The 56750-nt window shown below is 63.2% G+C and carries 58 protein-coding genes (1 of these 58 running past the window's edge); 21 read left to right on the forward strand and 37 right to left on the reverse strand.

Annotated features, from left to right (window positions below; genetic code table 11):
- The 3 genes from hemA to QM609_RS22000 form a co-directional block, all read right to left on the reverse strand.
- Positions 1–768, reverse strand: a 768-nt coding sequence (gene hemA / locus QM609_RS21990; protein WP_283337443.1) for a glutamyl-tRNA reductase, incomplete at its 3' end; no start/stop codon positions are given.
- On the reverse strand, positions 765–1652 hold the full coding sequence (locus QM609_RS21995; protein ID WP_042923244.1) for a redox-sensing transcriptional repressor Rex: 888 nt from the start codon (positions 1650–1652) through the stop codon (positions 765–767). The genes QM609_RS21995 and hemA, both read right to left, overlap by 4 nt.
- Positions 1653–1792: 140 nt before the next feature.
- A complete protein-coding gene (locus tag QM609_RS22000) occupies positions 1793–2053 on the reverse strand; it encodes a glutaredoxin family protein (protein WP_003941953.1) in 261 nt (86 codons plus the stop codon).
- 200 nt (positions 2054–2253) lie between these two features.
- On the opposite strand from QM609_RS22000, the gene QM609_RS22005 reads away from it, so the two are divergent.
- Positions 2254–3249, forward strand: coding sequence for an HAD family hydrolase (locus QM609_RS22005; RefSeq protein WP_003941873.1), 996 nt, complete (start codon positions 2254–2256; stop codon positions 3247–3249).
- Between the two features lie 39 nt (positions 3250–3288).
- Here the strand turns inward: QM609_RS22005 and QM609_RS22010 are convergent, their stop codons facing one another.
- The 7 genes from QM609_RS22010 to QM609_RS22040 form a co-directional block, all read right to left on the reverse strand.
- A complete protein-coding gene (locus QM609_RS22010; protein ID WP_042923247.1) occupies positions 3289–4326 on the reverse strand; it encodes a lysophospholipid acyltransferase family protein in 1038 nt (345 codons plus the stop codon).
- The gene (locus QM609_RS22015) at positions 4323–5456 is read right to left on the reverse strand and encodes an NAD-dependent epimerase/dehydratase family protein (protein WP_007735316.1); all 1134 of its coding nucleotides are present in this window, start codon (positions 5454–5456) and stop codon (positions 4323–4325) included. The genes QM609_RS22010 and QM609_RS22015 overlap by 4 nt, the downstream gene beginning before the upstream one ends.
- 217 nt (positions 5457–5673) lie before the next feature.
- Entirely contained in the window at positions 5674–5775 is a 102-nt protein-coding gene (locus QM609_RS22020; protein WP_003402602.1) for a 30S ribosomal protein bS22, read from the reverse strand.
- A 244-nt stretch (positions 5776–6019) separates the two neighbouring features.
- The gene (locus QM609_RS22025) at positions 6020–6256 is read right to left on the reverse strand and encodes a helix-turn-helix domain-containing protein (protein WP_003941845.1); all 237 of its coding nucleotides are present in this window, start codon (positions 6254–6256) and stop codon (positions 6020–6022) included.
- A gap of 126 nt (positions 6257–6382) precedes the next feature.
- Positions 6383–7198, reverse strand: coding sequence for a pyrroline-5-carboxylate reductase (proC, locus tag QM609_RS22030; protein WP_003941923.1), 816 nt, complete (start codon positions 7196–7198; stop codon positions 6383–6385).
- Positions 7199–7232: 34 nt separating this feature from the next.
- The gene (locus QM609_RS22035; RefSeq protein WP_007735317.1) at positions 7233–8078 is read right to left on the reverse strand and encodes a thioesterase family protein; all 846 of its coding nucleotides are present in this window, start codon (positions 8076–8078) and stop codon (positions 7233–7235) included.
- Positions 8075–8713: a MerR family transcriptional regulator gene (locus QM609_RS22040; protein ID WP_007735320.1), complete on the reverse strand. Its 639-nt coding sequence runs from the start codon at positions 8711–8713 to the stop codon at positions 8075–8077. The genes QM609_RS22035 and QM609_RS22040 overlap by 4 nt, the downstream gene beginning before the upstream one ends.
- Before the next feature lie 150 nt (positions 8714–8863).
- Here QM609_RS22040 and QM609_RS22045 point away from each other — a divergent pair, with 150 nt between their 5' ends.
- The 4 genes from QM609_RS22045 to QM609_RS22060 all read left to right on the forward strand — a co-directional run bounded on the left by QM609_RS22045 (position 8864) and on the right by QM609_RS22060 (position 14879).
- Complete coding sequence (locus QM609_RS22045; protein WP_076948852.1) at positions 8864–9487, forward strand: TetR/AcrR family transcriptional regulator; 624 nt, start codon at positions 8864–8866, stop codon at positions 9485–9487.
- A gap of 155 nt (positions 9488–9642) precedes the next feature.
- Positions 9643–11109, forward strand: a complete 1467-nt coding sequence (locus QM609_RS22050) for a wax ester/triacylglycerol synthase domain-containing protein (RefSeq protein WP_003941881.1) — start codon at positions 9643–9645, stop codon at positions 11107–11109.
- 3 nt (positions 11110–11112) lie between these two features.
- Positions 11113–13449, forward strand: a complete 2337-nt coding sequence (locus QM609_RS22055; protein ID WP_007735324.1) for a glycerol-3-phosphate 1-O-acyltransferase — start codon at positions 11113–11115, stop codon at positions 13447–13449.
- Positions 13446–14879 (forward strand): HAD-IB family hydrolase, encoded by a 1434-nt coding sequence (locus QM609_RS22060; RefSeq protein WP_003941905.1) that lies wholly within the window; start codon positions 13446–13448, stop codon positions 14877–14879. Before QM609_RS22055 ends, QM609_RS22060 begins: the two co-directional genes overlap by 4 nt.
- Here the strand turns inward: QM609_RS22060 and QM609_RS22065 are convergent.
- Genes QM609_RS22065 through QM609_RS22075 form a run of 3 tightly spaced genes read right to left on the reverse strand, consistent with a single transcriptional unit; the run spans position 14859 to position 17834 of the window.
- Positions 14859–15743, reverse strand: coding sequence for a sugar phosphate isomerase/epimerase family protein (locus tag QM609_RS22065; RefSeq protein WP_042923251.1), 885 nt, complete (start codon positions 15741–15743; stop codon positions 14859–14861). The genes QM609_RS22060 and QM609_RS22065 overlap by 21 nt on opposite strands.
- A 7-nt stretch (positions 15744–15750) precedes the next feature.
- A complete protein-coding gene (locus QM609_RS22070; protein WP_054187836.1) occupies positions 15751–16884 on the reverse strand; it encodes an Rv0497 family membrane protein in 1134 nt (377 codons plus the stop codon).
- Positions 16884–17834, reverse strand: a complete 951-nt coding sequence (locus QM609_RS22075; protein ID WP_003941975.1) for a Ppx/GppA family phosphatase — start codon at positions 17832–17834, stop codon at positions 16884–16886. Before QM609_RS22075 ends, QM609_RS22070 begins: the two co-directional genes overlap by 1 nt.
- A gap of 66 nt (positions 17835–17900) precedes the next feature.
- On the opposite strand from QM609_RS22075, the gene QM609_RS22080 reads away from it, so the two are divergent.
- Complete coding sequence (locus tag QM609_RS22080) at positions 17901–18686, forward strand: DUF3109 family protein (protein ID WP_003941928.1); 786 nt, start codon at positions 17901–17903, stop codon at positions 18684–18686.
- A 100-nt stretch (positions 18687–18786) separates the two neighbouring features.
- Here QM609_RS22080 and QM609_RS22085 read toward each other — a convergent pair whose 3' ends face one another.
- The 8 genes from QM609_RS22085 to QM609_RS22120 all read right to left on the reverse strand — a co-directional run bounded on the left by QM609_RS22085 (position 18787) and on the right by QM609_RS22120 (position 27278).
- On the reverse strand, positions 18787–19476 hold the full coding sequence (locus tag QM609_RS22085) for a winged helix-turn-helix domain-containing protein (RefSeq protein ID WP_003942020.1): 690 nt from the start codon (positions 19474–19476) through the stop codon (positions 18787–18789).
- Positions 19473–20708, reverse strand: coding sequence for a sensor histidine kinase (locus tag QM609_RS22090; protein WP_003941938.1), 1236 nt, complete (start codon positions 20706–20708; stop codon positions 19473–19475). Before QM609_RS22090 ends, QM609_RS22085 begins: the two co-directional genes overlap by 4 nt.
- Positions 20709–20870: 162 nt before the next feature.
- Entirely contained in the window at positions 20871–21626 is a 756-nt protein-coding gene (locus QM609_RS22095; protein WP_003941992.1) for a phosphoglyceromutase, read from the reverse strand.
- A 46-nt stretch (positions 21627–21672) separates the two neighbouring features.
- Positions 21673–23274, reverse strand: coding sequence for an AMP-binding protein (locus tag QM609_RS22100; RefSeq protein WP_054187837.1), 1602 nt, complete (start codon positions 23272–23274; stop codon positions 21673–21675).
- Positions 23275–23413: 139 nt separating this feature from the next.
- A complete protein-coding gene (locus QM609_RS22105) occupies positions 23414–23911 on the reverse strand; it encodes a type III secretion system chaperone family protein (protein WP_003941943.1) in 498 nt (165 codons plus the stop codon).
- Complete coding sequence (gene mshA / locus QM609_RS22110; RefSeq protein WP_003941843.1) at positions 23908–25236, reverse strand: D-inositol-3-phosphate glycosyltransferase; 1329 nt, start codon at positions 25234–25236, stop codon at positions 23908–23910. The genes QM609_RS22105 and mshA overlap by 4 nt, the downstream gene beginning before the upstream one ends.
- Positions 25237–25278: 42 nt before the next feature.
- Positions 25279–26106: an alpha/beta fold hydrolase gene (locus QM609_RS22115; RefSeq protein ID WP_054187838.1), complete on the reverse strand. Its 828-nt coding sequence runs from the start codon at positions 26104–26106 to the stop codon at positions 25279–25281.
- The gene (locus QM609_RS22120) at positions 26052–27278 is read right to left on the reverse strand and encodes an MFS transporter (protein ID WP_003942019.1); all 1227 of its coding nucleotides are present in this window, start codon (positions 27276–27278) and stop codon (positions 26052–26054) included. The genes QM609_RS22115 and QM609_RS22120 overlap by 55 nt, the downstream gene beginning before the upstream one ends.
- Before the next feature lie 111 nt (positions 27279–27389).
- On the opposite strand from QM609_RS22120, the gene QM609_RS22125 reads away from it, so the two are divergent.
- The 3 genes from QM609_RS22125 (at position 27390) to QM609_RS22135 (ending at position 29621) form a co-directional block, all read left to right on the forward strand.
- Entirely contained in the window at positions 27390–28163 is a 774-nt protein-coding gene (locus QM609_RS22125; RefSeq protein ID WP_003942001.1) for a PIG-L family deacetylase, read from the forward strand.
- A gap of 64 nt (positions 28164–28227) precedes the next feature.
- Entirely contained in the window at positions 28228–28620 is a 393-nt protein-coding gene (locus tag QM609_RS22130) for a PaaI family thioesterase (RefSeq protein ID WP_003942017.1), read from the forward strand.
- The gene (locus tag QM609_RS22135; protein ID WP_054187839.1) at positions 28617–29621 is read left to right on the forward strand and encodes a tocopherol cyclase family protein; all 1005 of its coding nucleotides are present in this window, start codon (positions 28617–28619) and stop codon (positions 29619–29621) included. The genes QM609_RS22130 and QM609_RS22135 overlap by 4 nt, the downstream gene beginning before the upstream one ends.
- Here QM609_RS22135 and QM609_RS22140 read toward each other — a convergent pair.
- A complete protein-coding gene (locus QM609_RS22140; RefSeq protein ID WP_054187840.1) occupies positions 29587–30456 on the reverse strand; it encodes a LysR family transcriptional regulator in 870 nt (289 codons plus the stop codon). The two genes, QM609_RS22135 and QM609_RS22140, sit on opposite strands and share 35 nt — an antisense overlap.
- A gap of 70 nt (positions 30457–30526) precedes the next feature.
- Here QM609_RS22140 and QM609_RS22145 point away from each other — a divergent pair, with 70 nt between their 5' ends.
- Positions 30527–30886, forward strand: a complete 360-nt coding sequence (locus QM609_RS22145) for a YybH family protein (protein ID WP_054187841.1) — start codon at positions 30527–30529, stop codon at positions 30884–30886.
- 15 nt (positions 30887–30901) lie between these two features.
- Here the strand turns inward: QM609_RS22145 and QM609_RS22150 are convergent, their stop codons facing one another.
- A complete protein-coding gene (locus QM609_RS22150; protein ID WP_074447122.1) occupies positions 30902–32173 on the reverse strand; it encodes an ROK family transcriptional regulator in 1272 nt (423 codons plus the stop codon).
- 342 nt (positions 32174–32515) lie between these two features.
- Between QM609_RS22150 and QM609_RS22155 the strand changes: the two genes are divergently transcribed.
- The 3 genes from QM609_RS22155 to QM609_RS22165 are packed head-to-tail and all read left to right on the forward strand — an operon-like array spanning position 32516 to position 36576.
- A complete protein-coding gene (locus QM609_RS22155) occupies positions 32516–33493 on the forward strand; it encodes a TauD/TfdA dioxygenase family protein (protein ID WP_042452972.1) in 978 nt (325 codons plus the stop codon).
- Complete coding sequence (locus tag QM609_RS22160; protein ID WP_054187842.1) at positions 33490–35811, forward strand: arylsulfatase; 2322 nt, start codon at positions 33490–33492, stop codon at positions 35809–35811. Before QM609_RS22155 ends, QM609_RS22160 begins: the two co-directional genes overlap by 4 nt.
- A gap of 15 nt (positions 35812–35826) precedes the next feature.
- A complete protein-coding gene (locus tag QM609_RS22165) occupies positions 35827–36576 on the forward strand; it encodes an SDR family NAD(P)-dependent oxidoreductase (RefSeq protein WP_003942076.1) in 750 nt (249 codons plus the stop codon).
- A gap of 15 nt (positions 36577–36591) precedes the next feature.
- Here the strand turns inward: QM609_RS22165 and QM609_RS22170 are convergent, their stop codons facing one another.
- The 4 genes from QM609_RS22170 to QM609_RS22185 all read right to left on the reverse strand — a co-directional run bounded on the left by QM609_RS22170 (position 36592) and on the right by QM609_RS22185 (position 41278).
- Entirely contained in the window at positions 36592–37350 is a 759-nt protein-coding gene (locus tag QM609_RS22170) for an ESX secretion-associated protein EspG (protein ID WP_054187843.1), read from the reverse strand.
- A complete protein-coding gene (locus tag QM609_RS22175) occupies positions 37347–38885 on the reverse strand; it encodes a hypothetical protein (RefSeq protein WP_054187844.1) in 1539 nt (512 codons plus the stop codon). Before QM609_RS22175 ends, QM609_RS22170 begins: the two co-directional genes overlap by 4 nt.
- Before the next feature lie 120 nt (positions 38886–39005).
- Positions 39006–40202, reverse strand: a complete 1197-nt coding sequence (locus QM609_RS22180; RefSeq protein WP_042452959.1) for a L,D-transpeptidase — start codon at positions 40200–40202, stop codon at positions 39006–39008.
- A 32-nt stretch (positions 40203–40234) separates the two neighbouring features.
- Complete coding sequence (locus QM609_RS22185) at positions 40235–41278, reverse strand: UDP-N-acetylmuramate dehydrogenase (RefSeq protein ID WP_047268936.1); 1044 nt, start codon at positions 41276–41278, stop codon at positions 40235–40237.
- A gap of 74 nt (positions 41279–41352) precedes the next feature.
- Between QM609_RS22185 and QM609_RS22190 the strand changes: the two genes are divergently transcribed.
- The 3 genes from QM609_RS22190 (at position 41353) to QM609_RS22200 (ending at position 43223) form a co-directional block, all read left to right on the forward strand.
- Positions 41353–41850 carry a DUF2505 domain-containing protein gene (locus tag QM609_RS22190; protein ID WP_003942023.1) on the forward strand — a complete coding sequence of 166 codons (498 nt, stop codon included), beginning with the start codon at positions 41353–41355 and terminating at the stop codon, positions 41848–41850.
- A gap of 76 nt (positions 41851–41926) precedes the next feature.
- A complete protein-coding gene (locus tag QM609_RS22195; RefSeq protein WP_007735352.1) occupies positions 41927–42427 on the forward strand; it encodes a DUF2505 domain-containing protein in 501 nt (166 codons plus the stop codon).
- 7 nt (positions 42428–42434) lie between these two features.
- Positions 42435–43223: a hypothetical protein gene (locus tag QM609_RS22200; protein ID WP_007735354.1), complete on the forward strand. Its 789-nt coding sequence runs from the start codon at positions 42435–42437 to the stop codon at positions 43221–43223.
- A gap of 70 nt (positions 43224–43293) precedes the next feature.
- Here QM609_RS22200 and QM609_RS22205 read toward each other — a convergent pair whose 3' ends face one another.
- The 3 genes from QM609_RS22205 to QM609_RS22215 form a co-directional block, all read right to left on the reverse strand.
- Entirely contained in the window at positions 43294–45327 is a 2034-nt protein-coding gene (locus QM609_RS22205) for an Ig-like domain-containing protein (protein ID WP_102999329.1), read from the reverse strand.
- Positions 45328–45408: 81 nt separating this feature from the next.
- Positions 45409–46839, reverse strand: a complete 1431-nt coding sequence (locus QM609_RS22210; protein ID WP_228232514.1) for an Ig-like domain-containing protein — start codon at positions 46837–46839, stop codon at positions 45409–45411.
- Between the two features lie 310 nt (positions 46840–47149).
- The gene (locus QM609_RS22215) at positions 47150–47728 is read right to left on the reverse strand and encodes a type IV toxin-antitoxin system AbiEi family antitoxin domain-containing protein (RefSeq protein WP_003941523.1); all 579 of its coding nucleotides are present in this window, start codon (positions 47726–47728) and stop codon (positions 47150–47152) included.
- A 127-nt stretch (positions 47729–47855) separates the two neighbouring features.
- Here QM609_RS22215 and QM609_RS22220 point away from each other — a divergent pair, with 127 nt between their 5' ends.
- Positions 47856–48626 (forward strand): LmeA family phospholipid-binding protein, encoded by a 771-nt coding sequence (locus tag QM609_RS22220; RefSeq protein WP_007735358.1) that lies wholly within the window; start codon positions 47856–47858, stop codon positions 48624–48626.
- Here QM609_RS22220 and deoC read toward each other — a convergent pair.
- Positions 48623–49288 carry a deoxyribose-phosphate aldolase gene (deoC, locus tag QM609_RS22225; RefSeq protein ID WP_007735361.1) on the reverse strand — a complete coding sequence of 222 codons (666 nt, stop codon included), beginning with the start codon at positions 49286–49288 and terminating at the stop codon, positions 48623–48625. The two genes, QM609_RS22220 and deoC, sit on opposite strands and share 4 nt — an antisense overlap.
- Positions 49289–49352: 64 nt before the next feature.
- On the opposite strand from deoC, the gene purU reads away from it, so the two are divergent.
- Positions 49353–50240 carry a formyltetrahydrofolate deformylase gene (gene purU, locus QM609_RS22230; RefSeq protein ID WP_003941509.1) on the forward strand — a complete coding sequence of 296 codons (888 nt, stop codon included), beginning with the start codon at positions 49353–49355 and terminating at the stop codon, positions 50238–50240.
- A gap of 12 nt (positions 50241–50252) precedes the next feature.
- Here purU and QM609_RS22235 read toward each other — a convergent pair whose 3' ends face one another.
- From QM609_RS22235 to QM609_RS22255, 5 genes are all read right to left on the reverse strand, one after another.
- Positions 50253–51284 carry an alpha/beta fold hydrolase gene (locus tag QM609_RS22235; RefSeq protein WP_283337451.1) on the reverse strand — a complete coding sequence of 344 codons (1032 nt, stop codon included), beginning with the start codon at positions 51282–51284 and terminating at the stop codon, positions 50253–50255.
- A 168-nt stretch (positions 51285–51452) separates the two neighbouring features.
- A complete protein-coding gene (locus QM609_RS22240) occupies positions 51453–51749 on the reverse strand; it encodes a DUF2516 family protein (protein WP_003941505.1) in 297 nt (98 codons plus the stop codon).
- Positions 51750–51844: 95 nt separating this feature from the next.
- Entirely contained in the window at positions 51845–52672 is an 828-nt protein-coding gene (locus QM609_RS22245; protein WP_003941552.1) for a heparin-binding hemagglutinin, read from the reverse strand.
- On the reverse strand, positions 52665–53171 hold the full coding sequence (locus QM609_RS22250) for a helix-turn-helix domain-containing protein (protein ID WP_003941483.1): 507 nt from the start codon (positions 53169–53171) through the stop codon (positions 52665–52667). Before QM609_RS22250 ends, QM609_RS22245 begins: the two co-directional genes overlap by 8 nt.
- Positions 53172–53274: 103 nt before the next feature.
- Positions 53275–54555, reverse strand: coding sequence for a DUF445 domain-containing protein (locus QM609_RS22255; RefSeq protein ID WP_020968906.1), 1281 nt, complete (start codon positions 54553–54555; stop codon positions 53275–53277).
- Between the two features lie 170 nt (positions 54556–54725).
- Between QM609_RS22255 and QM609_RS22260 the strand changes: the two genes are divergently transcribed.
- Positions 54726–55460, forward strand: coding sequence for a TetR/AcrR family transcriptional regulator (locus QM609_RS22260; protein ID WP_003941527.1), 735 nt, complete (start codon positions 54726–54728; stop codon positions 55458–55460).
- Positions 55461–55517: 57 nt separating this feature from the next.
- Positions 55518–56372 (forward strand): polyphosphate kinase 2 family protein, encoded by an 855-nt coding sequence (locus QM609_RS22265; protein WP_054827968.1) that lies wholly within the window; start codon positions 55518–55520, stop codon positions 56370–56372.
- 16 nt (positions 56373–56388) lie between these two features.
- Here the strand turns inward: QM609_RS22265 and QM609_RS22270 are convergent, their stop codons facing one another.
- Positions 56389–56610 carry a hypothetical protein gene (locus tag QM609_RS22270; protein ID WP_039973486.1) on the reverse strand — a complete coding sequence of 74 codons (222 nt, stop codon included), beginning with the start codon at positions 56608–56610 and terminating at the stop codon, positions 56389–56391.
- Positions 56611–56724: 114 nt separating this feature from the next.
- Between QM609_RS22270 and QM609_RS22275 the strand changes: the two genes are divergently transcribed.
- Positions 56725–56750: the beginning of a DUF2231 domain-containing protein gene (locus tag QM609_RS22275; protein ID WP_064114015.1), read on the forward strand. Its footprint extends 544 nt past the window's final position; only the first 26 of its 570 coding nucleotides appear in the window; it begins with the start codon at positions 56725–56727; the stop codon falls past the right edge of the window.

Raw genomic sequence — 56750 nt, forward strand, 5'->3', positions numbered from 1 at the left:
ACAGGTGACCATGACATCTGCCTGCGCCATCGCGGCCGAAAGCTGATCGAAGGCAACACCGTCGGCGTCGACGCCGTTGGAGCGTGCCGTCTCTGCCAGGTGCTCGGCGCGTTCCTGTGTCCGGTTGACGACGACGATGCGTGCGATTCCGGCGCGGGTGAGATGCGCAACCGACAGACCGCCCATCGAGCCTGCACCGACAACCACGGCAGTGCGGCCGACCAGGCCGCCCTCACCGATGATGCCCGCTGCACGATCGAGAGCCACCGACACGACTGATGCTCCGGCGGAGTCGATTCCGGTTTCGGAATGCACTCGCTTGCCGACGCGCAGTGCCTGCTGAGCCAGTTCGTGGACGACGCGTCCGGCGGCCTGCTGCGCATCCGAAGATGCGTAGGCCGAACGGATCTGGCCGAGGATCTGCTGTTCGCCGATCACCATGGAATCGAGGCCGCTGGCCACCGCGAAGAGGTGCTCGACGGCTGCTTCGCTGTAGCGGACGTATGCGTGAGCGTGCAGCGCTGTCAGGTCGAGACCCGAATGGTCGGCCAGGATTTCACCGACCTCGGTGAGTGCACCGTGGAACGCGTCCACCACCGCGTAGACCTCCACCCGGTTACAGGTGGAGACGATCATCGCTTCGGAGATGTGCGAAGACGCCAGAAGCTTGTCGATCAGCTTCGGACGATCGGTGTCGGTGACAGCTACTCGCTCGAGCACCGGGACGGGCGCGGTTCGATGCGAGACCCCGACAAGCAGAACACTCACGGCGCGATCACTGATCCGTTTCTTGTCGAACCTGCTCCGACCGGAGCGGGTGAACTGGTGGATGGGACTGACGAAGCGGATGCGGCGTGAGCCACTCGTACTCGCGGCGCGCTGGATGCCTGATCGGCGTTGCGCGCACTGTTGAAGGAGAGAACCTGCATCTCGACGGCTAGATCTACACGTCGCAGTTCCACGTGATCGGGAACGTCGAGGGCGATCGGCGAAAAACTCATGATGCAGCGCAGCCCGGCGCTGACGAACTGGTCGCACACGCCCTGAGCTGCCTCGTCCGGTGTGGAGATGACGCCGATGGTCGCATTCAGTTCACGGCAGGCGACGGTCAGTTCCTCGGTGCTGCGCACGACGAGATCCCCGACTCTGCTTCCGATTCGATCTGCGTCACTGTCGAAGAGTCCGACCATCTCGAAACCGCGGCGGCTGAATCCGCCGTAGCCGACCAGTGCCTTGCCGAGGTTTCCGACTCCGACGAGAACGACCTTGTGCCCACGATCGAGTCCGAGTGCACGCTCGATGCGGATGCGGAGCCTGTTGACGTCGTACCCGACGCCGCGGACGCCGTTGGGTCCGAGGAACGACAGATCCTTACGCAACTTCGCTGATCCGACACCTGACGCCTGCGCGAGTTCCTCGCTCGAGACGATGGAGGTACCCCGGTCGGACATCACTCCGAGGACCCGCAGGTATGCGGCCAAGCGCGTCACCGTAGCCTGGGGGATGACGCGATCCTGAGCGATCGGGTCGGTAACCGAGGCGCTGGCAGCGTCGGTGACGGAAGAGCCCGCAGCGCCGGTGACGCGCTGAGCCACAGGCTCATGCGTCTGGTGCGGTTCGGTCACGTCGCTGGCTCCTCGTCCGGTCGACACGACTGTCGACCTCCACGATGCTCCGGGGGAATGTTCACACCACGGTAACCGCTTGTGAACCCATGCACAAAGTTGCTCGAGACGGGTTCGATGTGCCGTTCACCTGCAAAGCGGCTCCGCGGACAACTTTGAGGGTTGCCTTACTTGCGTAAATCGTCACGAAGGCGCTCCTCGTCGACTTCCCAGTAACCGTGCTCGCGTCCGTCGAGAAGAATGACGGGCAATCTGTCTCCGTACTCCGCTCTCAGCTCTGGATCCGTCGCGGCAGCTTCGTCCACGTCGATGCACGTCAATTCCAGCTCGAACTCGGAACAGACCCGTCGCAGGACCTCCGCCGCGCCGACGCAGGACGCGCATCCTGCGCGTGTCAACAGGGTCACTTCATGCGTAGCTGCAGTCATCGACGCATACCTTTCTTCTACGGGGACGCCATCTACTTGATCGGTCGAGTGTGCCTCCGGAGCCCCACTCGGTGCCAAATCGGCGGAGAGGAACGTCACACACCACAGGGAAGGTCACCATCCAACCCATCGGGCCTCATCGCGGAGGATAGGCTGACTCGAAGAGTTCTCTGCTCGAGAATGCAACACGGGAGGTGCGGGTGCCTGCGCGATCACTACCGAACGGCTCCGGATTCGGATCAGGGCTTGCCGGGGTCATTCTCCCCGGACGTCGCCATGTGAAGAATCCGCTGGGCCCGAGTGAGTCGGAAGTTCGAGCCAATCTCGCCGGCGAGGCGAGCGCTGACGCAGCTCTGGCATTGCACGAAGCTGCCAACCCCACAGAACCGGAAACCGGCGAAGAGCCCCCGGCCGTTCCGCGCGACCTCACGGCCGCCGCATTCTTCGACGTCGACAACACCATGGTGCAGGGTGCGTCGATCATCCACTTCGCCCGTGGTCTCGCTGCACGAAAGTATCTCAAGACCTCGGATCTGGTGGATTTCGCGTGGAAGCAGATCAAGTTCCGAGTCACCGGCCGAGAAAGTAGCGACGACGTCGCCGAAGGCCGCGAGAAAGCACTGTCCTTCGTGGCCGGTCGATCCACCGCCGAACTCGCCCGCCTCGGCGAGGAGATCTACGACGAGGTCATCGCCGACAAGATCTGGCCAGGCACGAGGGCGTTGGCCCAGATGCACCTCGACGCCGGACAACAGGTGTGGTTGGTGACGGCAACTCCGGTCGAACTGGCTCAGGTCATCGCCGAGAAACTGGGATTGACCGGCGCCTTGGGCACTGTCGCCGAGAGTGAGGACGGCGTCTTCACCGGCCGACTCGTCGGCGACATCCTGCACGGCATGGGCAAGGCGCACGCCGTACGGACGTTGGCGGTGCGTGAAGGACTCAATCTCAAGCGCTGTTCCGCCTACTCCGACAGCCACAACGACGTTCCGATGCTCTCGTTGGTGGGGACACCGGTGGCGATCAATCCCGACGCAGATCTTCGTGAACTCGCGAAGAACCGCGGGTGGGAAGTTCGCGATTTCCGCACCGGACGAAAGGCCGCCAAGATCGGCGTACCGACGGCGCTGGTGCTCGGAGCGGTCGGCGGGGCGCTCGCGGCAATTCTCGCCAGGCGCAAAGAACAGAACGTCTGAGCGGGTTCGGTCCGGATCGAGCAGCGATCCGGACCGAACTCAGCCAAGAAAGACGTTGCGACGCTTGGCCAACAGTCGATACAGCGTCTGCTGAATGGTTTCCCGGACGTGGTCCGTGACCTCGAACAGGACCATCGGATCGTCGGCGGCACCGCTCTCGAAGGTGTCGGTGACGATGGGCTTTCCGAACTCGATGTACCACTTCGACGGCAACGGAACCAGGCCGAGCGGCCCGAAGTGTGGAAACAGCGGTGTCACCGGGAAATACGGAAGACCGAGAACGCGTGCGAGTGTGGTGAGATCACCGATTTTGGGATAGATCTCCTCCGAACCCACGATCGAGCACGGAATGATCGGAACACCGGTTCGCATTGCGGCCGACACGAAGCCACCGCGCCCGAACCGCTGCAACTTGTACCGCTCACTGAACGGTTTCCCGATGCCCTTGAATCCTTCCGGGAACACGGCCGCGACTTCACCGTCGTTGAGCAGACGCTCGGCGTCGGGGTTGCAGGCCAACGTATGACCGGCTTTGCGCGCCAGTCCACCCACCACCGGCATCTCGAATGCCATGTCCGCAGCCAACATTCGCAGTGGACGATGCGCTGGATGGTGATCGTGCACGGCAACCGACGTCATCAGTCCGTCGATCGGGATCACACCGGCGTGGTTGGCGACCACAAGCGCTCCCCCGGTGAGGGGAATGTTCTCGATCCCACTGACCTCGACGCGAAACCACTTCTCGAACAACGGGCGCAACATCGGCATGACGACGTTGTCCGCGAAATGCGGGTCGAATCCGAACTCGTCGACCTCGTAGTCGCCCGACACCCGACGTCGGAAGAATTCTGCTGCCGAGGCGATCTGGTCGACGATCGCCGACCTGGCCGAATCGACGAACGTGCTCTCACCGCCGTGGTCGGCCGCCGAGGACACTCCGGACGGATGCCGACGTTCACTTTGTTCACGGATGTCACGCTCCGCACCGGTGACGGACTCACGCGAACGGGAAGTTGCCGACTTTCCGGTGTGAGTTGCGCTGGGCCGCAGGGGAATTACCTTCGCCACGTCAGTCACCCCTTCACCGCACTTCGTCCCGACAGCGGCATGTGCATCACGTCTGCACTTGTTGCCGCCGCGGCGGTGTCACCGCCGAGGATGGTGGTCAACGCATTCTCCGCCCGATCGATCCACTCGGACTTGATGATCCGGCGCGTCTGCATCGCACGCATGAAATCGTCGAGTGCTTGCATGGTGGTCCATCGCGGCTCGAACCCCAGCTCGCTGCGCATGCGAGTGGTGTCGAGTCCGCAGCCGAACCGGAAGTACTCGAGTTGCTCGTCGGTGTACAGCCTCATGGACGACCCCACCAACGCGCTCCCGACGCTGCGGAACAGAGCGAGCGGCATGGGAACTTCCACCCTGCCTGCCCGGCGGATCGCCTGCGACATCATGACCACTCCGTCGCCGGCGATGTTGTACGTACCCGAAGCGTGTCCGATGGTCGCCTTCTCCAGCGCCGCGAGGGCATCCTCGACGTGGAGCAATTGCAGGCGCGCGTTGCGCCCGACGATGGTGGGCACGAGTGGGGCGGTGACGTAGTGCCCGACGGTTGCAGTCAGCTGAGGTCCGATCAACGGCGCCAACCGCAGAATCCCGACCGAGATGTCCGGGCGCCGACGCCCCATTCCGCGGAGGTATCCCTCGATCTCGAGGCTGTCGCGGGCATATCCGCCCGGCGGCCGGCGGCGCGCACTCATTTCTTCGGTGAACTGAGCGGGATCCTTGGCACTGCACCCGTAGACGACCGAAGCCGAGCGCAGGATCACCTTGCGAACCGTCGGCGCTTTCTGGCAGACCGCGAACAGTTGCATGGCGCCGATGACGTTCATGTCCTTCATCGCGGCGCGGCTGCCGGCTTTGGGGGCTTTCTGAAGCGTCGACGCGTGCACGACGGTGTCGACCTCGGCGTTTCGGATCACTTTGCCGATCAGCGGATTGCGGATGTCTGCTCGCACGAATTCCGCGCGGCCCATTCTGCGCATCATGTCCTTGCTCGGACTGACGGCGTCGACGGCGATGACACGCTCGATCGACGGATTCTGCGCAAGCCTGGTCACCAGGTAGCCGCCGAGAAATCTGCTCGCCCCGGTCACCAGTACGACGCGAGGCGTCGTGCCCCCTGAAGTGTTGTCACCTTCAACCACCAAGTACCCCCATATCCAGTAGAAACGCGCTCTGCCGAAGCGTCCCTCCCGCGATTTTCCCCCACTTTACGGGCAGAGGGGGTCCCGCGCTGACTACCCAAATTTCGGCCATTCAAGACAAACCGCCCAGCCAATGAGACGTGGCACACATCGCTTCCCCCCGAATATGTTGATGCCCGCCACCCCGGAAGGGGTGGCGGGCATCAACAGGTACTGCTTATTTACCGAGTTTCCTGCGCTGTACTCGGGTACGACGAAGCAGCTTGCGGTGCTTCTTCTTCGACATGCGCTTGCGACGCTTCTTGATCACTGAACCCATAGCGGGTGTCCCTCACGTTCTTCTCTAGCGTTCCTGCGCACGCCGGTCACGTACGCCTGCGCCAAGCAATTGGCGCCTGGCCCTCGTTTTAACTAGCTCAGCGCCTTACGACACCAGCTTGCTGGTACGACAGTGACTCATCGTACCGGTGTGGAGTCACTCGGCATAAACCGAGCCTCCGGCACAGCAACCGCTGTGCCCGCGACTCGGCTCACGCCGAGGTCATCCTCTTCGAACCGGCTGGTCAGCCGGCATCGAAGTACGAGGTTTCGAGGTAATCGTGTACTGCCTTCGCATGTACACGGAACGAACGGCCCACTCGTACAGCAGGCAATTCGCCACTGTGTACCAACCGGTACACAGTCATTTTCGACACCCTCATCAAAGTTGCTACCTCAGCAACAGTGAGGAATTGCGTGCCGGCCACTGCCGGCTTTCCGTCGTGGGACGAACCCATGGACGGCTTGTTTGCAGACACCATTAATCCACATACCTCCAGCACGACTCGCGCCGCCGGCTTCCCCTCCGGCGGAACAGACACGTACGTACTAAGTCGAGCTTAGCTGTACTGGTGGGGTTAAAGCGACGGGTGTGGCTAAACGGACGACTAATCCGCAGCTGCACCCATCGCGGCCGAGCGCGACTTGGCGGCATCCAAGGCATCGAAGAACGCCGTCCGCAGGCCGCCCGCTTCGAGCTGACGCAGTGCCGCAGCCGTCGTTCCGCCCGGTGACGTCACCGCGGCGCGAAGATCCGTCGCGCTGTCGCCGGTGCGATCGAGCATCGCTGCGGAACCGACCATCGTCTGCACCACCAATTCGGTAGCGACCGGGCGCGTCAGGCCGAGACCGACTCCCGCGTCGATCATCGCTTCGGCGACCAGAAAGAAGTAGGCCGGGCCGGAACCGGAGACAGCCGTGACCGCGTCGATCTGCGATTCGGGAACCGTGACCACCTTGCCGACGCTGCCGAGGATGCCGCGTACGAGCTCGAGATGCTCGGCCTTGACGTGCCGTCCGGGCGAGAGCACGCTCACGCCCTCCCCGACCAACATGGGGGTGTTCGGCATGACGCGGATGACCGGGAACCCTGCGGGCAGACGCGTTTCGAAGAATCCCGTGGGGATTCCCGCCGCAAGGGAAACGATCAATTGTTCGAGGTCGCCGTCCAGATCGACCTTCGTCAACGCCGTGAGCGCTGACTCGACGTCGTTCGGCTTCACCGCGATGACGATGACGTCCGCACCCTCGGCGGCATCGGCGACCGTGCTGACGCGGATGGAGTATTCGGCGATCAATTCGTCTGCGCGAGGCTGATATTGCTCGGCGACGACCAGATCCTTGATGGCGTGGCCGGCCTGCAACAGCCCGGAGATCAGCGCCTCGCCGATCTTGCCGCCACCGATAATCGCAATTCTTGTCATGGCGAACAGCCTGCCACGACCGCAGCGATCGACCCTAGCGGGGCATCATCGCCAATTGACGACTCTGGACGACGACTGCGCCCGTCGAATCGAGAACAGCATGATCCTCTTCGAACCACGTGCTGCCCAGAACATCCGAGCTCGCCCGCACGCGAAGCCATCCCGGCGTCGGCAGTCGGCGCAGGTACGTCGTCAACTGCACGGTCGGCGCCCACCCGAACAGGCCGCGGTTCATCGTCACCGGCGCGCTGATGTCACCCGCCATGATCGCGAACAGCACAGCGGTGTCGAGGTCGTTTTCGTCCTCGGGTCGAGGACGGACCCACATCCTGACCTCGGCCTCGCCTTGGCTGCCGGTCAGGAAGTGCGCCGAGGTGGTGTCGATTCGCATGTCGCAACCCTGACCGACATGCACGACCTGCGCCATCGGGTGATCGCCGATGACTGCCACCGCACTCTCCGGCGGTTCCGGTGACATGTCGTCGATCGACGAGGCCGTGACGAAGGTGGGGTCGCCGTCATCGGGGAATCCGAGCGTGACCGCCGCGCGAACAGCGCTGCGGCCCGCCTGGCTCAACTCGACGTCTAATAACGCGACCTGGCGTCCCTGCTTTCGGACGATCACCTCCAGTTCGACTTCACCCGGATCTGGGGCCGACAGATAGTTGGCGCTCACTGCGAGTGGCTGCATCTTCAGAAGCGAGTCGTTCTCACCTGCGCCGTCTCGCAGACATTGACGCGCTGCAGCGGCGCACACAGCCATCATGGAGCCGCCGTGCACTTTCGGCCCGATGGTCCAGATCGAATCGATCGTTGCGGTGTATCGCCCGTCGCCGAGCGAGGTGAGGCGATTGAGATCTTGAAAGGGACTGGTGCTCATCGATTTTCCTGTTCGGTGCTTTCTCGGTGTTGCGGGAAATGTCGTGCGGCCAAATCTTGGTGCGCCAGGCGTCGCAAAGCTGTCAGGACGGGTTCGTACATGGCGGTTCCGAGGACCGCATAGCGAATGCCGTCCTCGGTCGAACTGGTAGGCATCAGCTCGATTTCCACTTCGGCAATCCCTCGGATGTGGTCGCCGTAGGCGCGCAGGCGCGCGTCCGAGAGACTCAGTCCGGCATCCTCGAGGCCGATCAGTGCCCGCTCGAGGTGCGCGACCGCCACGTACCTCGGCTCGAAGACCTGACCGAGAAACTCCAGAACCTTGCGAGCTCTGGGGAACTCTGGATCCGGTTCAGGTTCGACGTACGGGGGTAGTTGCGCGATTGCGCGGCCGAAAGTCTCGAATTCGGATCGCTCGTCACTGTCCACCAGTTCGAGCACCGCGCGAATCCGTGGAATCGCGAGTCCCGCCCCGGCCAGGGCCCTGATCAACGCGAGTCGCCGGACGTGCTGTTCGCCGTACCTTGCTCCCGTTGCGCTGGTCGGCTCACCAGGCATCAGCAGACCTTCACGGAGGTAGTACTTGATAGTGGCCAGTGCAACGCCGGACTGTGCGGCCAGTTCGGAAACCTTCACCGCTCCTCCGTCCAACTCGCTCGACCCATTACTGGATAGTGATGCTATCCAATGGTGGCCGAGCATCGGTAAGGAGGACACGCCTTGCGCTAGGGTTGAACCTTCTTTAGTCACACCACCAGAAATTTCCGAACGGAGCGAACAGGCGGAATGACGGATTTGCAGTCGGAGGCTCAGCCCGACGAACAGTGGCGCATCGTGGAACCACTGACGCTGACTCCCCTGCTCACCGCCGCACTCGAGGTGTTCCACGAACTCGGTTACCACGGAGCGTCGGTTCGTGACATCGCAAAACGTGCCGGTGTCACCGTGCCGACGCTGTATTACTACCACGGCAACAAACAGGGCATCCTCGTCGCGCTGATGGAACCGGGCATCGAGAACGTCACCGCACGCGCGAGCGCTGCGGTCGACGCTGCCGGACCGTCGCCGACGGCACAGTTCGGCAATCTCGTCGAGGCGTGTGTTCTGCACATGACCAGTCGCTCCGACATAGCCTTCCTCGATTCCGAACTGCGATACCTCGAGGACGCGGAACGAAAGAGCTACGCCGCCAAGCGAAAGAAGCTCGAGAACCTACTCGTCGACGTACTGACGGCAGGCGTCGAGAGCGGTGAGTTCACGGTCCCGGACATCACCGGAACGGGCCGTGCGCTACTGGGAATGTGTCAGTCTGTCGTCCTCTGGTATCGACTCGACGGACCGCAGACTCCGCGCGAAGTCAGTGTTCTCTACCGCGAGATAGCCCTGAAAGCCGTCGGCGTCACTTCTTGAGCACTGAACTTCCCGGCATGTCCGATTAGCCCTTAACTGACGAACGTCACACCTGTCGGCTGACACCGAAACCGGGACGCGCCCACGGTCGCGGGTCCACACTTAGAAGCAGAGATGCGCGGGGTGGATCCGCAGACCGAGGGAGTTCTTGACGTATGGCCAACAGCAATCCATTTGTTCCTCCTAGCGCGGTCGACGTCGACCTTTCCGCGGTCGCCTGGGGGGCGAACCGCACGATGTCCGACTTCGAGACTGGAATGTGGCGGATGGAAGAGGCGCAGCCGCAACTGCGCTCACCGATCGTTGCGGTGGAGGTTCTCGATCGTGCCCCGGACTGGGATCGACTTCTCGACGCAGTCGAGTGGGCATCGCACGTGGTTCCGCGTATTCGTATGCGAGCAGTGGAACCGGCAATGCAGCTGGGCAATCCGGTGTGGTCCGTCGATCCCGAGTTCGACATCGGCTACCACCTACGACGCGTCCGCTTACCTGCACCGGCGGACTTCGATCACGCACTGCGCATGTGTCGTCACCTTGCGACGGAACCTTTCGACAAGGCTCGACCGCCGTGGAGCGCGCTGCTCATCGAAGGTCTCGACGACGGTCGCGCCGTGTTCGTGGTCAAGACTCACCACTCCATCACCGACGGCATGGGCGGCATCCAGATGATGACGCTCCTGCACAGCAGACGCCCGGACCCCACTCCGAACAAGCCCGACCGCACACCGCCTGCTCCTGAGCATCTGTCATCGGTGGGCGCCTTCGGCGAGGAGGTCGTCAGCGAGATCCGGCGTGCGCCCTCGCGTATCGCCAAGCTGGTCCGCGGTGCCACCAATGTTGCGACCACGGCGATCTCGAGTCCGATCACGACAGCTTCCGAGGTCCTCGGTTACGCCAATTCACTCCGCAAGATCGTCACTCCCCCAGCTCGTTCCGGTTCCCCTCTGCTCCACGATCGTGGTCTCGGACGGTGGTTCGGAACTCTCGAAGTGGGTGTTCCCGAGCTCAAGGCCGGAGCAAAAGCTGCCGGCGGCTCACTCAACGACGCGTACGTCGCCGCTTTGCTCGGCGGCTTCCATCGCTACCACGAAGCCTTCGGACAATCCGTCGAGAGCATCCCGATGGGTATGCCGATCAGCATGCGCACGGGCGCAGACGCCAACGGCGGCAACCGGTTTGCAGCCGTTCGCTTCAACGGCCCGGTCGCCGAAACGGATCCGGCCAAACGCATCAGGCAGGTGCGAGAGATCGTTCTGAGTCTGCGTGAGGAACCGGCGTTGGACGCTATCGACGTCGCCGCCCCGATCCTCGCTCGCCTGCCGAACTATCTACTCGCGAACTGGTATCTGTCCCAGTCGACAGGACTGGACCTGCAGGCGAGCAACGTCGCCGGCGTACCGGTACCGGTCTATCTCGCCGGAGCGAAGATCGAGCGGATGTTCCCGTTCGGCCCGGCGCCCGGTTGCGCGGCAATGGCGACACTGGTCTCCCACGTCGGGGTGTGCTGTATCGGAATCAATCTCGACACCGCTGCGATCACAAAACCCGCGCTGCTGATGCAGTGTTTGCAGGAGAGCCTGGACGAGATCGTCGCTCTCGGCGTCACAACGGAAGGTGCGTGAGTCATGAGCGAGAACACGACCAACCCGCGCGTGTACCTCACCGAAACCATGACAGAGGCCGAAGCCGGCGTGCTGCGAAAGTGGCTTGCCGACAAGGCAAGCTCATCCGAAACTCGGCCGGTCACCGTCAACATCACCGACAAGACCCTGGCAGAACTGGCGGCACGGACCGACGACCCGATGCTCGCACCGCTTCGCGTGGTGTGGATTCCGGACACCCATACCAAGCACAACGTCGCGGTGCGACTACGTGATGCGCTGGCACCACGCGATCCTCTCCACCCCGGACGCGGTGCACAACGCAGAACCCTGCGCACCGACCCCTCTCGGTGCCAGGTCATCGAAGGTGAACCCGCACCACTGAGCGATCTCGAGCGTCGCCTCGAAAAGAGCGGTGGCGGTTCGCTACCGGAGTTCATCCGACGGCAGGCCGCTCTGGCACTCGAACGCGCCGAATTGGGCCTACTGGGTGGCCAGTACAAGGTGTCACGGTTCGTCGTCGACGAGATCACCGACACCCGCCGATTCGCCACCGAGGTCATGGCTTTGGCCGACCGGTTGAACATCGCCGTCGCCGAAGTCGATCGCCGCGCACGTGAAGCTCTCGAAGAAATGGTTGCCACCCAGAGTCGCCAAGCCATCGCGGTGTGGGATCGCCTGGGCCGCTACTTCGCTCGCGCCTACAAGCTGGACGTGGACACGAGCCGCTTCGAGGAACTCCGTGAGCTGAACAAAGAACACTCACTGGTCTTCCTCCCCAGTCACCGTTCGTACCTCGATCCCCTCGTCCTGCGTCCGGCGTTGATCGCGAACGGCTTGCCGCTCAATCACGTCATGGGCGGCCTCAACATCAGTTTCTGGCCCATGGGCTCGATCCTCAAGCGCAGCGGCACCGTCTTCATTCGTCGAAGCATCGGCAACGACGAGGTCTACAAATGGTCGATGCACGAGTACATGCGCTATCTGCTGACCAAGCGCTTCAATCTGGAGTGGTACATCGAAGGTGGACGCGGACGTACCGGGAAACTACGCCCGCCGCGCTTCGGTCTCCTGACCTACCTGACCAAGGCATTTCAGGTCAGCGGAGCGTCCGACGTGTACCTCGTCCCGGTTGCGCTGAGCTACGACCAACTCTACGAGGTCGGGGCCATGGCTGCCGAGGCGCTCGGCGCCGAGAAGACACCGGAAGGCCTGCGCTGGATGGTGGGTTACGTACGCGCCCAGGGAAAACGCAACGGTGTCGCGCACGTGACCATCGGCCGGCCGCTCTCACTCGCGGACGCACTCAGCCAGGAAACCGATCAGCGCCTCGCCATTCAGAAGGCCGGCATCGAGGTGTGTCACCGCATCAACGAGGTCACCCCGGTGACCGTGTCTTCACTGGCGATGTTGGCGTTCCTCGGAATCGAAGACCGGGCGTTGACAGTTCGTGAACTCACCGCGATTCTCACGCCGCTGTTCGGCTACATCACCGCGCGAAATCTTCCGATCGCCGGCGACGTCGAACTGTCCGATCCGCGTGTCATCGAGAAGGCATTGCAGACACACGTCGATTCCGGGGTGCTCGAGCGCTTCGATCGGGGCGGCGAGCAGGTCTTCTACCTCGGCAAGGACCAGCATCTTGTCGCTGCCTTCTACCGCAACAACACGATTCACTTTCTTGTCGTGCGTGCCATCACCGAACTCGTACTTCAGGCAGCCGTCGAAGAGCGGTTCGAGGACCCCATCGGGGACGGGTGGGCAGAGGCCAAGCGCATCCGAGATTTGTTGAAATTCGAGTTCTTCTTCAGTGACCGGGACACGTTCGAGCAGGAGATGCGGACCGAGCTGACGCTGATCGACCCCGAGTGGGAAACCGTCATGGCCGACGACAAACGAACCGAGCACATGATCGAGACGGTTCGCCCGTACCTCGCGCACCGCGTGCTCCAACCGTTCCTCGAGGCGTACCAGGTTGTCGCCGATCAGCTTGTGCTCGCGCCGATTTCGACATCGTTCGACGAAAAGTCGTTCATCAGCAACTGCATCGACGTCGCACATCAGCGTCGACTGCGGCAGCAGATCGCCAGCAACGAATCCGTCTCCGGCGAGTTGTTCGCCACCGCACTGAATTTGGCGCGCAACCGTAACTTGATCGAAGTCGACGACGACGGAGTCCGGGCCAGGCGCCTGGCATTCGCTGCCGAGATCAAGGTTCAGGTCGAGCGCCTGCGTCACCTTCGCGCACTCGCGCATGCACGACTCGATCAGGTGGCGATGCCGGTACCGGACGCCGCCGCGGTAGTGACCATTCCAGAAGCAAACCGAGCGCCCGCCGCGAACGAGGAAGTAGGACTGTGACCGGACTCGAGCGTCTGCACTCCGCCATCGAAGCCGCCCCGCCCGGGCCCGGAACGATCGCCGCCTTCGACCTCGACGGCACCTTGATCAGCGGGTACTCGGCCAGCGTTGTGTACCGAGACCGCCTGCGACGCTTGGATATCAGCGTCGGCGAACTCTTGCGCACCACCGGTGCCGCGATCGACACCCAATTCCGCGGTGCTGACGTCGGAGCACTCATGGACATCGGCGTTCGAGCCTTGGGCGGCCGTACCGTCGAGGAACTGAACGACTGGGGCCGACGGCTGTTCAAGCAGGAAATCGCCGCGATGATCTACCCGGAAGCCCGCGGGCTACTGGCGGCACACCGGCGAGCCGGCCACACGATCGTGATGGCTACGTCGGCGACTCCGTTCCAGGCCAAGTACGTCGCCGAAGATCTCGACATCGAAGACGTGCTGTGCACCGAACCCGAAGTCGTCGACGGCATGCTCACCGGCGAACTGTCTTCGCCCGCACTGTGGGGGCCGGCCAAGGCCAATGCCCTTGCAGGCTATGCCGAGAAGATGGGCGCCGATCTGAAGAACGCGTTTGCGTACTCCAACGGTGTCGAAGACGTCTTCATGCTCGAGGCCGTCGGGCGACCTGTCGCGTTGAATCCCGATCGTGGTCTGGCCAAGATCGCGTTGCGCAATCACTGGCCTTCGGTCAGCCTGCGTAAACCGCAACGAGGCGCAACACCGATCTCCACGATCCGAACGGCGACGGCCATGGGCGCGCTTGCTGCCACCGCCGCCCTCGGTGCGTCGGCAGGCATTGTCACCGGGAACCGTCAACTGGGTGCGAACCTGGTCGGCACGTACGGCCCCGACATCTCGCTCTCACTGCTGGGCATCGACGTCGAGATCGACGGCGAGCACAACGTGTGGGATCACCGCCCGGCGGTGTTCATGTTCAACCATCAGAGTTCCCTGGACATGTTGGTCCTGGGCACCGTGATCAAGCGTGACGTGACCGGCGTCGCGAAGAAGGAAGCGGCAAGCGATCCGCGGTTCATGCCCGTCGGTGCACTGCTCGACGTCGCCTACATCGACCGCACCGACACCACGAAGGCGAAGGCTGCACTGCAACCGGCAGTCGACAAGCTGAAGAATGGTGTCTCGATAGTCATAGCTCCGGAGGGCACCCGTTCTCCGACGCCACGTCTGGGCCCTTTCAAGAAGGGTGGATTCCACTTGGCGATCCAAGCCGGTGTGCCGATCGTGCCCGTGGTGATTCACAACGCGGGTGAACGGATGTGGCGCAATTCGCTTGTCGCCCATCCAGGCCCGGTCTATGTCTCGGTGCTCGATCCCATCTCGACCGAAGGCTGGGAGACCAAAGACCTCGACGCACACGTCGAGAAGGTGCGCGCGCAGTTCGAAGCTGCGCTACTTGCCGGCCACCGCTGAGCGTGCCAGGTGCTCGCGTGCAAACGCGAGCGCCTGCGCCAGCATCGACGACCGCTCCCGCCGGGTGCGCGCGTTCTGCGTGTTGATCTCGATGACTGCCTGGCCGCTGAATTCGCTCGCAGCCAATTGCTGACACAACTCCGCGCACGGCTGTGAGCCATGCCCCGGAATCAGGTGCTCGTCCATCGACGCCCCGCGACCGTCGGCCAGGTGCAGGTGCTCGAGCCCCTTGCCCATACGGGAGGCCAACTCCAGGGCATCCATGCCCGCCGTCGCGGTGTGCGACAGGTCGAGTGTGTAGTGAGCATGATCGGAATCGGTCGGGTCGTACGACGGACTGAACGCGGACAACGCTGCCCCTGGACCGCCACGTTTACGCAGACGCTCCGCGGACTTGTCCTTGCCGCCGAAGAAGCTGTCGGCGCGCATGGGGAACATGTTCTCCACCGCCACCACGACGCTGCTCTTCGATTCGAGTTCGACAACCTGTTCCGCGAAGCCTTCGGCGTACTTGCGCTGCCACCGGAACGGCGGGTGGACGACCACCGTCGTCGCTCCCAAGGTTTCGGCGGTGCGCACCGAACGCTCGAGCTTCTCGACCGGATCGGAACCCCACACGCGCTGCGAAATCAGCAGACACGGCGCATGCACCGCCTGCACCGGAATGGCGTACTTGCGAACGAGGGCGGCAACAGCACCGATGTCCTGACTCACGGATTCGGCCCACACCATCAGTTCGACACCGTCGTATCCGAGATCAGCGGCGTAGCGAAATGCTGCTTCCGTGTTCTCCGGATATACCGAAGCCGTCGACAGGCCGACGGCTATCGGCCGACGAACCATGCGCTGCGATCCCCCGATCATCGTCCGATCAACCCGAGGTCAACAAGAACGCCAGTGGACCGAGCGTCACGATCATGCCGACGACCACCGCGATCACGAAACTCGTGATGTCGTCCGTCTTCCGCAGAACCCGCACGACAGCAACCAGGCCGACGATCACGATCAGCGCGAGCACCAACGCCACCCACGGCAGCATGTCCCACAGCTTCTCGAAGCCCTTGAACATCGCGCCGCCGACGATCAGTGCAACAACCACCTGACCGGCAAGCACTGCCCATTCACGGATCGAGTTACGCTCGCCTGCCTCTTCCGCTGCCGGTTCGGCTTCGACATCGGACTCCGCGGCGGCACTGGTCTTTTTTGCACCGTCATCGACAGCCGGCGCCTTGACCAGATCGACCACGGCGGTGGATTCGGCCTCGCCGGCATCCGCGTCTGCGATCTTGTCGATCAGTTCGGTGCTCTCTTCCGGCGCGGCCGGAGCGGGAGCGGTCTGTGCAGGTGCCTTGGCGACGGGAGTGGGGACACGCGGCGGCAGGATCGGCGGACGCAACGACGGCGACTGCGTTGCGGCGCGCTCCTGACGCATCAGGTCGCCCGCCAGGGTCTGACCCGACAGCAGGGCTGGTTCCTGCGTTACCTGCGTCGGTGACGAGGAGTTGAGCGGTGCCCGGCTCACCCACTGCCCGGGCGAGGACTTCGAGGTCTGTCCCGGCGAAGGTGTGGAAGTCGGCTTCGGAGTGGTGACCGGCGGCGCAGCAACCGGCTTCGACTCACCCTTGGGTGCCTGCGGCTCGTCATCGTCATCGTCGTCGTCGAACGAGACGGCGAAGGCTGCGGTGCGATCGGCGGGAACCTTCGGTGCCGGTTCGACTGACTTGGCGGTTTCCGCGACGGCCTCGGCCGGCGCTGAAGGTGCAGAGTTTTCCGGCGCAGCGGTTTCCGGCGCAGCGGCTTCAGGCTGGGCTGCTGGTTCGTCGGACTCGGGCTCGGCGGCCGCGCGCGATCCCGATTGGCGAACGATCGGGATCTCACCCGTCAGTTCGGCGACGGAGATGCCACCGGCTACGCCGCGCCGGCGTCGTCCACCTCGGGATTCGACGCTCTGACCGTTCCGCTTGAGCAGTTCCGCTACGGAAATCTGCTGACTGTCCTCGGTCATCAAGCACTCACCACCAATTCACCGCCCATTTCTGTGTCGAGCTTTCGCAGAATCAGACCCTCACGCAGTGCCCAGGGACAAATTTCCAGTTCGTCCACTCCGAGCGCCCGCATGGTTGCCTCTGCGATGAGCGCGCCGGCCACAATCTGCTGTGACCGATCCGAGCTCACTCCTTCCAATTCTGCACGGTCCGCTGCCGTCATCCTGGATATGAAGGCTATGAGTTGCCTGAGTCCGCTGGAAGTCAGGGTCCGTTTTGCCCGGGGGCCTGCGGCAGAAGGGGCCGCGCCGGTGAGCCGAGCCAACGATCGGAAGGTCTTCGAAGTCCCGACCGTGCGGTCCCAGTCGCCGGCGGCGCGCAGTTCCTTGGCTGGTCCGACCAACTCCGCGTCCAGCCAGTCGCGCAATACAGCGACCCGGCGCTTGCCCGGCGGATCGGCCTGTAGCCAGTCGCGCGTCAACCGTCCGGCACCGAGTTGCAGTGAGAAGGCGACGTCCGGATCCTCGTCACCACCTGCTGTGAGTTCGAGCGAGCCGCCGCCGATGTCCAGGTTCAGGATGCGTCCGGCGCTCCAGCCGTACCAGCGGCGCACGGCCAGAAAGGTCAAGCGGGCTTCGTCGACCCCGGACAGAACCTCGAGGTTGACTCCGGTCTCGGCGCGGACGCGGGCGAGTACGGCTTCGGAATTGTTGGCGTCACGGACCGCGGAAGTGGCAAAAGCCATCATTTCCTCGCACCCGGACGTCTTGGCGATACCGGCGAATTCGGAAACCGTCGACACCAACCGATCGGCTCCTGACGTGGTGATATCGCCGCGGTCGTCAGTGTTTTCTGCCAGCCTCAACGTGGACTTGGTCGAGCTCATGGGTGTTGGGTGGCCGCCCCGATGGGCGTCCACAACCAATAGATGGACGGTATTGCTTCCGACGTCGAGTACCCCTAGTCGCACATCGCCACGTTACTGGGTCTACGGTCGGCCCTTGTGACAGCAGGTAACCCAGACCGGTCCCACAAGATGACTCCGAGCCCCGAGGTCGATCTCGATTTCCCGCGCGAATGGGTCGAATTTGTCGATCCGGATAACTCCGAACACCTCATTTCCGCTGATATGACGTGGTTGCTCTCGCATTGGACCTGCGTGTTCGGCACGCCGGCGTGTCAGGGCATCATCGGAGACCGCCCGGACGACGGTTGCTGCTCGCACGGCGCTTTCCTCTCCGATCAGGAAGATCAGGACAAGCTCGATGCGTCAGTGAAAATGCTCACAGCCGAAGACTGGCAGTTCATGGAAAAGGGTCTCGGCAAGAAGGGCTACGTCGAAGAAGACGACCTCGAGGACGAGCCCGCGCTGCGCACCCGCCGCTACAAAGGAGCGTGCATCTTCCTCAACCGGCCGGGTTTTGCCGGAGGCGAGGGCTGCGCTCTGCATTCCATGGCGCTCAAGAAGGGCATCGAGCCGCTCGAGGTGAAACCGGACGTGTGCTGGCAGCTACCGATCCGCCGCACCCAGGACTGGGTCGACCGGCCGGACGGCGTCCAGATCCTCAAGACCACGATCACCGAGTACGACCGCCGCGGCTGGGGTGAGGGCGGCGACGACCTCGCCTGGTACTGCTCCGGCTCCCCCGACGCTCATGTCGGGGAGCGGCAGGTCTGGCAGTCCTACGGGCCCGAGTTGACGGAACTTCTCGGAAAGCGCGCGTACGACGAGCTGGCTCGCCTCTGCAGGCGTCGCGCGGGCCTCGGCCTCATCGCAGTCCATCCGGCGACCACGATCGCTCAGAACAAAGCTCAGGGCTGACTCCGCCTGAACAAAAAGAATTCAGCCGCTCACACGATCGTGTGAGCGGCTGAATTCTTCTCGACATTTCTTCTCGACATTTCTTCTCGACGAGGTTCGATCACGCTTCGAGCTTGTAACCCAATCCACGGACCGTGACCAGATGTTCCGGCTTGGCCGGATCCGATTCGATCTTCGAACGCAACCGCTTCACGTGTACGTCAAGGGTTTTGGTGTCACCGACGTAGTCGGCGCCCCAGACGCGGTCGATCAACTGTCCGCGGGTCAGCACCCGACCGGAGTTGCGGAGCAGGTACTCGAGGAGATCGAACTCCTTGAGCGGCAACGTCACCGGGTTACCCGCGACCTGCACGACGTGGCGCTCGACGTCCATCCGTACCGGTCCGGCCTCGAGCACCCCGTTGTCGGAGGCGAGGTCCGCCTCGTTCTCCACCCCGCGGCGCAGCACCGCACGGATGCGAGCGATCAGCTCACGCGCCGAATACGGTTTGGTCACATAGTCGTCCGCACCGAGTTCCAGTCCGACGACCTTGTCGATCTCACTGTCACGCGCCGTCACCATGATGACGGGGACGCCGGAGCGCGACCGCAGCGCCTTGCAGACGTCCGTGCCACTCATGCCGGGCAGCATGAGGTCGAGCAGGACGATGTCCGCTCCGGAGCGATCGAATTCCGCCAACGCCGACGGTCCGTCGTTGACGATGGTGGTCTCGAAGCCTTCCTTGCGGAGCAGGAACGCCAGCGGGTCCGCCAAGGACTCCTCGTCCTCCACGATCAGCACACTCGTCATCGTTTGGCCTCCATGCCGTTTTCTCTACTGCCTTGTTCTCGTCTGCCGATCCGCGTGGAACCGGCGGTTCCCGCGTCGTCAGAGTCGATGTCGTCGTCCGACTCCACGTGTGCCGGTATCTGCAACGTGAAGGTAGACCCTGTACCCGGTTTGCTCCACAGTTCGATGGAGCCGTTGTGATTGGCCGCGACGTGTTTGACGATCGCCAGCCCCAGACCGGTTCCACCGGTCTGCCGTGACCGCGCCTTGTCCACGCGGAAGAATCTCTCGAACACTCGCTCCTGGTCCGCTTTCGCGATGCCTTCTCCTCGGTCGGTGACTGCGATCGCGACATTGTCGCCGCGTACCGACCGACTGACGGAAACCGGAGAACCCTTGGGCGAGTACGCAATAGCGTTCTCGATGAGGTTGGACAATGCCGTGACGAGGAGAGTCTGATCCCCGAGTACTTCCAGCCCACTCGGATGGTCGGTGGTGACCGTGATCCCGGCGGCCTCGGCCGACAGATTCGACCTCGACAGTGCTTCGGACACCACGGTGTCGACGTCGACCACGTCGAGATCCGGCAGCTTCTCGGCACCTTGCAGACGCGAGAGTGCGATCAACTCGGTGACCATCTTGCCCAGACGAATCGACTCACCGAGCACCCGTTCGCCGAAGTGGCGCACCGATTCCGGGTCGTCAGCGGACTCGAGCAGTGCCTCGGCAAGCAAACTCATCGCACCGACCGGCGTCTTGAGTTCGTGGCTGACGTTCGCGACGAAATCGCGTCGGGTCGCCTCCATGCGGACCTGCTCGGAATCGTCGTCGGCGAACAGGACCACGAAGTTGCGATCGTCCTTGCTGAGCAACCGGGCCGTGCCACGTACCGCGATCTTGTCGCGGCCCCGCTGAGCGGTCTGCGCCGTCAGATCGACCTCGACAGGTTGACCCGTCCGCAGAACTTCCTGAGCAGCCCGCCAAGCTCGCTCGTCGACCAGACGATTCTTGACGAGACCGAGTTCCTCGGCGCGAGGATTGAAGAGCACGACGTCGTGAAAACCGTCGACGACGGCGATACCGCTTTCCGAAGCCAACACGATGAGGTCGAGAACCTGGGACATCGTGAGCCCGGTCTGTTCGTCCGAGCGCTGACTCTGGCGCGACGACAGCCTGGGTACCAGCACCCCGCCGACGAGGTAGCCGACCAAGCCGGCGACCACGACCAGCAGCACTGCAATCACGACACTCACGGCGCAATCGTACGTTCGCGCGAAGAGTCGGTTACGGCGGGTTCGGACGTTCCCACCCGCGTAATCCGCCAGGTGGACGGCGTTGGTTCGTCGTTCATCTGTTGTTGGCCGAGGCCCCCCGAAATCACTGTTCGGGGGGCCTCGACGCACATCATCGGGTTGCTACTTTCCGCCCTGATTCGCCACCGCGGCGGCGCCGGCAGCTGCGGCCTCCGGATCCAGGTAGGTGCCGCCGGGATTGAGCGGCTTCAGGTTCTCGTCGAGGTCGTAACGCAGCGGGATTCCGGTCGGGATGTTCAGGCCCGCGATGTCCTCGTCCGAGATGCCGTCGAGGTGCTTGACCAACGCACGCAGCGAGTTGCCGTGCGCGGTGACCAGCACGTTCCGACCGGCGAGCAGCTCCTGGGAGATGGTGTCCTCCCAGTACGGGATCAGACGCTTGACGACGTCGAGCAGGCACTCGGTCAAGGGAACCTCGTCGAGGTTCGCGTACCGGGGATCGGTGTCCTGGCTGTACTCGCTGCCGGCTTCGATGGCGGGCGGCGGGGTGTCGTAGCTACGACGCCAGAGCATGAACTGCTCGTTTCCGTACTCTTCCTTGGTCTGAGCCTTGTTCTTGCCCTGCAGAGCGCCGTAGTGACGCTCGTTGAGGCGCCAGTCGCGGACCACGGGGATCCAGTGGCGATCGGCGGCGTCGAGCGCGAGGTTTGCGGTGCTGATCGCGCGGCGCAGCAGAGACGTGTAGAGAACGTCGGGCAACAGGTTGTGCTCGGCGAGCAGTTCGCCGGCGCGCTTGCCCTCGGCCATGCCCTTGTCTGTCAGGTGTACGTCCACCCAGCCGGTGAACAGATTGAGTGCATTCCATTCGCTCTCGCCGTGGCGGAGCAGGACCAGGGTTCCGATACTCATGGCGTTCATCCTGGCACGAGTACCGGAACCCTTCTTGATCAACCCTGTCCGGAAATCAGCTCGGGGCAACTTCCGCAGTTCGCAGATCCTTGCGGAGGATCTTTCCGGCCGCGGATTTCGGCACGGTACTGATGAACGAAACCTGGCGAACCTTCTTGTGCGGCGAGACTCGCTCGGCGACGAACGAGATCACGTCGGCTTCGGTCAACTCGGCGCCGTCCTGGAGCACCACGAATGCCTTCGGGACCTCTTCGCCCTCGGCGTCGAGCACGCCGATCACGGCGGCGTCGGCGATCTGCGGGTGGGTCAGCAGCAAGGCCTCGAGTTCCGCCGGGGGAACCTGGTAGCCCTTGTACTTGATCAGTTCCTTGAGGCGGTCGACGATCTTGACGACGCCGTCGCCGTCGACGGTCGCGATGTCACCGGTGTGCAGGTAACCGTCGTCGTCGAGGGTGTCCTTGGTGGCCTGGTCGTTGCCGAGGTAGCCGAGCATGATGTTCGGGCCCTTGCACCACAGTTCGCCGGGCTCGCTGACGCCGTCCGAGCCGAGAGGCGGGTACGCGACCTCTTCGCCCGTTCCGGGGTCGACGAGCTTGCATTCCATGTTGGCGATGGTCGGACCGCACGTGTCGAGGGCGATGTCGTCACGATCGAACGGGATCGCGTGCGAGACCGGGCTCATCTCGGACATGCCGTAGCCCTGGCGGACGTGGCAGTTCAACCGGTCGGCGACGGCCTTGCCGAGCGCCGCGTCGAGCGGGGCCGCACCGGAGAAGATGGTGTGCACGCTCGAGAGGTCGTACTGATCGACGAGCGGATGCTTGGCCAGCGCGACGGCAACGGGCGGTGCGACGAAGATGTACGTCGACTTCTGCTCGGCGACGATCCGCAGGAACTCGACGAGATCGAACTTCGGCATCGTGATGAGGCTCGCGCGGCGATAGAGCGCAGCGTTGAGCAGGACCGTCATGCCGTAGATGTGGAAGAACGGCAGGACCGCGAGAATCTTGTCGTCGGTCTCGATACCCATCCGCGGAATGATCTGGCAGACGTTGGCCACGAGGTTGCGATGAGTGAGCATGACCCCCTTGGGTCGGCCGGTGGTGCCCGAGGAGTACGGCAGCACCGCGAGTTGGGTGGCCGGATCGAAGGAGACCTCGGGCGCCGCTGCACCCTCGCCGAGCAGATCACGCAGCGAGAGGTGGCCTTCGGCCCCGTCGAGCACGAACACGTTCTCGGCCGGGATACCGACCAGGTCAGCAGCGGCCTTTGCCTGCGGCAGGAGCGGCGAGACGGTGAAGAGGAACTTGGCCTTGGAATCGGTGAGCTGCTTGGCGATGTCCTCGGCGGTGTAGAGCGCGTTGATCGTGGTCGCGACGCCACCGGCACGAAGGATGCCGTGGAAGACGGAACCGAAGGCCGGGACGTTGGGCGAATGCAGCCCGACCACGTCGCCGACGCTGAGTCCGCGCGCTGCGAGAGCGCCTGCAACGCCGTTGATCTGTGCGATCAGCGAAGCGTATGTGGTGACTGCGCCCGAACTGCCCTCGACGAATGCCGTCTTGTCGAGGTCTGCGGGGTCGGTGTTTCCGAACAGGAAGTCGTAGACGCTGAGGTTGGGGATTTCAACGTCGGGGAACGGACTCTTGAAGCTCACTGTGCTCCTCGAAAAGTTGCGCGGCGGGGTGGTGTGACCAACTTACTGTGACTCACGGGAACAGTATTATTCCGTGACGACAGTCACAAGTAAAGGTCACTTTACGTGACACATCCGCGATGTGTCTCACCCCGCTCGATCAGCTCTGCGCGGGCTCCTCCTCGATGAGGTGCTTGAACGGTTCGAGATTCGCCAGCGACTCGCCTCGCGACACCCGCCACGCCCACTCACGCTTGATGGACGAGGAGAAGCCGAGTTCGAGGATGACGTTGAAATCGCCGTCGGCGGCTTCGAGAACCTGACCGAGCACTCGGTCGAGTTCATCGCCGGTCACGGCATGCTCCGCGATCTTGCCGACCAGGTAGATGTCCCCGACCTTGTCGAGTGTGTACGCCACCCCGTACAGACGGCGGTTGCGCTTGAGCAGGAACTTGTAGACGCCTTCGAAGTTCTCGTCCACCTTGCGGCACACGAAGGCCTCGACCCGCACACCGTGATTGCCGACGGTGAGCAGAGTCGACGTCTTGAGTTTGTGTTCACCGGGAAGTTCGACGATGAAATGCGCGTCGTCTTTTCTGGTGAATTCGAGTTCGCGCTCGGTGAGAGCCTGCTCGATGGTGTCCGAAATGCTGCTCATGTACGCACTCCCCCGGTCCGGCGCAGACGCCACAGACCCCGCGCACGGCGGGGCGAGAAGTCGCTGGGACCGGTTCCGTTGTTGTAGTTGACTGCGGCTTTGCGATAGCTCTCGAGCAAACCGTCCGCGGTGTGTTCCCACGAGAAATTCTCGGCGTGACGCGGCGCCTGCGCGGCGAGTTCGGCCAAGCGCGTCGGTGCTGTCACCAAGGATTCGAGGGCGCCGGCCCAATCTTCGGTGCGGTGTCCTTGAACCAGCAGGCCGGTCTCACCGTTGCGTACGGCCACTCCCAGTCCGCCGACGTCGGCGGCGATCACGGGAGTTCCGCAGGCTTGAGCTTCGATGGCGACCAATCCGAAGGACTCCGAATAGCTCGGCACCGCAACCAGATCCGAGGCACGGTAGACATCGGCGAGACGCTCAGGAGCCTGCGGCGGCAAGAACGTCACCTGCGCGGTGATGCCGAGTGAGCGTGCAAGTTCGATCAGCACGTCCGGCCGCGCGAGGCCAGTTCCGGACGGCCCGCCGACGACGAGGATGCGCAACGGCAACTCGGGGCGACGGCTGATCACTTCGGCGGCAGCACGCAGCAGAACGTCCGGTGCTTTCAGAGGTTGGATCCGGCCGACGAAAGTCACGACGACCTCGCCCGGGTCCAACCCCAACGACGCGCGGGCGGAATCGCGATCGCCCGGTCGGTAGCGGGTGAGATCGGCGCCGGGAGCCACGACGTCGATACGCGTGGGGTCTGCGCCGTACAACTCGTGCAGCGCCTTGGCTTCGTCGGTGGTGTTGGCGACCAGGCGATCGGACTCGGCGACTACTTGCTGCTCGCCGATCTGACGTGCTGCCGGCTCCGGGGTGTCTCCCTCGGCAAGCGAAAGATTCTTCACCGCCGCGAGGGTGTGGGCGGTGTGTACGAGGGGCACGCCCCAGCGGTCGCGGGCCAGCCAGCCGACCTGACCGGACAACCAGTAGTGCGAGTGAATCAGGCTGTAGTACCCGGGCTCGTGGCGCGCTTCCTCCCGTAGAACTCCTGCGACGAAGGCACACAGTTGAGTCGGCAGATCCGCCTTGTCCAGCCCTTCGAAGGGACCAGCAGCAATGTTCCGAACCCGCACTCCGGGAGCGGCGTCCACCACAGGTGCGTCGGCCGAGGACGTCGCGCGGGTGAATATCTCCACCTCGACGCCACGTTTGGCGAGCTGAATGGCGGATTGCAGAACGTAGACGTTCATCCCACCCGCGTCACCGGTGCCGGGTTGCGCCAATGGCGAGGTGTGGACCGAGAGAACGGCCACCCGGCGAGGGCGCGAAATGTGCATGGGCGTCACGACTCCATACTGCCCCCTCACCGGGCGCGAACTCTAACCGAGGCTCGAGATGAACGTTCGCACTTCGGACACGAATCGTGTCGGATCCTCCACGAACGGGCCGTGATTGCAGCCTTCCCAGTACGACGCCTGGGACTTGGGAATCAGTTCCTCGGCGTGCTTACCTGCACTCACGTCGACGACGGAGTCCTCGGTTCCGTGCAGAACGAGAACGGGGATATCCAGGTTGCGGAGCAAGTCGTCGTGACCGACAGCACGGTTGAACAGTGCTGCGCGCACCCGCGGACGCGTCGAGAGGCTGTTCCCGAACAAGGCCTGCGACGCTGCACCCTTGCCCTCGGGTGGGCCGGTGAGAGCATTGCCGAAAGCGCCGAGTGCACGGATCGCCTCGCGGGGATCTTCGGACATCGCGCCGGGAACTGCGCTACGCATCGCCGAGCCGACCTTGCCACCTTTTTCGCCGCGCCCGATGCTGGTGATCGCCCCGACCAGAACCGCACCCGCCACCGCGCCGGTGCCGTGCACTGCCAGGTAATCGCAGATCACCAGACCGCCGTACGACCAGCCGAGCAGGATCGCGTTCTCGGTGACGCCTTCGGCCGCAAGAACAGCCGCGACGTCGCCGGCCCAGTTCGCGGAGTCGTCGTATCCGGATTCGGGCGCATCGGAGTAACCGTGGCCGCGCAGATCGACGGCGATCAGCCGATAGTCCGCGGCCAGGTCCGCGAGGACCTGCTCGCCCCAGCACTGCGAGGACTGAGCCCAGCCGTGCAGCAACACCAGCGGGGTCCCCGCCGAATTTCCGGTTACTCGATAGACGATGGACGTGCCGTCGACGCTGACGGCTTCACGAATAGACATGCCGTCACGATAGAGGCTGCGACTGCGGCGCCGACGGCGAGCATGTAGGCCGACGGGACGCCGTAGCGATCGATCAGCTGTCCGGCCAGCGCAGACCCGAGCGCCACGCCGACGCCGAGGCCGGTAACCGTCAGGGTCATTCCCTCGGTGAGCTTTTCCGGCGGGACGATCTGTTCGACCAGGGCTGTCGCGATGATGAGCGTCGGTGCGATGGTCGCGCCCGCCAGCACGTAGGCACCCGCAAGTGCGGCCACGTTTCCGACCAACAGAAGCGGGACGCTGAGAACGGCGACCGCCGAGGACGCGATCATCAACTGCCCGCGCAGCGATCGCGCCGGGTGCATCGACCCGAAGATCAGTCCCGCGATTCCCGAACCGCCGGCGAACAGCGCGAGGACCAGCGTCGCCGACCCCGGCGAATTCTGTTCCTTGGTGAACGCGATGGCGCCGACGTCGATGACGCCGAAGATCGTTCCGAGCATCACCATGATCACGATGACGATCCACATCACGTGGTTACCGAGAACCGATCGTCCGCGGCCGGGTCGACGCGGATGCACCTTCGGTTCGGTTCCGCGCTGTATGACCAGCAGCAGGGTTCCGGTGACCAGCAGGATCAACCCTGCCAGTGGTCCAGCCTCGGGGAAGAGCCCGATGCTCAGACCTACCGATATGACCGGGCCCGCCACGAAGCAGAGCTCGTCCACCACCGATTCGAAGGCGAAGGCGGTGCGCAGCTGAGGTTTTCCGACATAGATCGCCACCCACCTGGCGCGAATCATCGCGCCGATCGTCGGAGTGGCGCCGCCGGGGACGACCAGAACGAACAGCAGCCAGTCGGGAGCTTCCATCCGGACTGCGAGCAGGAGCGCCCCGATCGCGGTGACGCTCACGGCTGCGGCAATCGGCAGGACCGCTCGCTGTCCGAAGCGGTCGACCGCACGCGAGACCGCGGGCGCGATGATCGCCGACGAGAGCGCAAAAACCGCGGCGAGCGCGCCGGCGAGCGCGTAGTCACCACGAAGTTGCGAGATCATCGTCACGATTCCGATACCGATCATGGCGATCGGCAGCCTTGCGACAAATCCGGCGGCCGAGAAGGCGACCGATCCGGGGGCGGCAAAGATCTCGCGGTAGGCGCTCAGCAGGCCTTTGTTGGTGGATTCGCTCATGTCAGCTTCTCGTGCACTGAACAAGGTTCACAGAGCCGAGGCCGACTCGACAAATCGTTTTCACTGTGCGCTCGGGTTGACCTGTCGGTAACTTGCCTTACGATTGCGCGAATGAGTGTCCTGGTGTGTTTCCACGCCCATCCCGATGACGAAGTTTTCACTACGGGCGGCGTGATGAGAATGGCCGCCGACGCAGGTCACCGCGTCGTAGTCGTCACCGCTACCGACGGTGCTCTCGGTGAATTCCCCGACGGACTGTTGGACGAATACGAGACGTTGGCTCAGCGCCGCAGCCGTGAGCTCGAGGCGTCCACCGACGCGTTGGGTGCCAGTCGCGTCGTGTCCCTGCACTACCCGGATTCGGGGATGGTGGGTACGCCCGAGAACGAGAATCCGGAAGCGTTCTGCAACGTCGACGTCGAGAAGGCCGCCGAGCGTCTGGCCGAGGTTCTTCGTGAAGAGAACGCCGATGTCCTGACCATCTACGACCCCAACGGCGGATACGGCCACCCGGATCACATCCAGGTCCACCACGTCGGCGTTCGTGCTGCAGAACTCGCGGGCACGCCGTTCGTCTACGAGGCGTCCACCAACCGCGATCACATGAAGATGCTGATGCAGGCCAACCCCGAGTGGACCGAGGAGGCGCAGCCGCCGGACATCGAATCGTTCGGGCTTCCGGCTGACCAACTCACCACCGCGGTCGATGTCAGTTCGGTGATCTCGTCCAAGCGCGCGGCCATGTACGCGCACGCAACGCAGGTCGGCGATTTCGGCCCGTTCCTCGAAATGCCGACGGAGCAACTCGCCGCGGCATTCGGCACCGAGTGGTTCCGTCGTCGCAACGCGCCGGAAGGGCTGTCGGAAACCGCCCTGCCCCTGTGAGTCACCGCCCTCGATAAACCGAAGTCCCGACGGAGGTTTCGGCGGCTCGTTACCATCGGTAGGCATGGACCTCGAACAACTTGTCGCGAGCATGCCTTTTGCAGTTCACACCGGTATTCAGTTGGACAGCGCGGCACCCGAACAGGTTGTCGGCCATCTGGATTGGGACAGCCACCGCACCACCGCCGGCAACGGAATGCACGGCGGCGCCTTGATGACGCTGGCAGACAGCGTCGGCGCCGTCTGTGCATTCCTCAATCTGCCGCCCGGCGCAAGTACGTCCACCACCAGTTCGTCGACCGTCTTCACTCGCGGCGTGCGCAAGGGCACGGTCACCGCAACCGCCCGGCCACTGCATGCGGGGCGCAGCACCGTCGCGGTGGTGACCGAGATCCGCGACGACGAGGGCCGCCTCGTCGCTCAGGTCACCGCATCACAGGCAGTACTGGGACCGTGAAGCTTCCCGCGTACCGCGCTTCGGGTGCCACCCTGCCGTACGGCAATCTGCTTGCCTCCCATGACGTTGCGATGGAGGGTTACTTCTGGCGATTCACGATGCCAGACAGCGGACGGGTGGTGATCGCGCTCGCCGGAATCAACAAGGCCGACGGCGACAGCTGGTCGACGCTCGGTCTCGCGGCACACCCAGGCGGATTCCTCCGCACTGCTGAGCATCCGAATGGATCGGCCGATCCCCGTATCCTGGGGGCCTACGCCGACAACGCTTTCCGCGGCAATGCCGATCGACTCCAGGTCGATTTCGGCGACAGTCATCTCGACGTGCGCATCAGTAGTCAGCGATTCTGGCCGCACCGCCGCTTCGGGGGATCGAGTTACTTCCAATCAGTTCCCGCACTCAATCAGTACTGGCATCCGTGGCTGCTCGGCGGCCGGGTCGAGGGAAGCGCCGTCATCGACGGACAGAGCTGGGATCTCACCGGAGCGCAGGTGTACGGCGAGAAGAACTGGGGAAAGGGAGGATTCCCGGAATCCTGGTGGTGGGGACAGGCACAGGGGTTCACCGATCCTCGAGCCTGCGTGGCGTTTGCCGGCGGACAGGTCAGCGCCGGACCTCTGCGCACCGAAGTCACCGCCGTCGTTGCCGCGCTACCGGACGGAACGGTGTTGCGGCTGGGTAATCCTCTGACGTCACAGGTGGAGACGACGGTGTCCGACGATCGCTGGACGCTTCGGGGTTACAGCCGGAAGTGGAGCGTCGACATCGACGGGACCGCACCCATCGCCGACGCACACATACTTCCTGTTCCGATACCTGCCGAGCGTCGAAACGTACCAGGAGCGCTCGAGCATCTCGGTGGAACGATGTCGGTCATCGTCCGGCGACGCGGCACCATCGTCTGGAAGGACAGGTCGAGGTTGGCTGCTCTCGAGCACGGCGGATTGGATCGGGCGCAGGCCGAACTCACTCGGCGGGAACAGCTCTCGCAAGATCGATGAGAGCGGAGGCCGCAGGATTCTTGCCGCCCGACGAACGCCAGACCAATACCAGCCGAGATCGCGCCTCCGGTTCGAGATCGATCCGATGCAACTCCCCCACTGCCGACTCGGGAAGCACGGCCATTCCCAGCCCCTGCGCGGCCAATGAAACGATGATGCCGAGGTTGCTTGCCTCGAGCGCAACCGTCGGCGTGGTGCCGGCCGCGGCGCATGCGAAGTTCAGACACGTCCTGATACCGGTTCCCTCCGGCAGACAGATGACCGATCGCGTGGCGAGCTCGGCAAACGGTAGAGACGACACCTCGGCCAGCGGATGATCCGTTGCCACTCCGGCCACCAGTCGTTCGTCGGTGATCACCCTCGATTCGAGCCCTTCCGGCAGCTCTCCCGCCACCCCGATGACGGCTATGTCGAAGGTTCCGTCCAACACTCCGGCAAGCAGACTGCGCGAATCGTCCTCGGCCAGCGAAATGTCCAGTCCGGGGTGTTTGTTGTGCAACCGACTCAGCAGATCTGTGAGGTCGGCGGAAGCGCAGGCGGTAACCATCCCGACCGAAACGGAACCCCGAACCAGTCCGTTCAAGGCATCGACAGCGTCGCGGGTGCTCTGAACGGCAGCAAGTGCAGCGTAGGCGTGCGGGAGGACAGCTCGCCCGGCGTCGGTCAGACAAACGGTTCGACCACTACGATCGAGCAATTCCTGCCCCAACTCACGTTCCAGCCGTTTGACCTGGGCACTCACACCCGGTTGGGCTACGTGAAGCCGCTCGGCGGCGCGAGTGAAGTTGGCTTCCTCCACTACCGTGACAAAGTATTCGAGCTGCCGAAGTTCCATAACTGCTGATTCTAGCTGCGAGACAAACTAGATCTTGGACTTATCGCCGGAGTACTAGAACGATGGAAGCATGACAACAACAGATGACGTTCAGAAGGCCGGAACCCCGGAAGACATCGCGAAGCTTTTTGTGCAGTTCGCCAACGCTGGTGACGCAGACGCCGTCGCCGCACTTTACGAGGAGGATGCGGTGATGGCCTTCCCTCCCGGATCCCTCACCGTGGGCCGCCAAGCCATCCGCGAGGTGATCTCTCAGATGCTGGCAGCTGCACCGAGATTCACCGTCGAGGAATCTCTACCGACGGTGATCAGCGGCGACCTGGCCATGACCTCGACCAAACCTTCCGACGGAACCGGCGGGCGCACGCAGGTCGCGCGCCGCCAGCCCGACGGATCATGGTTGCGAGTCTTGGATCGACCGGAACTCTGACTGCCCTCTTCGCAGTCAGACGGCCGACGCGCGGCGCATAGCCGCAGCGGGATCAGCAAACAGTGAGCTCAGTGACACGACCGTGGAAGCGTATTCCTGAACCCGATTGCCGAAACCGGTAATTCGAATGTCCTTACGCTCCAAGGAGGATGCCGTCGAGAAAGCCTCGGCGACATGGGGCACCCCGGCCGGATAGTCGGTGAATGCCTGACCACCCAGAATCACACGATCCGGGTTGAACAGGTCACGCAGCATCGCCACTGTCCGGCCGAGGACGCGTGCTCGATCAACCAGAAGCTCGTGTGCCGGAATGGAACCCGACGACGCGGCCCGGTAGACGTCCGCGATCGTGACACGCTCGCTGCCCTGGATCACGGCGCCCGAAGACAAAGCCTGCGCGACTACGGCGCGGTCACTGATCGTCGCTTCAAGGCAACCCACGGCTCCGCAGGTGCACCGTGCGGACGAACCGGTGGGGAGGTGCGCGATCGAACCGGGTCCGCTGGACGGCGTGTGCACTCGCCCTTCGAAAGTGATTGCGATGCCGGCAGTTTCACGAGCGTAGAAGTACAGGCCGGTAGTGCCCGGCGTCGGGGCTTCGGCACGGTCGGTGCTGAGCAGTAGTTCCGACGCGGCCATCGCCTCGACGTGGGCGGCTACCGATACAGGGAGATCCAAGCCGGCTCCGATGATGGACCCGACCTTGGCGCCCTTCCATCCCAGACGCGGGTGATCGACGACTCCGGTCGCTGAATCGACGCGACCGCCGATGGCCACGCCGACGGCGAGCGGACGACGCTTGTGCCACCGCGAGGCAAAGGATTTGGCCGAGCGCGCAATGGTGGCAAGCGCGACAGCAGAATTGGTGGCAGGCGTCGGAATCTCGACGGCGCCGAGCACCTTTCCACGAATGTCGCTGGCGATGATGCTGGTGACGACGGCACCGATGTGGATGCCGACTGTCAGATAAGGCTCGTGGTTGACCTCGAACGGAACTCGCGGACGCCCGATTGCTCCGGAGGCCGTCAGGTCCGCGCGTTCGCGCAGGATCCCGAGGTCCAGCAGGCTCGTGACCTGCCGGTTCACGGTGGCGATGCTCAGCCCTGATGCCTTTGCCGCAGTGTCACGTGAGAGCGGCCCACGGGATCGAGCAATGCGCAACACAGTCGCGGACGGACCGTCGGCGATGCGTAGTTCGGGCGCAACTATCTGGGTACGGGTCCGGGTTCCCGAGAGCGCGGTTCGCGATCGGATGTTCGGAATGGCGGAGATTGTGGGTGTCGACATGGCTGTCCCTTGCAGAAGGAGGAGAAGGCGCATATCTCTGTCGACCGAGAAATCAGCGTTTCCACTGGTCACACGAAGAAATAGACAGAAAAGGCGCAGAAATTAGCTGCAGAAAGAACGGCGGCGACAACACAGCTCTCGCGCCAGAGGCAGACGCGAACCAAGCGCAGCGGTCACATAGGTGACCCGCAAAGCGGCAGGCTGGTCGGTCGACATGGCTCCAAAAGTAGCAGCTTCACCGAGATTCACAAATCAGGTGCGGTAACGATCACACTGAACGCAACCCTGTCGGGGCGAAATCTCGCGTGTTTGGGTGGGCACACTCCCCACGAAAGGTGCACCATGTCTACAGCTTTCGCCAAGCCGACCCTCACGAATTCGGCATCAACGAACGGAGCGGCCGTTGACGCCGCTCGCGGCACTGTCACCACCCTCGGCGCGCATATCGGCGCCCGAATCGACGGAATCACTCTCGGCGGGCATCTCGACCCGGCGACGATTTCCCTCATCCGGCAAGCACTTCTCGAACACAAGGTGATCTTCTTTCGCGGGCAAGACCACCTCGACAACGATTCGCAGTACGAGTTCGCCCAGCTGCTGGGTACCCCGACCACTGCCCACCCCACCGTGAAGTCGCACGGCGCAAAAGTTCTGCCCATCGACTCGGACCTGGGCAAGGCCAACAGCTGGCACACCGACGTCACCTTCGTCGACCGCATCCCCAAGGCTTCGATCCTGCGCGCGGTGCAGCTACCCGAATACGGCGGTTCCACGACGTGGGCGTCGGGGGTAGCCGCCTACAACGGACTGCCGGATCCGCTCAAGGCGCTCGCGGAGAACCTCTGGGCTCGCCACACGAACGTCTACGACTATGCGGCAACCAGCGCCGAGCGGCTCACCGAAGATCGCACGGCCGCCTACCGCGAGGAGTTCCAGTCCACGTACTTCGAGACGGAACACCCGGTGGTGCGGGTCCACCCCGAAACCGGAGAACGCACGCTCGTCCTCGGACATTTTGTCAAGAACTTCGTCGGGTTGAGCACCGAACAGTCGAACGGTGTATTCAAGCTCTTGCAGGATCACGCCATCAAGCTCGAGTACACGACGCGGTGGAACTGGGAAGCGGGTGACGTCGCGATCTGGGACAACCGCGCCACCCAGCACTACGCGATCGCCGACTACGACGATCAGTACCGGCGTCTGGAGCGCATCACCCTTGCCGGCGACATCCCGGTCAACATCCACGGGGAACGAAGCCGCAGCATCGCCGGCGACGCTTCCGAATACTCGATCATCGAAGGCGCCTCGACTCTCCCATGACTTCACCGGATTCCGCCCCTCCTCCGCACGCCCGCGGATACGAAGGCTTCGAGGGTCGAATCGGCCGCACCGCAGCCGATTCGACCCCGTCGTGGCCCACCTCCACGACCCCGATTCCCGGATCACCCAACATCGTCGTGGTTCTGATCGACGACATGGGGTACAGCGACATCGGGCCGTTCGGCTCCGAGATCGAGACTCCCACCCTCGACCGCCTTGCCGCGCAGGGCATTCGGATGACCAACTACCACACGACGCCCCTCTGCTCGCCGTCGCGCGCAGCTCTTCTCACCGGCCTGAATCCGCACCGCGCCGGGTACGGTTTTGTCGCCAACGCCGATCCGGGCTACCCCGGACTGCGTCTGGAATTGGCCGACGACGTCCAGACACTCCCCGAAATCCTCCGCGGCGCGGGCTATGCGACCTATGCCGTCGGCAAGTGGCACCTCGTACGCGACGCCAACCTGGCCCCGGGACGAAGTCGTGACTCCTGGCCGACGCAGCGCGGTTTCGATCGCTACTACGGCTCACTCGAAGGCCTCAACTCCTTCTACTATCCCAATCAACTGATCTCCGACAATTCTGTGGTCGACGTGGACGAGTACCCCGAGGGGTACTACCTCACCGACGATCTGACCGACAAAGCGGTCGGGTACATCAAGGACCTCCGCGCCCACGATCAGGACAAGCCGTTCTTCCTCTACTTCGCACACGTCGCCATGCACGGACCGTTGCAGGCCAAGCCTGCCGACCAGGAAAAGTACCGCGGCCGCTACGACGAAGGGTGGGATCGAATCCGCGAGTCGCGGTTCGCCTCTCAGCTCGTGCAAGGCCTCTTTCCGGAAGGTACGCAACAAGCACCGCGAAACTCCGAACCCGGCTTCGACGTCCCCGAATGGGAATCACTCACGCCGGAAGTGCAGTCCAGGTTCGCCCGCTACATGGAGGTGTACGCGGCGATGGTCGACTCGATCGATCAGAGCGTCGGACGCATCGTCGACACCCTGGACGAACTCGGCGAGCTCGACAACACGATCATCGTCTTCACCTCCGACAACGGCGGCACCGCCGAGGGCGGTTCGGACGGGACCCGAAGCTACTTCGCACAGTTCGCGCATATTCAGGATCCGGACTGGGTGGGCGATGTCCCCCACGACGAATCCCTCATCGGCGGACCTGAATTGGGCGTCCACTATCCACGTGGATGGGGACAGACGTCCAACACCCCGTTCCGGTTCTACAAAGGGCAATCCTTTGCCGGCGGGATCCGTGTTCCTTTTCTCCTGTCCTGGCCCGCTGGATTGAAACCCGGAGCAGACGACAACGGGATTCGCGACCAGTTCGCGTACGTCACCGACCTGACCCCTACGCTGCTCGAACTGGCCGGAATCGACGCACCCAGTGTGCGAAACGGGCTCCCGGTGAAAGAGTTCGACGGGGTGTCTTCCGCGTCCGTTCTGCGTTCGTCTGCCGCTCCGAGCACTCACACCGAGCAGTACACCGAGATGACCGGCAACCGTGGCTACTACAAGGACGGCTGGAAACTGCTGGCTCTCACCCCGGCGGACATCGACAAACCGCACTGGCAGTTGTTCGACGTCCGCACCGACCCGACCGAGCTCGACGACCTGGCATCACGGTTTCCCGACAAGGTTCGCGAACTCGCCGAGGCCTGGGACCACTCGGCGTGGGCGAACACCGTGTTTCCTCTACTCGGCAATACCGTCGGCGCGGTTCGCCGTCCGGAGGAAGGAGCACTCTCACGCCCGGTGCGACTACTTGCCGGAACGCCCCCGCTGGAGCGCTACCGCTCATCCAAGCTGATCGGGTTCCGCGACTTCGACATCACGGTCGAACTCGACGGTTACCGCGAAGGTGACGCCGGTGTCCTTGTCGCCCATGGCGATCCGCAGGGTGGGTACCTTCTCTACGTCGAGGACGGGCACCTGCATCTCGGGTACAACGCGTTCGGTTCCTACTCCGTTGTCGACGCCGGACCGCTGGCGCTCGGCACCGAACGCATCGAGCTGTCGGTGACGGTGGTACCGCGGTTGCGTTGGGATCTCCACGTCAGCGTCGACGGCATTCACGCGGGCCAGCTGCTCGGGCAAGTACAACTGGTGGGAATGGCGCCGTGGACCGGTATCTCGGTCGGTGTCGACGCCAGGGGACCTGTGTCGTGGGAGGTACGACGACGCCATGGTCCCTTCCGGTACAGCGGCGCGCTGCGCGCCGTCACCTACACACCCGGTCGGATACAAGTACCGCGTCGTCACATCGAATCCATCGAACGGGAAGCAGAGTATGCCGCCGACTAGCCCTACGATTGCATCATGACCATTTCTTCCGATGCCCGCATCGCCGTAGTCACCGGAGCCAGCTCCGGAATCGGTGAGGCCACCGCCCGCACCCTGGCAGCTCAGGGATTCCACGTCGTGATCGGTGCTCGCCGCGTCGATCGTCTCGAGAAGATCGCCGAGGAAATCGGTGGTACCGCTCTCGAACTCGACGTCACCGACGAGGATTCCGTCGACGCGTTCGCGGCCGTGGTCCCACGTGTCGACGTGTTGGTCAACAACGCGGGTGGTGCAAAGGGTCTGGCAACAGTCCTGGACGCCGATCTGGACGACTGGCGGTGGATGTGGGAGACCAATGTTCTGGGCACGTTGCGTGTGACGAAGGCACTGCTGCCCAAGCTGATCGATTCGGGTGACGGTCTGGTCGTGACCATCACCTCGGTGGCCGCGCTGGAGGCATACGACAACGGCTCGGGCTACACCACCGCCAAGCACGCTCAAGCCGTCCTTCATCGGACATTGCGTGGTGAACTGTTGGGCAAGCCCGTTCGACTGACCGAAATCGCGCCGGGAGCCGTCGAGACGGAGTTCTCACTCGTCCGGTTCGAGGGCGATCAGGACAAGGCCGACAAGGTGTACGAGGGAATCACACCGTTGGTGGCGCAGGACATCGCCGAGATCATCGGTTTTGTCGCGTCGCGGCCGTCACATGTGAACCTCGATCAGATCATCGTCAAGCCGAGGGATCAGGCAAGCCCCGGTCGGTTCCACCGCACCACCAGCTAGTTCGAATCGTTCTGACTAACCAGTGCGAATCACCCGGTGCAGGACGAGGCCGAGATTGCGTGCAATCTCGGCCTCCGTCATTTCCGTGGAAGCGCTACGGGCACTTACGGTTTCATCAGCGGTGACGATGTACCGACCATCTCCGGCATAGTCGTACCAGTGGAACGTTATGCCGTCGTCTGTCGGTCTGCTGTCCACTGCTCCTCCCGGGTATGTGGTGACTTCACCGATCGAGGTCCGCTCTCGGCCGAAGAATCTGCTCACTTCCTCGCTCCCGCGCGCACCGGCGGCACTGCTCAGGAAGCTCGCTCTACCGGAAGTTTTCGGCCTTTCGATGCTCACACCACGCTCCGATCCAGCGGGGCAGGTCGGCAGGTGATCGACGAGCATCCGTGGAATTGCCGATGGGCGTACCACGGTGAAAACCACGTCGGAGCCACAGTCGACAGTCCTGCCGGGCAGTTGAGTCAGGAGCACCCCCAGGTCGCCGGCAACAACGCCGTGCAATCGCGTCACCGTACTCATGTTCTGCCCGTGAAAACCGGAAACCTCAACGCGAGCATCAGGATTCGCAAGAGCACCGAGAACGTGATGCAGCCGATCGTCGAGCAACCAAGCCAGGTGTGCTCCCGCTCGACGTCGCTCTTCTGTCAGCTCGTTCATGGTTTCGGCCGTCGGACGAAACCGCAGCGGGTACGGGAGTCGGTCACGTCCGACCGCTTCCCAGAGAATCTGGAATTCGAGGCCGGTGAACTGCCACTGCATGGTGGTCATTCGCCCAGCACCGCCGGGGAGACCATCGGTAGGTCGCCGACCAGGGCGTTGCCGTTCTCGACTGTGACGAGGTAGCCGGGGGTGTCGTGAACGTTGTCTTCGTCTTGCCCTTGCCCTCGTCCCGGTGCCATGCCGCCGACGCCACCCATCGCGCCCCGACCGCTCTGCGCGCCCGTCGCCGAGGTACCGCCAGCTCCGTTGACGCCCCCACGCCCGCCATTGGCGAGGCCGCCCACGCCGCCAGGGCCGAGAGCGCCACCTCCGGTTCCACCTGGCCCGAAGCCTCCGGTACCGATTCCACCAGCAGGACCACCACCCGAACCGCTACCTACCAGGCCTGACGGCGTTCCGGAACCAAGCTGAGCGCCATTCGGAGTTGCACGAGCTAGGCCATCTGGCGCTGCACCGGCGGACAGTGGACCGGCATGTGCCGCCGTGGTCCCGGCCGGGTCGGAACCGGTTCCGGATCGAACTGCATCGACGTTCGGATTCCCTTGGGCATCAACGCCGCTACGGTTGTCACCATTTCCGGTATCGGTGCCGGACGGATTCTGACCGGAACCGTGTCCGGGCGGGTTTGCCCCGCCGGAGTTTCCACCGTCCGCTCCCCCACCGACTCCGCCACCCGATGTAGATGGCGTGCCGAGCCCGTTTCCTGAACCCGAAAAGTTCCCGCCGTCGGCACCACCACCACCGAATGCGCCGCCACTTCCAGCCCCGCCACTTCCAGCCCCTCCATCGCCGGTGACCGGATTGAATGCGGCCGGGAGGATCGGCACCTGATCGTCCGCACGCTTCATGGACGGCAGATACACGTCCTTCATCACCTGGCGCGCTTGACGTTCGGCTTCTTCGGCTTCGTATTGGGCCTGCTTCCATGTAGCCCCGGGAACCATGCTGAGAAACCTCTCGACCGTCGAGGCGCCGTCGGGGGCCGGAATCGAGCGTTTGGCCTCGTCGAGTGCGATCTTCGCCTCCTCGATCTTGTTCGAGATCAGATCGACCCGCACCTTCAGCTCACCCGCATCAGCCGAGTAGGCCAGCACTGCTTCCAGCGCAGCCGAGCCGCCGCGCCCCTGCCAGCCTTCGGTGATCGCACCGTTCACGTCGTTCTGGAACTTCCCGATGCCGGCTTCGACCCGGCCTGCAATGGCCTTCCAAGCCTCACCGATCGCACTCAGGGTTGCCGGATTCATCTCGTTGACGTGGTCGAAGATTTCGGAGTGCGACATCGCATCGAACGGATCGTCGTCCACGATTGCGTGTTCGCTGTACTCGAGCGACGACGTCTGGGCGGTGAGGGCATCGCGCTCACCCCAGGCTCGTGCGCGCTCCACATCGGCGTCGACGGTCGCAGCAGCCATCTCGTCGTCGAACGCGCCGCGGTCGTCGGTTATGGATTGCACCAGAGCAGATGTAGCGATTGCGCTCGCGATGGGAGTGCCGACAACTGGCAATGCCGCCACGCCAGGAGGCACGGCCTGCGTCGCTTCGGAGATTCTTCCCAGCACGTCTTCCAGAAATGGAATGCCCACCGCTGTCCCCCTGAAGTCGAAAACCCCCGTCGGACTCCCCCGAGCCGACAGCACTTACCTGTACAGACGCAAGCAGAGCCCGGACGGTTCCCTCATCCACGGATTTACCGCAGTACAGAGTTACGGCAGTGCCGACATCGACTTCCAGGTCGGCAGATCGATTGCCCAGTCGTAGATGTCGCCGTCCGCAGGAGACAGGTCGATCGACGTGCCGGTCACCTCTACGGGGTCACCGTAGAGGGCGGTTCCGAAGTATTCCTGCGCGTCGGATGTCGACAGGTTGATGCAACCGTTCGTGACGTTCGACGAGCCCTGCACCCCGGTGGTCTCAGGATTGGCGTGGATGAATTCGCCGTTGTTGGAGATGCGCACGGCCCAACGCTCACGCACGTTCTCGTAGAACGGCGGATTGGACATCATGAAGTCTTCGTACTTCTCCGTCACCATGTGAATGCCGCTGCGCGTGACGTTGCGAGGTTCGTTTCCCTCGCCGTAGCTGACGGGAATGTCCATAATCGTCTGACCGTCGCGCACCACCTGCATGCGGTGGCTGGGCGCATTCGCCTTCACGATCTGGCTACGACCGATCGTGAAGTCGAGCGTGAGATCCTGGTCGCCGAAGGCGCCACCGCCGTAGTTCAAGCCGTAGAGCTTGGCGTCCAGATGGACAGTCGTGCCCGGCACCCAGTAATCGGCCGGACGCCAATGGGCCCGCGATCCGCCGTTGTCGTCGGCCAGCCAAGCCCACGATCCGGCGGTGGGCGGCACGGTGGTCACGACAAGCGCCTTCTCGACGGCCGCCTTGTCGACGACGGAGTTGTCGAACTGCAACGTGATCGGTGCCGCGATACCAACTTCTTGGCCGTCGGCGATGTTGAGGGTGGCGCCGGTGGTCGACTCCGGGGCAACCGTCGTAAAGCTCCCTTGGACTGGCACGGATTTACCGTCGGTCCCGGTTGCCGAGCCCGACCACGAATACGTGGTGCCGTAGCCGAGTGCCTCACTGACGGTGAACGATGTCTTGTCAGGCGACAATTGTCCTGCAACGGCTTTACCGGCCGCATTGCTGAGGCTGACGTCGGACAGCGTTCCCTGGGTCACCGCCACCGAGACGGGGGCGACCGGGCTGACATCTTTGGTGCCGGGCGCCGGGGTCGACACCACGGTCGCCACCGGTGCTGGCTCGGCGGCCGCCGCGCCGCCCTGTCCGTCCTTGCCACCGATCGTGCAGCCGACGACGGCCACCATCACAGCGAGCAATACAGCTACCAACGCAACAAGACGCGAACGACTTCTCCTACCACCCAGCTCATGCACTTCAACAGGCTACCTGCGGGCTCCGTCAGGAATCAGATGGTGCAGCCCACAGTTACCGGTTCCGGTTCCAGGTGGACACCGAACGCGGCTTCGACGCCGTCGCGCACTGTCCGCGCGAGCGAGACCACATCCGCGCTCGTTGCCGACCCTCTGTTGGTCAACGCCAAGGTGTGTTTCGTCGACAGCCTGGCCGGTGCATCTTCACCGGGATAACCCTTCGAGAATCCGGCCCGTTCGATCAACCATCCGGCCGAGAGCTTGGTTCCACCACTGCCCGGGAACTGCGGCACGGTGACGTCTCCGAGCTGTTCGGTTATTGCTCCGAGCACAGCGGGCAGCTTGTCGTCCGGCACCACGGGGTTGGTGAAGAAGGAACCCGCGCTCCAAGTGTCGTGGTCGTACGGATCGAGCACCATCGCCTTACCCGTCCGAAGACCCAGAACTGCCTCGCGGACCTGCGACGCAGGTAACCGCTCGCCTTCTTCGGCCCCGAGTGCGGTGAACAGTTCGCGGTACGCGAGCGGGGCACTCAGTCCGTCGGTCGACGCATCGAATTCGACGGCGAGAACCACTGCTGCATCGGAATGCTTGAGAACGCTCGACCGGTAACCCAATTCGAGTTTCGACGGTTCGACCCACGACACTTCGCCACTGCGTCGGTCGAGCAATTGAACCTGCCGGAGCCGCGAGCCCACCTCGACGCCGTACGCGCCGACATTCTGCACCGGCGTCGCACCGGTCGAGCCCGGAATCCCGGACAGGCACTCGAGGCCACCCAGTTCCGCGGCGACCGATTGACCGACTACTTCGTCCCACACCGCGCCCGCTTCGGCGACGACGCGGTCCGTGTCGAGGCTCACGGTGGTGTTGGCCACACGAACGACAACTCCGTCGAATCCCGAGTCGGAGATCACGAGATTGGATCCGCCGGCGAGAATCAGCGTCGGGATCTGCTCGCGATCGAGCAGCGTCACGACGTCGATCAACGACTGCGTCGTCGGACATTCGGCGAGCAGCCGCGCCGGTCCCCCGATTCGGAGCGTCGTCAATCCCGACAAGTCAACGTTCTCGGACACGAAAGCGCCTGATTCCACGACGCGTCTGCCAATGGTTACGTCCCACACATCGATAAACGGTAGCCTCCACAATCGTGAGCCGTCGCATCGAGCATTCGTCGAAGTACACAGTCCCCGCCGAGAAGGTCCATGAGGCGGTGACCTCCGAGCAGTACTGGCGCGACCGAATCGTCGCTGTCGGTGGTCCCGGCGCAACGATCGAAGAGCTGACCGTTCGCGACGAGACCGTCGCGGTCACGATGTCGCAGATCATTGCCGCAGAGCATCTCCCCAGCATGGTGTCGAAAGTCGTCAACGGCGACATCGTCATCAAGCGCAGTGAAACGATGGCGCCTTTCAAGGACGGCAAGGCCACCGGCACCTTCTCCGCCCACGTCGACGGCGTTCCCGCCCGTGTCGAGGGCACGCAGGTGCTGACAGGTGACGAGAACTCCGCCACTCTCGAGATCGACGGTGAGGTCGAGGTCAAGATCCCGTTCCTCGGCGGAAAGATCGAAAGTGCGATTGTCGACGAGGTTGTCCGGCTCATCCAGGCCGAACAGGACTTCACCCGGGAGTGGATCGCGAAGTAAAACCCTGCGGGCGGCGGCAGTTGTGGATACAGCCGATTTGGCTTGTCACAGCGTGTAACCGGTATTCTTTTCGATCATGGCTCGCCGCATCGACTACTCCGCCCGCTATCAGCACTCCCCCGAGCAGGTCTATGCGGCGCTGGCGGACCGCTCGTACTGGGAGGCCCGTGTCGAGGAGATGCGCAAGCATTCCGAGAACCATGTGGAACATTTCGAGGTCACCGATTCCGGAATCGATCTCGTGCTCCACCACATTCTTCCGCGCACGGATTTGCCCGACATCGCTCAGACAGTGATGAAGAAGGATCTTGTCATCACTCGTAAGGAGTCGTACGGCGCCTTCGGTGACACCGTGACCGGAACGTACGAAGCGTCCATCCCGGCCGGGCCGGGGAGTTTGTCCGGCACCATGGAGTTGTTCGCGACCGATACCGGGTCCACGCTGCGAACCACGTCCGAGGCCAAGGTCTTCATACCGTTCATCGGCGCGAAGTTGGAGCAACTGATGCTCATCAACCTCGTAGATCTGTTCCGCACCGAAGCCCAGGTCACCGCGACCTGGCTCGCCGCACGCTGAACCCGGCGTGAAGAAAGCTCCACCCCCGAAGATCGAGGGGGTCATCACCCGTGGCACGACGGGAATCAACAGACTGCGACGTAGTGACCGGTGGATCGTGCACAACCGCACTATCGCGCACGCCCTGAACAACGCGACCGATCCGTTGATCGTCGACCTCGGGTACGGGGCGAGGCCGGACACCACCTTCGAGATGGCAAGCCGCCTCACCGCTGTCCGGCGGGATCGACGCGTCATCGGGCTCGAGATCGACCCCGCCCGCGTGGTCGAGAGTCGTGACGGTGTCAGCTTCGCCCGTGGTGGATTCGAACTTGCCGGTCTCACACCCGTCTTCGTACGCGCCTTCAACGTGCTCCGGCAGTATCCGGAGGAGGCTGTGGACTCTGCGTGGGCACACATTCAGTCCGGTCTCGCGCCGGGCGGGCTGCTACTCGACGGAACCTGCGACGAACTCGGGAGACGTTGCGCCTGGGTGCTTCTCGACGCTGATCGTCCATTGACCCTGACACTGGCCTGGGATCCCTTCGACATCGAGCGCCCTTCCGACATCGCGGAACGTCTCCCGAAGGCTCTCATCCACCGCAACGTTCCCGGTGAGCCGATCCACGCGTTGCTCAGCGCGGCCGATCGAGCCTGGGCCACCGCCGCGCCGCACGCCTCGTTCGGACCTCGCCATCGTTGGGCTGCCGCATTGGAAATACTTCGGGCGCAAGGAATTCCCGTGCAACCCGCGCGGCGACGTCTTCGTGACTGCATCCTGACCGTGCCCTGGCACGTCGTAGCGCCGAATCCCTGAACTCACAGACGGGAAACGCCCCGCCGCGGAGGTGTTCTCCGCAGCGAGGCGTCCGTGTGCAGGCGTCGGGCTAGGACCCGAAGATGTTTTCCAGGCTTCCCAGTGAACCGGTCGAACTGCCGCCGTTGCCCGGATCGCCGCCGTCGGACGCTGCCGTCACCTTGACGGTGACTGCGGCCTGGGTCTCGGAACCGAGATAGCCGTCAGTTCCACTGAACACCGCGGTGATTCGGCGATCTCCGAGTTCAGTGAAGGTGTGCGAGAGCGTGGCCTTACCGTTCACCACCGCAACTGGTCCACCGATCGGGGTGGTTCCGTCCATGAACTGAACCGTTCCTGCGCTGAGCGTAGGTACCACTGCCGCAACAAGATCGACCTTCGCGCCCTTGACCGCTGACGCCGGAGCGCTCACGGTGATGGACGTTTCCTGATCCTCCGCGGCCGGAGCCGTGACCGAAACCGACTGAGCAGCCGAGGTAGAGGTGAGGAATCCCGCGGCACCCGAGTACACGGCCGTGATGTCATGCGTGCCGACGCTCGCGAACTCGTGCATGATCGACGCCTTGCCCTCGACGACCGGCACCGGCGAGCCGAGATTGCCCGAGCCGTCCTTGAACTGCACTGTGCCGCCCACCGGCGTCGGCGTGACGGTTACCGACAGACCAACTGCCGTACCGGTTTTTGCATCCGCCGGAACGGTCAAGACCGTCTGGGTCTGCTGGTCGGTGGGAGCCGGCGCCTTGACGTTCACGGTCTGGGCGTTCGATGTCGAGCCCAGGTAGTTACCCGAACCCGAGAACACTGCGGTGATGCTGTACTCACCCGCCACGTTGAAGGTCGGCGTGGTTGTTGCCTTACCCGAGGCGTCCACGGGAACCGGGGATCCCAGATCCCTGCCACCTTCCTTGAACTGCACGGTTCCGCCTGCAGCACCGGTCGAGACGGAGGCAGTGAACGACAAGGCCTCCCCTGTCGAACCTGTCGACGGGCCGACGAGGGTAGTCGTTGTGTTCTCCTCGACCACCACCGGAGCGACTGTCAACGCATGTGGCGCCGACGTCGAAGTCTGGTAGACACCGGAACCGGAGTACACCGCCACGATCGAATGCGCTCCGACTGCATAGGAATTCGTCAGCGAAGCCTTGCCGTTGGCATCGACGGGAACGGCGCCGCCGAGGTCGGTTGCACCGTCCTTGAACTGCACCGTGCCACCCGCCGGAGTGGGCGACACCGTAGCCTCGACGGTCACGGACTCACCTGCAACTGCACTTGCGGGACCGGTGATCGCGGTTGCAGTGCTCTTGTCCGCTTCGGACACTACGACGTCGACAGCCGACGACGTGGAGGTCGCCACCTTTGCATTACCGAGATACTTGGCCGTCACGCTGTGGGTTCGGACGTCAGCCGGTGTCCAGGCAAGCGTTGCAACACCATTGGCGAGCGCGCCCGCACCGATCTTGGTGGCACCGTCGAAGAACTCCACCGAATCACCGTCGGCACCACCGGTCACCGTCGCGCTCAGCGGAACAAGTTGTCCCAACTTCACGCCACTGGTCGGTGACAGCGTCGTCGTCGAGACGTTCTTCTGAACGTTGATCGACGGACCACGACCATTTGTCGTGTCGTCAACGAACACCGTGCCGTCGAAATGCACCGTCGTCGACAAATCAGTACCACGAGCACAATCCGCACCGACGCGATACTGGAATTCGAACGTCTTGACGTCACCACCCCACATCGGCCATTCCGTAGCACCCGCACTCAAACGAACAGAATCAGTAGCCACCTCGTTGACACGGAACGCACTACCGTTCACCGTCGCCGAACCATCGACATACGTCATACACGCCGGATGAAAATCGCGCACCGCATACAGATTGTGAACCGCGGCAGTTCGCTTGAACACCGTCTTCGACGTGATCACATCACCCTCGGACGGCGTCCCGTTACTGATCGTCCGAGTCACCTTGTACCCGTCGGAATTGAACTCCGCCGTCACCGGAGCCGCACCAGCAACCCCGACACCCGCAACCACCGCGAAACCCGCAGCAACAGCAAACACACTCAAACCTGCAACTGCACGGCGTGCAGAACCTACAGACATAGCTTTTCCTTCTCGAGAAGTGAGCGAAATGGGTGATGCCCCACCGCCGAACGCGGGCGGGGCATCACCAGGTGTCGGCGGCTAGGAGCCGAAGATGTTGCCGAGGCTGCCGAGCGAACCGGTGCCGTTGCCTGGTTCTGCACCGTCGACGGGTGCGGCGATCTGGACGGAGACCTGATCGGACGATGCCGTCACCGTGCCGGCGCCCGAGTACTCCGCCGCGACAACTCGCTGCCCTTGAGTTGCGGGCTTCCACGAAAGGCTGGCCTTTCCGGATGAATCGACCGTGGCCGTGCCGATGACGGTCTCGCCGTCCTTGAAGGTGACTGTGCCACCCGCATTGGCGGGGCTGATTTGAGCGGAGATCGTCTGGGCAACGCCGACCTGGCCCGCTACTACGCTGAGATCTGTTGTGGAGCTTGTTGTTCCGGCGGGCTGTTCGGCGACTGTCACATTCGCGGTGGTACTCGACCCGGTGACACCGGATCGACCGGCGAATACGGCTTCCACCGTCTGTGCACCGGCGACCGTCGGAACCCAGGCATAGGTCGCTTCACCGTTGCCTGCCACCGGCACCGAAGCGAGCACCGTTCCGCCGACCTTGAACGTGACCGTTCCACCGGTGCCCGACGCGGACACAGTCGCTTTGAGATTGGTCGACTTGCCGACCTGCGCGCCCGAGATCGGCGCCAGCGTCGTACTGGACTGAGCATCGGCCTGCGAAACGTTCACGATCAGCGCTGCCGAAGCGGAACCGACGGCACGCGCCGTGTCGGCGAACTTCGCTGTGATCGAGTGGTCTCCACGGGTCGTCGGTGTCCAGGCAAGTGTTGCAACACCATTGGCGAGCGCGCCCGCACCGATCTTGGAACCGGCGTCGAAGAACTCCACCGAATCACCGTCGGCACCACCGGTCACCGTCGCACTCAACGTCACCGGCTGCCCCACCTGAGCGCCACTGACCGGTGACACGGTGGTCGTCGACACGTTCTTCTGAACGTTGATCGACGGACCACGACCATTCGTCGTGTCGTCAACGAACACCGTCCCGTCGAAATGCACCGTCGTCGACAAATCAGTACCACGAGCACAATCCGCACCGACGCGATACTGGAATTCGAACGTCTTGACGTCACCGCCCCACATCGGCCATTCCGTAGCACCCGCACTCAAACGAACAGAATCAGTAGCCACCTCGTTGACACGGAACGCACTACCGTTCACCGTCGCCGAACCATCGACATACGTCATACACGCCGGATGAAAATCGCGCACCGCATACAGATTGTGAACCGCGGCAGTTCGCTTGAACACCGTCTTCGACGTGATCACATCACCCTCGGACGGCGTCCCGTTACTGATCGTCCGAGTCACCTTGTACCCGTCGGAATTGAACTCCGCCGTCACCGGAGCCGCACCAGCAACCCCGACGCCCGCAACCACCGCGAAGCCCGCAGAAACAGCAAAAACACTCAACCCACCGACAACACGACGAACACCACTCACGGACATCCAGATCCCTCTCGACAACGGGGCAGACAGGCGTCCAGGACAAGCGTCCGTCTGCTTTCGATGCCGTGACGTTATCCCATTGACTGTAAAGTAACTACGCTTTTCGCAGATTTAGTTCATCGGCGACATCGCCGAACTGCAGTAACAGTGGGCTGAACGTCCCGAACCGCACATCTGGATGCGTTCTTACCTGCGCTAAAGACAAAACAGTCGCCCGAAAATAGCGATTTACAAATCTCTGATATCGGCGTCATATTCGATTTCGGGCGTGATGCCAGAAGGTCGCAGGAGCCTCGAAGATCTCTCTCGGCTACAGGCTTGCGGCCAGAGCCAACTCGACCCGAACAGCAACGTCGACGCTCGCGTTCTCACACGAGAGATACAACTCGTGCGCGTCCAGTCGGCCTATCGCGACCGCATCGGCGACTACTTCGTTGAGCAGAACTTGAGAGATTCCACCGGAAGCGAGGTCGTGCACGGTGCGCAAAGGCGTGGTGATGCGGATGGGCCCGATCTGTTCACACTCGTCGTCCGCGAGCGGCAGTCGGTGCAGTGCTACCTGGCGGGTCGGCGCCGCGAGAGGGTGCGCAACGGAGAGGTGGATGAAGCGAGGTTGCAGGTGCCCGAGGCCATGCAGATCTGCGGCACTGTAGTGCGAGACGGTGGCGCTACCGGCGAACCACGTGCACCACTTCGCGAACTCGTCCAAGGCGGTATGTCTGACGCGTTCGAGGCGAAAAAGTCCGCGACACTCACATGTCCATGTTCCGGATTCCGTCATTTCTTCCATCAACGCCAGACCGAAACCCAGTTCGGATGCCTGGAGAGCCGTGACAAATCCGCACTGTCGCAGCGCCAGCAGCTCGAGTGATTCGTAGTCCGAAGCCATGACCACCTCCGGTGACCGTCGAAAACGCCGTTTCGAACAGACTACGGGCGAGTGTGTCGCGCATCACAGGAATGAGGAAGTGCGTATTCACAGAGTTCGTTCAGACTCGTCGGGAAGAATCTGGCGAATGACTGTCGCAGCGAACAACCCTCGTCCGCGCAACCGAGTGCTCATCATCCTTCTCGTGGTGATCGCCGTACTCGTCGCGGCGCTCGTCGGTGGAGAACTGTACGTACGCAACCAGGTGAAGACCTGCATGGCCGATCAGTTCCAGAGCGAACTGGGATCCCAGGTCGACGTCGGGTTGAGCTGGAAGCCCGTACTCCTGCAGGCAGTCGACAAGAAGGTGCCGTACATCAGCATCGACAGTGACGACTCTTCGTTCGGCCCCGCAACGGGAATGCAGGTTCACGCGAAGGTGAACGACATCAACTTGCAGCCCTCGGCGGGCAACAGCGGCACCATCGGCAGCTCCAGCGCCGACGTCACCTGGTCTACCGCAGGCATTCTCGCCACCTTGCAGGAACAGACCTTCGGCGGGCTCGTCTCCGGCGTCACCGCCGACTCGAGCGCCGGAACACTCGCGTTCGACGTCGGTCCGGTCGGGCTCGCGAAGCTCACGGTCAAGCCCACCGTCACCAACGGTGTGGTCGACGTCCAGACCGTCGGCGCCGAGATTCTCGGATTGGGTCTGCCGACCGATCTGGTCGACGGCATCGTCCAGACACTCACCGACAGCCTGCAGACCTACCCGCTGGACATGAAGCCCACGAAGCTGACCGTCACCGACGACGCTATCCAGATCTCGTTGGAGGGCGGCGCTTACGCCATGCCCGTCGCCGACGCGAACAACCAGAACACCTCGGCGGTTCCGGACAGCTGCGGCCTGCTGACCTAGTCGGCCAGACCGTCCAATACTGCTCGACTTCCGGATAGTCCGAGGCGGGTGGCGCCGGCCGCGATCATGTCGAGCGCTGCCTGCGTCGTACGTATTCCGCCACTGGCCTTGACTCCCACGCCCGGGCCGACCGTCTGCGCCATCAGTGCGACGGCCTCAACCGTCGCTCCACCCGCGGGGTGGAAGCCGGTCGAGGTCTTGACGAAGTTCGCCCCGGCATGCACAGCTGCGCGGCAACATTCGACGATGGCCTCGTCGGACAGCGCTGCGGTTTCGAGGATCACTTTGAGGATCGCACTCTCCCCCATCGCCTCGCGGACGGTGAGGATATCGGCCAACACCGCGCTGTAGTCGCCGGCGACCGCCGCTCCTACGTCGATGACCATGTCGATCTCGGCTGCGCCTTGATCGACGGCCAGTCGCGCTTCAGCACCCTTGACCAGCGAATGATGTTTCCCCGACGGGAATCCGACGACGGCCGCCGTCACAAGTCCCTCGGCGCGAATCGGCAACATCGACGGCGAGACGCAGACAGCCAGCACACCGAGGCTGCGTGCTTCGTCGATCAGGGCGGTCACATCGGCCGCGGTGGCTTCGGGTTTGAGGAGAGTGTGGTCCACCATCGCGGCAACCTGGGAACGAGTGAGTGCAGCTTCAGACATGTTGGAAAGCTTGGCACACCACCACGCGACCGTCGCTGCAGCCGCACCTGAGAGACTAGGCCGCATGACCGCTGCACCATCGATCGATGATCGTCGCTATGTTCTGTCCCTCGGCTGCCCCGACACCACGGGCATCGTCGCACGCATCTCGACCTTTCTCACCGACGTCGGTGGATGGATCGTGGAGGCTGCATACCACGCCGATGCCGACACCGGATGGTTCTTCACGCGTCAGGCGGTCCGTGCATCGTCGGTGAGCATGAGCATCGACGAGCTTCGTGAACGGTTCAAAGCTGTTGCGGCCGAGATCGGTCCGGAAACCGAGTGGACTCTTCACGACTCCGGCGCACCCAAGAAGATCGTGTTGCTCGTGAGCAAGGAAGGTCACTGCTTGCATGACCTCCTTGGCCGCGCCGCGGGCGGGGAACTCCCGGCAGAAATCAGCGCCGTCATCGGAAACCACGAAGATCTGCGCAGTGTCACCGAGCGCCACGGGATCGACTTCCACCATGTTCCGTTCGCCAAGGACCCGGCAGAACGGGGACCGTCCTTCGAGAAGGTCCGCGCCCTGGTCGACGCTCACAATCCCGACGCCGTGGTGCTTGCCCGATTCATGCAGGTGCTGCCCGAATCACTGTGCGAGCACTGGGCCGGGCGCGCGATCAACATCCACCACAGCTTCTTGCCGTCGTTCATCGGTGCCCGCCCCTATCACCAGGCTTTCGCCCGCGGCGTGAAGTTGATCGGCGCCACCTGCCACTACGTGACCGCCGAACTCGATGCCGGTCCGATCATCGAGCAGGACGTGATCCGTGTGGACCACGCCGACGATGTCGCCGACATGGTCCGTCAGGGTCGAGACATCGAAAAGCTCGTACTCTCCCGCGGACTGCGCTGGCACCTCGAGGATCGTGTGCTGGTTCACGGGCGCAAGACGGTCGTCTTCAGCTAGAGCTGCGTTGCGCTAGAGATTGCGCAGTCGCACGATTTCCTTGTCGAACTCGTCGATGTTCTCGATCGACGACATGTGACCGACGCCCGGCAACACGATCAACCGTTCGAGGTTGCCGGCGTCGTCGAGGACCTGCGCAAGCTTGCGCGCATGGACCGGCGGAGTGAGCCGATCGAGCGAACCGACGAGCACGGTGGTCGGCACTTCGAGATTGTCGAGTCCCTCGTGAATGTCGAGGGTGCTCAGCGCTGCTCCCCAACCTCCACGGATGCGGGGCTTGCACTCACGAACGATGTTCTCGCAGAACTGAATCTCGGCCTTGGTCGCGTTCGGTGACATCGAGACGTACTGGATCGCCTTCGTCATGGCGCCCGAGGAGACGAACGGAACGGGCGAACTGAGGATGGCGCGGCCCACGGGGACCGGCACGCGAGGGAAACGATTGGGCAGTGGGATGACCGTGGTCTCGGCGATCAACCTTTCGCTCGCGGTGCTCGCGAGCATGACCGCCAACGCGTACTTCTTGACCTCGTCGGGGTGACGACCCGCCCAGGCGATGATGCTCATCCCGCCCATGCTGTGACCGACGATGACGGCCTTCTTGTCCTCGCGAACCGTGGCCGCCAGCACTGCAGAGAGATCGTCGGCAAGGACGTCCGGGCCGAGCGGAAGATTGCCGACGGTGCTGCGGCCATGACCGCGCTGATCGTAGGTGATGACGCGATATTCGCCGGCAAGCGCATTGACCTGCGGGTACCAGAATTCGGTGGAGCACGTCCAGCCGTGACTGAGAACGATCGGATCGCCGTCGACGGGACCGTAAGCCCGGACATTGATGATCGCACCGTCGTCGGTGGTCAGTTCGCTGATGTCAGCTTTGAGAGTCGGAGTCTTCAGGAGTGCATTGGGCTCGACGTCGCTCGAAAGAGTCAACCCACGCGTGGATCGCCGATGACGGATCCCAGCGACGGCCGCGACGAGTGCTCCCACTCCGACGGCGCCTGCCAGTACTCGAAGCTCTGTGGTGCGCGAACGACTGGACATGCATTTACCCCTGACTGCTGCTGACGACAGACGGATGCAATCTATGTGTGACTGCCGTTAACCGACACTATCACTCGAACAACGCCCGTTGTCAGCGTTGGAGAGAAGAGTGGGGCAGCACACCATGAGCCGGGAACCACGGCTCGGAATGAGCGGGAGTGCGGCAAACTACCAGCGAGAACCGCCGTGCTGAATGTCGTCCACCCGCGGGCGAACGTCGACGAGATACACGCACACTGCAACGACCGCGATGATGCCCAGGAGCCCGACAGGGGACGTCGCCAAGAGGATCAACGCCGCGACGATCAGAATTCCCAGCCAGATCGGCTTGGTCAATTTGTTGACCGCGGTGAAAGCGTCAGGACGCTGCCTGACGGCATGAACGATCGCGTAGACAGCACCCACCAATGCGAGCACTTTGAGTGCGAGAAAGATCAGACCGACTAGCCCATCGACTTGAGTCACAACTACATCCTAAGTTCTCATCCGGTTCCCGACGAACACGAAGGCTCCCACACTCGGCTGAGCGCGGGAGCCTTCGTCAGGTGGAGCTGGGCAAATCAGGCCTTCTTGGCCGGAGCAGCCTTCTTGGCCGGAGCCGGTGCGGTGGCCTTGGCCGGAGCAGCCTTGGCGGGTGCAGCCTTGGCCGGAGCGGCCTTCTTCGCGGCGGTGGTCGCGCGCTCCTGGACGTCGGAAGCAGCAGCGGTCACGCGAGCGGCAGCTTCCTTGGAAGCCTCGTCAGCCTGGTCACCGAGGTCGAGGACCTTCAGTGCAGCCTCGTCGCCTGCGTCGGCGATCTTCTCACCGGCGTCAGAGATCTTCTCGCCGACCTCTTCTGCGGTGTCGGAGATGCGTCCGGCAGCGCGGCCGGCCAGCTTGGCAGCCTGCTCGCCCACGGCGCGCGTCTGACGAGCAACGGTTCCGAGTGCGTCTTCGGTCAGCTCGACGGCGTCGCCGAGTGCCGACTCTGCAGCAGCGATGCCTTCTTCGACTGCGGGCTGCTTGCGGATGCGCTCGACTGCGTCTTCGCCACGTTCTGCGAGGGAGTTGTACAGATCTCCGGCAACCTTGAGGTATGCCTCGGCGACCTTGCGGAGTTCCTCGGGTGAGAACTTCTCGCGCAGCTCGGCAAGCTCTTCGGGCAGCTCGGACGGCAGGCCGGCGAGACGCTCGCGCAGCGCATCGACGCTCTCGGCAACGTCACCCTGGACGGAAGCGAGCTTCTCGCGAGCACCGTCGACACGGCCGTTGACATCGCCCTGGGTGTTCTCGGCGCGCTCACGAACCTGAGCAACTACATCGGCCACGGCCTGGACAACCAGGTCGCCTGCGCCGACGGCGGCGTAGAGCGAGGTCTTGACGCTGTCGATGGCGTTCTTGTCAGTCATCTTGTTCTCCTAGTGAAGTCTCGGTGTCTGGAATTGCGGCCGATTCAGCGAAATCGGGCGCTGCGGCTGGTCTTGACGACTCGTTCTCGCGACAGAACGAGTCGTAGATTTCGAGCAGTACTTGCTTCTGCCGTTCGTTGATGGCCGTCTCGGCCAACACCGCGTCCCTGATGGGACTGTGCGGGCGTTGCTCGAGATATCCCGCTTGGACGTACAGCACTTCTGATGAGACTCGAAGGCCCTTGGCGATTTGCGCCAGTACGTCCGCCGACGGTTTGCGCAATCCGCGTTCGATCTGACTCAGATACGGATTGCTGACGCCGGCGAGTTGAGCGAGTTGGCGCATCGAAACTTGGGCGGCTTCCCGCTGTGCACGAATGAACCCCCCGATGTCGTGTGCCGCAGAGCTGACGACGCGAGCTGCCAAGTCGCTTGCTCCGGCTGCGGCACCGGATGATTCACGATCTCCGTCATCGGAGTTCGTCGACTTCGCTGGCATTGCGTCCTCCCTTTCCAGTGGACATTTCCCAGGATAGGAGAGGGTGCTAACTATTGCAAGCACTACTGCTAGCACTCGTGGTGGACGTCACATACTGGACAGCTCAGCCGAAGATGAGCGTCGAAATCGTGTAGATCAGCAGTCCGGCGATCGAGCCCACAACGGTGCCGTTGATACGGATGAACTGAAGATCTCGACCGACCTGCAACTCGATCTTCTGGCTCGCTTCGTCGGCGTCCCACCGCTCGACGGTGTCACTGATGACTCCAGTGATCTCGTCGGTGTAGTTCTCCGCGATGTACTTGGTGCCCTGCACCAGCCAGCCGTCGACCTTCTCACGCATGGACTCGTCGTCACGCAGCCTGACTCCGAAGCCGGCGACGTTCTCGGCGACCTTGGTCCGCAGGGTGCTGTTCGGATCGTCGACGGACTCCATGATGAGCCGCTTGGCAACCTGCCATGTCGACGACGCCAGACCCGTCACTTCCTCGCGACCCATGATCTCGGCCTTGATCCCCTCGGCCTTCTTGATGGTCTCCGGGTCGTTCTGCAGATCATCGGCGAAGTCGATCAGGAAGCGGTTGGCGGCGAGGCGTACCTCGTGTTCGGGGTTGGAACGGACCTTCCAGGTGAACTCGACGAGTTCCTTGTATATCTTCTCCCCCAGCATGGCGTCGACGAACTTCGGCGACCACGCGGGCGAATCGCGAACGATCACACGATCGATCGTCTCCTGGCTGCCGAGAGCCCACTGATGTGCCCGCTCGGCAAGCAATTCGATGATCGGCAGTTGCTTGTTGTCCTTGAGAAGTTCACCGAGCACTCGGCCGATCGGCGGTCCCCACATGGGCTCGGCCAGACGCTTCACGATCGTGTTGTCGATGATCTGGGCGATGTCCTCGTCGCGAAGAACCTCGACCATGCCGCGCAAGACCGTCGACGTCTCGGCGGCGACGCGAGCGGCGTTGGCAGGTTCGGCCATCCACGTGCCGAGCCGCAGCGGAATCTGCGCCTGCTGCACCTTGGCCGACACAACCTCGGGAGCCAGGAAGTTTTGACCGACGAATGAGCTCAGGCTGGCTCCGAGCTGGTCTTTCTTACGCTTGATGATGGCAGTGTGCGGGATGGGAAGGCCCATCGGATGACGGAAGAGCGCGGTGACGGCAAACCAGTCGGCAAGCGCGCCGACCATGCCTGCCTCGGACGCGGCCCGGACGTACCCGACCCACTCTCCGGCGCCGCGGGATTCCTGCCACCGGCAGAAGATGTAGACCACCGTCGCGAAGCCCAGAAGGCCAGTAGCGAAGACCTTCATCTTGCGAAGGTCCCGACGCTTGGCGGCGTCGTCGAAGGCGGAGAGGCTCAGTTGCTGCACCCTCGCCATTGTGCCGAAAGGTGTGACGCGGCGTAGCGCGAGCGACACGAAGTCCGATTCTGCAGGACCTAATCCCCCGAACTGCGGATGTGAGTGCCCGAGATAAAGGCGCGGACATTAAGCTGGACCGGAAAGTAGACCGATCGGACGTGGCTCGCACCACAGATATGAGATGACTCGTGGCCAAGAATGCCGTGCAGGACAACGAGCAGGTAGACGGCCCAGTCGTTGCTGATGCGAAGCCCGAGAAATCCGACGGTCGGAAGCGTCGTTGGCGTGAGCACAAGATCGCTCGCCGCGAGGAACTCGTCGACGGCACCATCGCCGCCATCCGCGCGCGCGGCCGTGAGATCGGCATGGACGAGATCGCGTCCGAGATCGGTGTCTCCAAGACCGTGCTCTACCGATACTTCGCCGACAAGAGCGACCTCACCACCGCCACGATGATGCGGTACGTCGAGACCATCCTGTCGCCGCGTATCTACGAAGCGATCAGTGGCGATCTCGACGATTTCGAACTCACCCAGGCGAGCATCACCGCATACGTCGAGACGGTGGCATCCGACCCCGACATCTACCTCTACGTCATGGCCAACGGCGCCGGCGCCAACCGCGACGTCGTTGCCGATTCCGAGCGCATGATCGCCGAATTGCTCTCCACGGTGTTGGGCAATCGTCTTCGCGAGATGGAGATGGATTCCGGCGGTTCGCTGCCGTGGGCGTTCGGGATCGTGGGCGGAATTCAGCTCGCGACGCACTGGTGGATCTCCAACAAGTCGATGTCCGCGGAATCGCTGATCGACTACCTCACGATGATGACGTGGGGCGGCATCACCGGCATAGCTGCGGTCAACGGATCACCGGCCAAGTTCAAGTCGGTTCCGCATCCCCTCGTCAAGCCTGCCGAGGACTGACTCGCCCGAGACCGAACTTTCGAGCCGCCGGGCGCGATCCTGTGGCACTCTTTCGGCATGGCACAAGACTCGCTGTGGGAAACACCGGCCGCCAAGACCCTGCGGGCGGAGCCCGGGTTCGAACTCGATCAACTCGATCGCAACAGCACTCCGGGATTCACCGGAAACAAAGCTGACGGCGAACGTCTGCTCGAGGAACGCGGCGCGGTTCTGTCCGACCTGCAGGAGTTGCTGTACGCCAACGGCCGGTCCGGGGACAGTCGTTCAGTCCTGCTGGTTCTGCAAGGAATGGACACCGCAGGCAAGGGCGGCATGGTCCGACACGTGATCGGTCACGTGGATCCTTCGGGAGTTCAGCACGCGGCCTTCGGCGTCCCGACCGAAGAGGAAAAGCAACATCACTACCTTTGGCGGATCAAGAAGGAACTCCCCCGCGGCGGCTATCTCGGTGTGTTCGATCGCTCCCACTACGAGGACGTCCTGGTAGTGCGCGTCCACGATCTTGTCCCGGAGGATGTCTGGAGCAAGCGCTACGACGAGATCAACCAGTTCGAAAAGGAACTCGTCGACGCCGGAACCACCATCGTGAAAGTCGCGATGTTCGTCTCGCTCGACGAGCAGAAGAAGCGACTCGAAGAACGTCTCGACCGCCCGGACAAGTACTGGAAGTACAACCCTGGCGACGTGACCGAACGCGGTTTGTGGCCTGCATATCAACAGGCGTATCAGGCAATGCTCGACAAGACGTCGACCGAGCACGCGCCGTGGTACGTCGTGCCGTGTGATCGGAAGTGGTACAGCCGCATTGCGGTCACGGAGCTACTGATCGACGCTCTGGAAAAGCTCGATCTCGACTGGCCCCCTGCCGACTTCGACATCGAGGCGGAGAAGGCACGACTCGCACAGTCTTGATCAGAAGCAGGCCTGATCAGAACAGGTGTGGGGATTCGCGGTGCACTTTGTGGTCGTGACGCACAGTACTGGCGTACAGGGCTACCGCGAGGCCGATGCACGCGACGCCGGCGAGGCCGGCGATCAATGCCCAACCACCCTGGCCTGAACCTGCCGCCACCAGAAAACTGCCGAGGCAGACCACTGTGGCCAGCACCAGGAAATACGACGCCCACGCTGCAAAGAGATTGAGCTTCATCGTTCGCTCCTCCGGTCGGATCTCTTTCGTTTCGACCGTACGCCGGAGCATGACGGTCGACAAGACACTGCCGTCGCGAGGTTTCCCGACGTCTACGCCGGGTAGCCGAATTACATGGACATCGGAACTCTTTATCGCGG

It is taken from the genome of Rhodococcus sp. IEGM 1302 (assembly GCF_030056935.1).
GTDB lineage: Bacteria > Actinomycetota > Actinomycetes > Mycobacteriales > Mycobacteriaceae > Rhodococcus_F > Rhodococcus_F qingshengii.

Excerpts from the sequence above, each read along its gene's own strand:
- QM609_RS22000 (WP_003941953.1), bottom strand. The coding sequence starts at position 2,053 with ATGACTGCAGCTACGCATGAAGTGACCCTGTTGACACGCGCAGGATGC.
- QM609_RS22020 (WP_003402602.1), bottom strand. The coding sequence starts at position 5,775 with ATGGGTTCAGTGATCAAGAAGCGTCGCAAGCGCATGTCGAAGAAGAAG.
- QM609_RS22025 (WP_003941845.1), bottom strand. The coding sequence starts at position 6,256 with ATGGTGTCTGCAAACAAGCCGTCCATGGGTTCGTCCCACGACGGAAAG.
- proC (WP_003941923.1), bottom strand. The coding sequence starts at position 7,198 with ATGACAAGAATTGCGATTATCGGTGGCGGCAAGATCGGCGAGGCGCTG.
- QM609_RS22035 (WP_007735317.1), bottom strand. The coding sequence starts at position 8,078 with ATGAGCACCAGTCCCTTTCAAGATCTCAATCGCCTCACCTCGCTCGGC.
- QM609_RS22045 (WP_076948852.1), top strand. The coding sequence starts at position 8,864 with ATGACGGATTTGCAGTCGGAGGCTCAGCCCGACGAACAGTGGCGCATC.
- QM609_RS22050 (WP_003941881.1), top strand. The coding sequence starts at position 9,643 with ATGGCCAACAGCAATCCATTTGTTCCTCCTAGCGCGGTCGACGTCGAC.
- QM609_RS22055 (WP_007735324.1), top strand. The coding sequence starts at position 11,113 with ATGAGCGAGAACACGACCAACCCGCGCGTGTACCTCACCGAAACCATG.
- QM609_RS22065 (WP_042923251.1), bottom strand. The coding sequence starts at position 15,743 with ATGATCGGGGGATCGCAGCGCATGGTTCGTCGGCCGATAGCCGTCGGC.
- QM609_RS22070 (WP_054187836.1), bottom strand. The coding sequence starts at position 16,884 with ATGACCGAGGACAGTCAGCAGATTTCCGTAGCGGAACTGCTCAAGCGG.
- QM609_RS22080 (WP_003941928.1), top strand. The coding sequence starts at position 17,901 with ATGACTCCGAGCCCCGAGGTCGATCTCGATTTCCCGCGCGAATGGGTC.
- QM609_RS22085 (WP_003942020.1), bottom strand. The coding sequence starts at position 19,476 with ATGACGAGTGTGCTGATCGTGGAGGACGAGGAGTCCTTGGCGGACCCG.
- QM609_RS22095 (WP_003941992.1), bottom strand. The coding sequence starts at position 21,626 with ATGAACGCCATGAGTATCGGAACCCTGGTCCTGCTCCGCCACGGCGAG.
- QM609_RS22105 (WP_003941943.1), bottom strand. The coding sequence starts at position 23,911 with ATGAGCAGCATTTCGGACACCATCGAGCAGGCTCTCACCGAGCGCGAA.
- mshA (WP_003941843.1), bottom strand. The coding sequence starts at position 25,236 with ATGCACATTTCGCGCCCTCGCCGGGTGGCCGTTCTCTCGGTCCACACC.
- QM609_RS22115 (WP_054187838.1), bottom strand. The coding sequence starts at position 26,106 with ATGTCTATTCGTGAAGCCGTCAGCGTCGACGGCACGTCCATCGTCTAT.
- QM609_RS22120 (WP_003942019.1), bottom strand. The coding sequence starts at position 27,278 with ATGAGCGAATCCACCAACAAAGGCCTGCTGAGCGCCTACCGCGAGATC.
- QM609_RS22125 (WP_003942001.1), top strand. The coding sequence starts at position 27,390 with ATGAGTGTCCTGGTGTGTTTCCACGCCCATCCCGATGACGAAGTTTTC.
- QM609_RS22130 (WP_003942017.1), top strand. The coding sequence starts at position 28,228 with ATGGACCTCGAACAACTTGTCGCGAGCATGCCTTTTGCAGTTCACACC.
- QM609_RS22140 (WP_054187840.1), bottom strand. The coding sequence starts at position 30,456 with ATGGAACTTCGGCAGCTCGAATACTTTGTCACGGTAGTGGAGGAAGCC.
- QM609_RS22145 (WP_054187841.1), top strand. The coding sequence starts at position 30,527 with ATGACAACAACAGATGACGTTCAGAAGGCCGGAACCCCGGAAGACATC.
- QM609_RS22150 (WP_074447122.1), bottom strand. The coding sequence starts at position 32,173 with ATGTCGACACCCACAATCTCCGCCATTCCGAACATCCGATCGCGAACC.
- QM609_RS22155 (WP_042452972.1), top strand. The coding sequence starts at position 32,516 with ATGTCTACAGCTTTCGCCAAGCCGACCCTCACGAATTCGGCATCAACG.
- QM609_RS22160 (WP_054187842.1), top strand. The coding sequence starts at position 33,490 with ATGACTTCACCGGATTCCGCCCCTCCTCCGCACGCCCGCGGATACGAA.
- QM609_RS22165 (WP_003942076.1), top strand. The coding sequence starts at position 35,827 with ATGACCATTTCTTCCGATGCCCGCATCGCCGTAGTCACCGGAGCCAGC.
- QM609_RS22170 (WP_054187843.1), bottom strand. The coding sequence starts at position 37,350 with ATGACCACCATGCAGTGGCAGTTCACCGGCCTCGAATTCCAGATTCTC.
- QM609_RS22195 (WP_007735352.1), top strand. The coding sequence starts at position 41,927 with ATGGCTCGCCGCATCGACTACTCCGCCCGCTATCAGCACTCCCCCGAG.
- QM609_RS22205 (WP_102999329.1), bottom strand. The coding sequence starts at position 45,327 with ATGTCTGTAGGTTCTGCACGCCGTGCAGTTGCAGGTTTGAGTGTGTTT.
- QM609_RS22210 (WP_228232514.1), bottom strand. The coding sequence starts at position 46,839 with ATGTCCGTGAGTGGTGTTCGTCGTGTTGTCGGTGGGTTGAGTGTTTTT.
- QM609_RS22215 (WP_003941523.1), bottom strand. The coding sequence starts at position 47,728 with ATGGCTTCGGACTACGAATCACTCGAGCTGCTGGCGCTGCGACAGTGC.
- QM609_RS22220 (WP_007735358.1), top strand. The coding sequence starts at position 47,856 with ATGACTGTCGCAGCGAACAACCCTCGTCCGCGCAACCGAGTGCTCATC.
- deoC (WP_007735361.1), bottom strand. The coding sequence starts at position 49,288 with ATGTCTGAAGCTGCACTCACTCGTTCCCAGGTTGCCGCGATGGTGGAC.
- purU (WP_003941509.1), top strand. The coding sequence starts at position 49,353 with ATGACCGCTGCACCATCGATCGATGATCGTCGCTATGTTCTGTCCCTC.
- QM609_RS22235 (WP_283337451.1), bottom strand. The coding sequence starts at position 51,284 with ATGTCCAGTCGTTCGCGCACCACAGAGCTTCGAGTACTGGCAGGCGCC.
- QM609_RS22245 (WP_003941552.1), bottom strand. The coding sequence starts at position 52,672 with ATGACTGACAAGAACGCCATCGACAGCGTCAAGACCTCGCTCTACGCC.
- QM609_RS22250 (WP_003941483.1), bottom strand. The coding sequence starts at position 53,171 with ATGCCAGCGAAGTCGACGAACTCCGATGACGGAGATCGTGAATCATCC.
- QM609_RS22255 (WP_020968906.1), bottom strand. The coding sequence starts at position 54,555 with ATGGCGAGGGTGCAGCAACTGAGCCTCTCCGCCTTCGACGACGCCGCC.
- QM609_RS22265 (WP_054827968.1), top strand. The coding sequence starts at position 55,518 with ATGGCACAAGACTCGCTGTGGGAAACACCGGCCGCCAAGACCCTGCGG.
- QM609_RS22270 (WP_039973486.1), bottom strand. The coding sequence starts at position 56,610 with ATGAAGCTCAATCTCTTTGCAGCGTGGGCGTCGTATTTCCTGGTGCTG.